The organism is Kitasatospora purpeofusca (genome assembly GCF_042691725.1).
GTDB classification, from domain to species: Bacteria; Actinomycetota; Actinomycetes; order Streptomycetales; family Streptomycetaceae; genus Kitasatospora; species Kitasatospora purpeofusca_B.
In genome coordinates, this window is record NZ_CP170483.1 from 1,594,266 (window position 1) to 1,651,936 (window position 57,671).

43 protein-coding genes (2 of these 43 cut by a window edge) are annotated in these 57,671 nt (G+C 74.8%); 27 read left to right on the top strand and 16 right to left on the bottom strand.

Annotated elements, in window-relative coordinates; all coding sequences use genetic code 11:
- The 4 genes from ACFCLZ_RS06300 to ACFCLZ_RS06315 all read left to right on the top strand — a co-directional run.
- A protein-coding gene (locus ACFCLZ_RS06300; RefSeq protein WP_380283722.1) for a cytochrome P450 crosses the window boundary here: on the top strand, positions 1–979 show its 3' portion. 341 nt of this gene lie to the left of the window's left edge; the window shows 979 of its 1,320 coding nt (coding positions 342–1,320); the start codon falls outside the window, past its left edge; the stop codon is at positions 977–979.
- 207 nt (positions 980–1,186) lie between these two features.
- Positions 1,187–1,426, top strand: a complete 240-nt coding sequence (locus tag ACFCLZ_RS06305; RefSeq protein WP_380283723.1) for a hypothetical protein — start codon at positions 1,187–1,189, stop codon at positions 1,424–1,426.
- Positions 1,423–1,962 carry an RNA polymerase sigma factor gene (locus tag ACFCLZ_RS06310; RefSeq protein ID WP_380283724.1) on the top strand — a complete coding sequence of 180 codons (540 nt, stop codon included), beginning with the start codon at positions 1,423–1,425 and terminating at the stop codon, positions 1,960–1,962. Before ACFCLZ_RS06305 ends, ACFCLZ_RS06310 begins: the two co-directional genes overlap by 4 nt.
- The gene (locus ACFCLZ_RS06315) at positions 1,959–3,050 is read left to right on the top strand and encodes a hypothetical protein (RefSeq protein ID WP_380283725.1); all 1,092 of its coding nucleotides are present in this window, start codon (positions 1,959–1,961) and stop codon (positions 3,048–3,050) included. Before ACFCLZ_RS06310 ends, ACFCLZ_RS06315 begins: the two co-directional genes overlap by 4 nt.
- A 51-nt stretch (positions 3,051–3,101) precedes the next feature.
- Here the strand turns inward: ACFCLZ_RS06315 and ACFCLZ_RS06320 are convergent, their stop codons facing one another.
- Positions 3,102–4,010, bottom strand: a complete 909-nt coding sequence (locus ACFCLZ_RS06320) for a helix-turn-helix transcriptional regulator (RefSeq protein WP_380283726.1) — start codon at positions 4,008–4,010, stop codon at positions 3,102–3,104.
- 49 nt (positions 4,011–4,059) lie between these two features.
- Here ACFCLZ_RS06320 and ACFCLZ_RS06325 point away from each other — a divergent pair, with 49 nt between their 5' ends.
- The 8 genes from ACFCLZ_RS06325 to ACFCLZ_RS06360 all read left to right on the top strand — a co-directional run bounded on the left by ACFCLZ_RS06325 (position 4,060) and on the right by ACFCLZ_RS06360 (position 8,259).
- Positions 4,060–4,797 carry an SDR family NAD(P)-dependent oxidoreductase gene (locus ACFCLZ_RS06325; protein ID WP_380283727.1) on the top strand — a complete coding sequence of 246 codons (738 nt, stop codon included), beginning with the start codon at positions 4,060–4,062 and terminating at the stop codon, positions 4,795–4,797.
- Positions 4,798–4,860: 63 nt separating this feature from the next.
- Positions 4,861–5,481 (top strand): DJ-1/PfpI family protein, encoded by a 621-nt coding sequence (locus tag ACFCLZ_RS06330; protein ID WP_380283728.1) that lies wholly within the window; start codon positions 4,861–4,863, stop codon positions 5,479–5,481.
- A gap of 6 nt (positions 5,482–5,487) precedes the next feature.
- Positions 5,488–5,751, top strand: coding sequence for a hypothetical protein (locus ACFCLZ_RS06335; RefSeq protein WP_380283729.1), 264 nt, complete (start codon positions 5,488–5,490; stop codon positions 5,749–5,751).
- 15 nt (positions 5,752–5,766) lie between these two features.
- Entirely contained in the window at positions 5,767–5,904 is a 138-nt protein-coding gene (locus ACFCLZ_RS06340) for a hypothetical protein (RefSeq protein ID WP_380283730.1), read from the top strand.
- 105 nt (positions 5,905–6,009) lie between these two features.
- The gene (locus ACFCLZ_RS06345; protein WP_380283732.1) at positions 6,010–6,453 is read left to right on the top strand and encodes a hypothetical protein; all 444 of its coding nucleotides are present in this window, start codon (positions 6,010–6,012) and stop codon (positions 6,451–6,453) included.
- A 157-nt stretch (positions 6,454–6,610) separates the two neighbouring features.
- Positions 6,611–7,195 (top strand): hypothetical protein, encoded by a 585-nt coding sequence (locus tag ACFCLZ_RS06350; protein WP_380283733.1) that lies wholly within the window; start codon positions 6,611–6,613, stop codon positions 7,193–7,195.
- Between the two features lie 192 nt (positions 7,196–7,387).
- Positions 7,388–7,825, top strand: coding sequence for a hypothetical protein (locus tag ACFCLZ_RS06355; protein ID WP_380283734.1), 438 nt, complete (start codon positions 7,388–7,390; stop codon positions 7,823–7,825).
- Positions 7,822–8,259, top strand: a complete 438-nt coding sequence (locus ACFCLZ_RS06360) for a hypothetical protein (RefSeq protein WP_380283735.1) — start codon at positions 7,822–7,824, stop codon at positions 8,257–8,259. The genes ACFCLZ_RS06355 and ACFCLZ_RS06360 overlap by 4 nt, the downstream gene beginning before the upstream one ends.
- Before the next feature lie 119 nt (positions 8,260–8,378).
- On the opposite strand, the gene ACFCLZ_RS06365 is transcribed toward ACFCLZ_RS06360, so the two are convergent.
- Positions 8,379–10,595, bottom strand: coding sequence for a transglycosylase domain-containing protein (locus tag ACFCLZ_RS06365; RefSeq protein WP_380283736.1), 2,217 nt, complete (start codon positions 10,593–10,595; stop codon positions 8,379–8,381).
- A gap of 378 nt (positions 10,596–10,973) precedes the next feature.
- Between ACFCLZ_RS06365 and ACFCLZ_RS06370 the strand changes: the two genes are divergently transcribed.
- Positions 10,974–11,918 (top strand): ROK family protein, encoded by a 945-nt coding sequence (locus ACFCLZ_RS06370; protein ID WP_380283737.1) that lies wholly within the window; start codon positions 10,974–10,976, stop codon positions 11,916–11,918.
- Positions 11,919–12,160: 242 nt separating this feature from the next.
- Here the strand turns inward: ACFCLZ_RS06370 and ACFCLZ_RS06375 are convergent, their stop codons facing one another.
- The 3 genes from ACFCLZ_RS06375 to ACFCLZ_RS06385 form a co-directional block, all read right to left on the bottom strand.
- Positions 12,161–12,757 carry an acyl-CoA thioesterase gene (locus tag ACFCLZ_RS06375; RefSeq protein WP_380283738.1) on the bottom strand — a complete coding sequence of 199 codons (597 nt, stop codon included), beginning with the start codon at positions 12,755–12,757 and terminating at the stop codon, positions 12,161–12,163.
- Positions 12,754–13,059 carry a hypothetical protein gene (locus tag ACFCLZ_RS06380; protein WP_380283739.1) on the bottom strand — a complete coding sequence of 102 codons (306 nt, stop codon included), beginning with the start codon at positions 13,057–13,059 and terminating at the stop codon, positions 12,754–12,756. The genes ACFCLZ_RS06375 and ACFCLZ_RS06380 overlap by 4 nt, the downstream gene beginning before the upstream one ends.
- A 293-nt stretch (positions 13,060–13,352) precedes the next feature.
- The gene (locus ACFCLZ_RS06385; protein WP_380283740.1) at positions 13,353–14,345 is read right to left on the bottom strand and encodes a DUF6528 family protein; all 993 of its coding nucleotides are present in this window, start codon (positions 14,343–14,345) and stop codon (positions 13,353–13,355) included.
- A 155-nt stretch (positions 14,346–14,500) separates the two neighbouring features.
- Between ACFCLZ_RS06385 and ACFCLZ_RS06390 the strand changes: the two genes are divergently transcribed.
- Positions 14,501–16,891, top strand: coding sequence for an ATP-binding cassette domain-containing protein (locus ACFCLZ_RS06390; protein WP_380283741.1), 2,391 nt, complete (start codon positions 14,501–14,503; stop codon positions 16,889–16,891).
- Between the two features lie 54 nt (positions 16,892–16,945).
- Here ACFCLZ_RS06390 and ACFCLZ_RS06395 read toward each other — a convergent pair whose 3' ends face one another.
- Positions 16,946–18,319, bottom strand: coding sequence for an NAD(P)/FAD-dependent oxidoreductase (locus ACFCLZ_RS06395; protein WP_380283742.1), 1,374 nt, complete (start codon positions 18,317–18,319; stop codon positions 16,946–16,948).
- A 146-nt stretch (positions 18,320–18,465) separates the two neighbouring features.
- Positions 18,466–19,056 carry a hypothetical protein gene (locus ACFCLZ_RS06400; RefSeq protein WP_380283744.1) on the bottom strand — a complete coding sequence of 197 codons (591 nt, stop codon included), beginning with the start codon at positions 19,054–19,056 and terminating at the stop codon, positions 18,466–18,468.
- 191 nt (positions 19,057–19,247) lie between these two features.
- Between ACFCLZ_RS06400 and ACFCLZ_RS06405 the strand changes: the two genes are divergently transcribed.
- The 9 genes from ACFCLZ_RS06405 (at position 19,248) to ACFCLZ_RS06445 (ending at position 30,379) form a co-directional block, all read left to right on the top strand.
- On the top strand, positions 19,248–19,481 hold the full coding sequence (locus tag ACFCLZ_RS06405; protein ID WP_380283745.1) for a hypothetical protein: 234 nt from the start codon (positions 19,248–19,250) through the stop codon (positions 19,479–19,481).
- Between the two features lie 530 nt (positions 19,482–20,011).
- Positions 20,012–20,989, top strand: a complete 978-nt coding sequence (locus ACFCLZ_RS06410) for a TauD/TfdA dioxygenase family protein (protein WP_380283746.1) — start codon at positions 20,012–20,014, stop codon at positions 20,987–20,989.
- Positions 20,990–21,017: 28 nt separating this feature from the next.
- On the top strand, positions 21,018–22,286 hold the full coding sequence (locus ACFCLZ_RS06415) for an ROK family protein (protein WP_380283748.1): 1,269 nt from the start codon (positions 21,018–21,020) through the stop codon (positions 22,284–22,286).
- Positions 22,283–23,866, top strand: a complete 1,584-nt coding sequence (locus ACFCLZ_RS06420) for an ABC transporter substrate-binding protein (protein ID WP_380283749.1) — start codon at positions 22,283–22,285, stop codon at positions 23,864–23,866. The genes ACFCLZ_RS06415 and ACFCLZ_RS06420 overlap by 4 nt, the downstream gene beginning before the upstream one ends.
- Before the next feature lie 17 nt (positions 23,867–23,883).
- Positions 23,884–24,828, top strand: a complete 945-nt coding sequence (locus ACFCLZ_RS06425) for an ABC transporter permease (RefSeq protein ID WP_380283750.1) — start codon at positions 23,884–23,886, stop codon at positions 24,826–24,828.
- Between the two features lie 3 nt (positions 24,829–24,831).
- Entirely contained in the window at positions 24,832–25,692 is an 861-nt protein-coding gene (locus ACFCLZ_RS06430; RefSeq protein WP_380283751.1) for an ABC transporter permease, read from the top strand.
- Complete coding sequence (locus tag ACFCLZ_RS06435; RefSeq protein ID WP_380283752.1) at positions 25,689–27,344, top strand: ABC transporter ATP-binding protein; 1,656 nt, start codon at positions 25,689–25,691, stop codon at positions 27,342–27,344. Before ACFCLZ_RS06430 ends, ACFCLZ_RS06435 begins: the two co-directional genes overlap by 4 nt.
- Positions 27,341–29,686: an arylsulfatase gene (locus ACFCLZ_RS06440; protein ID WP_380283753.1), complete on the top strand. Its 2,346-nt coding sequence runs from the start codon at positions 27,341–27,343 to the stop codon at positions 29,684–29,686. The genes ACFCLZ_RS06435 and ACFCLZ_RS06440 overlap by 4 nt, the downstream gene beginning before the upstream one ends.
- 57 nt (positions 29,687–29,743) lie before the next feature.
- Positions 29,744–30,379 carry a 4'-phosphopantetheinyl transferase gene (locus ACFCLZ_RS06445; protein WP_380283754.1) on the top strand — a complete coding sequence of 212 codons (636 nt, stop codon included), beginning with the start codon at positions 29,744–29,746 and terminating at the stop codon, positions 30,377–30,379.
- A gap of 6 nt (positions 30,380–30,385) precedes the next feature.
- Here ACFCLZ_RS06445 and ACFCLZ_RS06450 read toward each other — a convergent pair whose 3' ends face one another.
- Positions 30,386–30,805 carry a hypothetical protein gene (locus ACFCLZ_RS06450; RefSeq protein WP_380283755.1) on the bottom strand — a complete coding sequence of 140 codons (420 nt, stop codon included), beginning with the start codon at positions 30,803–30,805 and terminating at the stop codon, positions 30,386–30,388.
- Between the two features lie 92 nt (positions 30,806–30,897).
- Positions 30,898–31,464 carry a response regulator gene (locus ACFCLZ_RS06455; RefSeq protein ID WP_380283756.1) on the bottom strand — a complete coding sequence of 189 codons (567 nt, stop codon included), beginning with the start codon at positions 31,462–31,464 and terminating at the stop codon, positions 30,898–30,900.
- A gap of 291 nt (positions 31,465–31,755) precedes the next feature.
- On the opposite strand from ACFCLZ_RS06455, the gene ACFCLZ_RS06460 reads away from it, so the two are divergent.
- Entirely contained in the window at positions 31,756–32,298 is a 543-nt protein-coding gene (locus tag ACFCLZ_RS06460) for a hypothetical protein (protein WP_380283757.1), read from the top strand.
- Positions 32,299–32,395: 97 nt separating this feature from the next.
- A complete protein-coding gene (locus ACFCLZ_RS06465) occupies positions 32,396–33,571 on the top strand; it encodes a sensor histidine kinase (protein WP_380283758.1) in 1,176 nt (391 codons plus the stop codon).
- A gap of 75 nt (positions 33,572–33,646) precedes the next feature.
- On the opposite strand, the gene ACFCLZ_RS06470 is transcribed toward ACFCLZ_RS06465, so the two are convergent.
- Positions 33,647–34,603, bottom strand: a complete 957-nt coding sequence (locus ACFCLZ_RS06470; RefSeq protein WP_380283759.1) for a polysaccharide deacetylase family protein — start codon at positions 34,601–34,603, stop codon at positions 33,647–33,649.
- A 192-nt stretch (positions 34,604–34,795) separates the two neighbouring features.
- Between ACFCLZ_RS06470 and ACFCLZ_RS06475 the strand changes: the two genes are divergently transcribed.
- Both ACFCLZ_RS06475 and ACFCLZ_RS06480 read left to right on the top strand, forming a co-directional pair.
- Positions 34,796–36,373: a CehA/McbA family metallohydrolase gene (locus tag ACFCLZ_RS06475; protein WP_380283760.1), complete on the top strand. Its 1,578-nt coding sequence runs from the start codon at positions 34,796–34,798 to the stop codon at positions 36,371–36,373.
- Between the two features lie 288 nt (positions 36,374–36,661).
- Positions 36,662–37,090, top strand: coding sequence for a hypothetical protein (locus ACFCLZ_RS06480; RefSeq protein ID WP_380283761.1), 429 nt, complete (start codon positions 36,662–36,664; stop codon positions 37,088–37,090).
- A 264-nt stretch (positions 37,091–37,354) separates the two neighbouring features.
- Here the strand turns inward: ACFCLZ_RS06480 and ACFCLZ_RS06485 are convergent, their stop codons facing one another.
- The 6 genes from ACFCLZ_RS06485 to ACFCLZ_RS06510 all read right to left on the bottom strand — a co-directional run.
- Positions 37,355–37,951, bottom strand: coding sequence for a sigma-70 family RNA polymerase sigma factor (locus tag ACFCLZ_RS06485; RefSeq protein WP_380283762.1), 597 nt, complete (start codon positions 37,949–37,951; stop codon positions 37,355–37,357).
- 253 nt (positions 37,952–38,204) lie between these two features.
- Positions 38,205–39,617 (bottom strand): S8 family serine peptidase, encoded by a 1,413-nt coding sequence (locus ACFCLZ_RS06490; RefSeq protein WP_380283763.1) that lies wholly within the window; start codon positions 39,615–39,617, stop codon positions 38,205–38,207.
- Positions 39,618–40,144: 527 nt separating this feature from the next.
- On the bottom strand, positions 40,145–40,399 hold the full coding sequence (locus ACFCLZ_RS06495; RefSeq protein WP_380283764.1) for a hypothetical protein: 255 nt from the start codon (positions 40,397–40,399) through the stop codon (positions 40,145–40,147).
- Complete coding sequence (locus ACFCLZ_RS06500) at positions 40,396–43,767, bottom strand: right-handed parallel beta-helix repeat-containing protein (protein WP_380283766.1); 3,372 nt, start codon at positions 43,765–43,767, stop codon at positions 40,396–40,398. Before ACFCLZ_RS06500 ends, ACFCLZ_RS06495 begins: the two co-directional genes overlap by 4 nt.
- A gap of 69 nt (positions 43,768–43,836) precedes the next feature.
- Positions 43,837–45,309 carry a hypothetical protein gene (locus tag ACFCLZ_RS06505; protein ID WP_380283767.1) on the bottom strand — a complete coding sequence of 491 codons (1,473 nt, stop codon included), beginning with the start codon at positions 45,307–45,309 and terminating at the stop codon, positions 43,837–43,839.
- 106 nt (positions 45,310–45,415) lie between these two features.
- Positions 45,416–57,671, bottom strand: partial view of an EndoU domain-containing protein gene (locus ACFCLZ_RS06510; protein ID WP_380283768.1) — the 3' portion only. 3,719 nt of this gene lie beyond the right edge of the window; the window shows 12,256 of its 15,975 coding nt (coding positions 3,720–15,975); the start codon falls outside the window, past its right edge; it ends in the stop codon at positions 45,416–45,418.

A 57,671-nucleotide genomic window follows, 5' to 3' on the forward strand; every position in this document is an offset into this window, starting at 1 on the left:
CCCCGGGATGCGCCGCTACGAGCAGCGGATCGCCGACGCCGCGCGCCGCACCGCCGACCGCTGGGCCGGCCACGCGCGCACCGGCGCGCGCATCGACCTCGGCGAGGAGATGCGCCACTTCGCCCTCGACACCATCTGGCGCGCGCTCACCGGCCACCCGCTGGACGCGGCCACCGAACGCGAACTCGACCGCATCCCCGCCGTCGTCGCCGCCCTCCCCCAGCTGCCCGACGGCGACCAGGCCCGCGACGCCGTCGCCGGGGACCTCGCCCGGATCGACGCCGTCGCGCACGCCGCCATCGAAGCGGCCCGCCGCCACGAGGACGGCCCCGACGGCCCCGGGGTGCTGCGCGTCCTGCTCGACGCCGCCGAGGAGCACCCCGAGTACACCGACCGGCTGATCCGCGACGAGCTCGTCACCCTGCTCGTCGCCGGCCACGAGACCACCGCCACCACCCTCACCTGGCTGTACCTGCTCCTCGACGCCAACCCCGGCGCCCGCGACCGCGCCCTCGCGGCCGGCCCCGAGGGCTCGCCCGAACGGCGCGAGGCGGTGCAGGCGCTGGTGAGCGAGACGCTGCGGCTCTACCCCTCGGCGTGGATCCTCCCCCGCCACGCGCTCACCGACGACACGCTCGCCGGCCACCGCGTCGAGGCCGGCACCGACCTGCTGGTCTGCCCCTACCTCACCCACCGCGACCCGGCCCTGTGGCCCGACCCGGAGCGCTTCGACCCCACCCGGTTCGCCCCCGGCGGCAGCCGCCCCGCCCACCTCGGCGCCTACTTCCCCTTCGGCCTGGGCGCCCGCGCCTGCCTGGGCACCCAGTTCGCCCTCCGCGAGTCCACCGCACTGCTCGAACTCCTGCTCCCCGCACACACGGTGGAATTCCTGAGCACCCCGTCGGGCTCCGTCTACAGCATCACCGTCCGCCCGAACGGCCCGACACCCGCCGTCCTGACGCCGACCCCCACCGGCTGACCGCCGGGCGCACGGCGCACCGGGCCCGCTGAGTACCAGCCGCCCCCGGTTCCGTCCGAATCGCGGTACCCCCTTTCCCCCGCCCCGGAAGACTCCCTCACCGGACCGAATCCCCCCGATCGCCCCCGATCGGTTCACGCCCGCGCGCCGCGGCGCCTCCTCCCTGTGAAAGGCCCGCACCGGCGGGCCGTCGGGAAGGAGGAGCGGATGGATCCGCTCGGCGCTTCGGCGGTGATCACGGCGTCCGCGGTGGCCGCCCGAGTCACCACCGTGGTCTGCCAGTACCTGCGCCTGCGGTGGCGGGTACACCAGGAACACGCCCACCGAAGGACGTTGGAGGCACTGGCCCGCACCCTGCCCAGGGGCAGCCGCCTCCACGAGGTACACAGCGACGGCAGCACGTGGACGCTGACCGTCGCCCGAAGTGCACGGGAGCCGCAGGAGTGAACGTCGACGACGCGGCTCGGCTGGTCGTTCTCCCGGCATCCGAACACCGGGCCGACCAGGAGGAGTTCGACGAGTTCTACCTTCGCTTCACCCCCAGACTGGTCGGCTTCCTGATGTGGCAGGGCGCGCCGGCGAGGCTGGCCGCAGACCTCGCCCAAGAGGCGATGATCAAGGCGTACCAGCGCTGGTCGCAGATCCGCTCGCCCGAGGCCTGGCTGCGACGGGTCGCCTCCCGGGACCTGGTCCGGTACGTCAGCCGGGTGCCCGAGGACCCGATGGACGAACTCCCGGAGTCCCCGGGACCGTTGATCCGATCCACCGACGAACTCGCCGAAATGGAGAGCAGACAGGAGCTGCTGGACCTCCTCGGCAGCCTGCCGCCACGGCAACGCCAGGTACTGGCCTGGAGCGTGGACGGCTACAGCCCGACGGAGATCGCCGAGGAGCTGGGCATCAACCCGGCGACGATCCGCGCGAATCTGATGAAGGCCCGCCGCGCGGTCGCCGGTCGGCTCAGGAACCGGGAGGACTCATGACCACGCCCGGCACCGACGCGACGTCCCTTTGGCTCACCGCTCAACGGGACCGCCTCGTCGAGGACCTGGCCATCACCCTGGATCTCGACATCGGCCTGCGGGACGTGAGGATCCACACGCACCATGACTCCCTGGTCCAGGATCTCGCGCGTTCACTGGACCTCGTCGCCGGCCTGGCGGCGATCCACCAACCGACCGCGCACGCGCCGGATCCCGTGGTCGAGGAGCCGGCGACGACGGAGGAGGACCATAGTCTGCCCTTCGAACAGCTCAGCCACAGGGATCAGCTAACTCTGCGTCGGCACCCGGTGATCCTCGAAGGCGTTGCGGAAGTCGCACTCCTGGAGGGCATCGGGCTCGCCACCGAGATCGCCATCCTCGTCGCCGACCGCGCAGCAATCGGGATCATCTGGCGACGCAGCACCGCGATCCACCGTCTCCTGACGCGGATCAAGCACCGAGGCCTCGCCAACCGGGCCGTTCGGCTCCAGGCCCGGAGCTTGGCGCACCACGTCAGCGCACTCGACGACGGCGCCGGTCACCCGACGGAGCCGCGAGAGCACGACCAGACCGACAAACCGGTTCGACTGCTCCTCTTCCAGTCCACCATGCGCATCGCGGCCTACCTTGCCCACGATCTGAAAGGCCACGAGTTCAGATCCCACCGCCAACTGTCGCGGTTCCGAAGGCCCCTGATGGTGATCGCACACCAGACCGACGACTTCGCCGATATCGGGGCCGCCCGCGACCATCTCGTCCGCCTCAACAGAATTGCCTCCCGGCTCGCCACAACCCTCACGGCCAAGCTGGAAGCCGACGCGGGCGTCCTTCTTGTCCGGGGGCCCGTACCGGGACTCTGCACGGCCTTCCTGACCGGTGCGCTGGACGACTTCACCGCGGCAAACCTCCAGGACGTCGACCTGGCGGGCGTCGATCTCGCGGGCGTCCGTTGGTCGTTGCGGGGCACCCGGTGGCCGCCGACGGTGGATGTCGAGCGGCTCATGGCCGACTCCGAGGAGACCCCGGCCGGCTCCGGCATCTACGTGGTCCGGCCCGGGACGGCGACGGCTGAGATGTCCTGGGCCTGATCCGGGTGAAGTCCCCGTCGACCCACCGCCGCCGCGCCGTGGCCGACCGGGTCAGTGGTGGCCGGCGCGGCGGAATTCCGAGGGTGGGCAGCCGTAGTGGGCGTGGAAGCGGCGGGTGAGGTGGGCGTGGTCGGTGAAGCCGGCGGTGGCGGCGATGTCGGCGAGGGGCAGGGCCGTGCGGGCGGTGAGGTGGCCGGCCACGGAGAGGCGGACGGCGAGCAGTTGCGCCTGGAAGGAGGTGCCGGCGGCGGCGAGGCCGCGCTGGAGGGTGCGCGGTGCCAGGTCGAGCAGCGCGGCGGTCGTGGGCAGGCGCCAGGGCCGGGCCGGGTCCCGGGCGAAGTGCGCGCGGACGGCGTCCAGCGGGTGCGGGTCGGGGGCGGCCGGGCCGTCGGACCAGCGCAGCCGCCAGCCGGCGACCCTGGACGCGCCCGAGCGCAGCACCTCCTCGGGACGGCCCGCCGCGCCGTCGGCCGACACCGCGACCCGGGCGGTGCGGCCGGTGACGGCCGCCGTGCCGACCACGTCCAGGGCGCACACGAGCAGGGATTCGGACGGGCCCGGCGCTCTCCCCAGGGAGGGGAGGTGGCGCACCGTCAGGGTGCTGTCGTCCCTCAGCTCCCGGCGGGTCCGGTGTCCGGCGTGGAACCAGGGCTCCACCAGGCCGACGCGGGCCAGGAGTTGCGGCAGGTCGCCGCACCGGGCCAGGTCGGCGAGGAGCGGGTCGGCCGCGAGCAGCCGGTCGGCGGCGGTGCGCAGCGCGGGCCAGCCGCGTGCCGCGAGGGCCGCCACCAGCCGTGCGTGCAGCCGTTCCGGCACCGGCAGCCCGTCACCGAGCAGGCGTTCGGCGCGCCGCCCCGGGTCGCCGGCATGGTGCGGGCCGAGCGTGTGCAGCACCGCGCGGGTCATCATCGGGCGGACCGAGCGCGCTGTGTCGGCTCCGGTGACTCCGCTTCGGGGCATGGCGCGATCGTACAAGCGGACCGGGCGGCGCCGCTCCACGATGGCGGGCGTGAACCTCAGCTCGAAGCGCGTCCTCGTCACCGGCGGCACCGGCGGTGTCGGCCTGGCCCTCGCCGAAGCCCTGACCGCCCTCGGCGCCAGCGTCGTCACCTGCGGCCGCACCGCCTCCGGCGGGCACGCCGTCCGCGCCGACCTGGCGGTGCCCGGGGAGGCGGCGCGGGTCGTCGCCGAGGCCGTCGAACGCCTCGGCGGCCTGGACGTCGTGGTCGCCAACGCCGCTGTCCAGTACCGCACTCCGCTCACCCTGGGCCCCGATCCGGAGCTCCTCGCCCTGGCCCGGCAGGAGATCGAGGTCAATCTCGCCTCGGTGGTCGAACTCGCCGCCGCCGCTTGGCCGCACCTCGCCGCCGCGGCGCCCGCGGGCCCGCCGGGCGCCGCGTTCGTCGCCGTCACGTCCGGTCTCGCGTACGCGCCCAAGCAGAGCGCGCCGGTCTACTGCGCCACCAAGGCGGCCGTGCACATCCTGCTAGAGTCGCTGCGCCACCAGGCGCGGACGACCAGCCCGGGCGTGCGGGTCCAGGAGGTCGTGCTGCCGCTCGTCGACACGGCGATGACCGCCGGCCGCGAGGGCCCGGCCCGCAAGCTCGCCCCGGCCCGGGCGGCGGACGCCGTCGTGCGGGGCATCGTGCGCGGACGGCCCGTCGTCGCCGTCGGCGCCACCCGCGCGCTGCTGGCCCTGCTGCGGCTGGCCCCGCCCGTCGGCCGCCGCGTCCTGCGCGACGGCTGACGGGCGGGGCCGGCGACGGGCGGGGCCGGGCTGGGCGGGCGGGCGCTGGCTATGCTGCGGCGCATGGACATCGTGATCCCGCTCTTCGAGGGGTTCGAACCGCTCGACGCGATCGGACCCTACGAGATTCTCGCGCTCGTGCCCGGCGCCACCGTTCGCTTCGTCACCGCCGAACCCGGCCTGGTGCGGGACACGTTCGGCGCACTGCCGGTCCACGTCCCGACCGCGTACTCCGAGGTGGAGCGCTGCGACGTGCTGCTGGTCCCGGGCGGGGGCGGCATCCGGCCCATGCTCGCGGATCCCGGCTTCGTCGACTGGGTGCGCCGGATCCACGCCGGCACCCGGTTCACCACCTCGGTCTGCACCGGTTCCGTGGTGCTCGGCGCGGCCGGCCTGCTGAAGGGCCTGACCGCGACCACGCACTGGGCGGCGACCGCCGAACTGGAGTCCCACGGCGCCGTCTACACCGCCGACCGGGTGGTCCGGCACGACCGGCTGATCACCGCGGCCGGGGTCTCCTCCGGCATCGACATGGCCGTCCGGTTGGCCGCGCTGCTGACGGACGAGGTCACCGCCCAGGCGATCCAGCTCTGCACCGAGTACGACCCGCAACCCCCCTTCGACACCGGCTCGGTGGCCAAGGCCCCGGCCGAGGTGCTCGCCCGCGCCCACCAGCTCGGCTAGCGGCCCGTGATCCGCTCGCCGCGCGCTTCGTTGCTGTGCCACGACGGCGACGGCCCACTCCTCGGGGTGCTGCCGTGCGGCCCCCTGTACTCCGCCGAGCGGATCGTCGAGGTCCGCGAGCATCGGATGAGCGCCTGGGACGCCGAGGGCCCGGATCAACAGGATCCGCCGTGGTGGGGCGCGCACCGGGTCCCGTTCGCCGGCGGCCAGGGGGGCGACGGCTTCGTCGACCGGCCGGTGCTCCGCCGGGTCGGAACGCTGGACCGGTAGCCGGCGCTCGGCCGGGTGGCACGGCACCTCGAGGACACGACCTTCGACGAGCGCTTCGGGTTCGGCCTCGACCAACTGCGGCACTCCCTCGGCGCGCGGCCACCGTGCGCGCCGGGGGCGCACGCCGACACGCCGACCGCCGGGGAGGGATAACGCGGGAGCCGGGTAGGACAGTTGGAGACCGGGAGCGGCGCCGCACCACGGACGCCGCTCCCCCCACCGCTGCCCCCGTCCCACCGTTCGCACAAGGACGTGCACATGAGCGACGACCCCGCCCACCTCGCCGTCACCGACCAGATCAGGGCCGCCGGCGACCACGCCGAGCGCCTGCTGATCGCGTCCGGCCGCCCGGCCCCGGTACGGACCACCCCGGAACAGGCCCCGCCGTGGTTCCGGGAGACCCGGGCGGTGATGCTCCGCGCCGAGGAGGACGGCAGCCTGCGGTACTGCGGCCACCTGGCCGCCCCGCAGCCGACCGTGGTCCTGGCCGAGGAGGCGGACCGCCTGGTCTGCTGGGACTGCTACACCGAGGCGCAGGCGCTGCGCAGTTGCCACCTCTGCGGCGGGCCGGCGGGGACGCGGTCCCTGTACGGGGGCGTCGAGGCGGTGATCCGCGGCCCGGCGGCCGTCTACTCCCGCGTCCTCTGCCAGGCCTGCGCCGAACCCGCCGGCCCCCGGGGCACCTTCGGCAACGGCCGCTGACCGGCGGGGTGCCGGGAAGCTGCCGGTCCTTCTGCCGCCGCCCGCCGTACCGGCGGCCATAGCCTGGGCGCCCGGCGCGCAGGGTCAGCTGACGCGCCGCCAGTACGGCGGCCCCACCCGGTCGCCGCCCCCGCCCGGAAGGATCCCCAACCCCGCCATGACCACGCTCCGCACCCGGGCCGCCGCCCTGGCGGCCGTCGCCGCCGTCGGGTTCGCCACCCTCACCGCCGGGACCGCCCACGCCACCGCGGCGGCGCCCGCCCCTTCGACCGCCGGGGCGCCGCCCGCCGCGGCTGCCGCGACCGCGGCGCTGTCGACGCCCACCCGCATCCCCGGCAACACCTCGATAGGCCGCAACCAGGCCTGGTACTCGCCGGACGGCCGGGTGGTGCTCGCCATGCAGGGCGACGGCAACGTCGTGCTCTACCGCGACAACAAGCCGCTCTGGGTGGCCCCCGGCGCCATGCCGGACGGCAATGCGCTGGTCATGCAGGGCGACGGCAACCTCGTCGTGTACTCCGCCGCCGGCACGCCGCTGTGGAACAGCCGGACGGGCGGCCGCTGGGGCGCCGAACTGGACATCTACAACGAGGGCCTGATCGCGGTCGCGCTGGACGGCAAGGCCCTGTGGACCTCCCTCCCGCCCGGCCAGGCGCCCCTCCCGCCGTGCCCGCCGTGGGGCCCGCCGGTCCCCGGCCAGATCGTCTGGCCCTGGTGCCCGACCTGGCCCTTCCCCGCGTAACGGTCCCGCGCGGTCCGCTTCGGCGCACCCGGTACGGCGAGGCGGCGCCCCCTCCGCGGTGAGGGGGCGCCGCCGTCTCCCAGGGTTCTGGGATGGGCAGGACCCGGGGCGGGTCAGCAGAATTGGCGTAGACCACTGGACCCCCCACCGCCGGGACCGTCCACGACGGCGCCCGGCCGACCGGAGGTACGCATGAGACGCCGACTCACCTGGATCCTCGCCCTCCCGGCCCTCGTCCTCACCCTGCTGACGGGTGTGGCGGTGACCCCGGCGAACGCCGCCTACGAGCACGAGTTCCTGCAGGGCTGGGGCCAACTGGTCCCGCTGCCCGCCCCCGTGACCCCGTCCCAGAACTGCACCAGCCGCCAGCTGCACCTGAACCCCGGCACCTATGCCTGGAGCTTCAGCACTCCGGGCGGCTACGCCCCCAGCCAGGACATCCAGGTGCAGGACGGCGACTACACCTGGACCCTCTGCGTGTTCCCGCGCGCCACCGTGTGGGGCGCGTCCACCACGATCAGCAAGGTGGGCGGCGGGGCGTACTACCAGCGGGAGACCTCGTTCGACATCACCTTCACCTACACCTACACCTGGGAATCCATGCTCTACAACTGGGGGCCGCTCCAGTGAAGCCGCGCGCACTCACCCGGATCCTCGCCCTGCCGGCCCTCGCCCTGGCCCTGGTGACCGGCCCGGCCGTCACCCCGGCCTCCGCCGTCACCGAGCACGAGTTCCTCGACGACTACGGGCAGGTGGCCCCGCTGCCCGCCCCCGTGACCCCGCCCGAGAAGTGCGTCTACAGACAGCTGCACCTGGACGCCGGCACCTACGCCTGGACCCTCAACAGCCCGGGCGGCAGCGCACCCGGCGAGGACATCCGCGTCCAGGACGGCACCTACACCTGGTCGCTCTGCCTGTACCCGCTCTCGCTCGTCTACACGCTCGAAACCAAGATCCGACCCGTCGGCTCGAACAACGGCTTCAGCAAGGCGGTCACCTTCTCCACCACCTTCCCGCACAGCGCCACCTGGGGCTCCGCGCTCTACCGCTGGGGTCCGCTCTAGGCTTCCCCGCCAGGCCGAACGCCCTCCGACCCGGGCCGGGTCGGAGGGCGTTCGGTCGGAGGGCGTTCGGGCCGAGGGCGTTCAGGCCGAGGGCGTTCAGGCCGAGGGCCGGACGGACGTCAGCGCCGCCCGCCGGGCGGGGTGGCGGAACCCGCGGACGAGCCGCCGGACGGCGCGCCCGAGCCGCTGCCGGTGGCGCCCGGGTCGGTCCTGGGCGCCGGGTCGGGGATGTCCGCCATCGGCAGGGACTGCTTGGGCGTACCCCGCAGTGCCTGGTTCATGGCGTCCCGCCAGATCGGGCCGGGGCCGTCGGCGCCGAACACCTCGGGGCGGTACTTCCCGTTGATGGTGATGTTGCGCATCTCCACGCCCCCGGCGGGGCCGCCGAGCCAGACCGAGGTGGCGAGCTGCGGGGTGTAACCGCTGAACCAGGCGGCCTTCTTGTGGTCCGAGGTGCCGGTCTTGCCCGCGATCTGCCGGTCGCCCTCCAGGCTGAGCGCCGAACCGGTGCCGCCGCTCTCGGTCACCCCGTTCAGGATGGTGTTCAGCACCCGGGCGGTGTTCTCGGAGAACGCCGTCTCGCAGCGGGCGGGCGGGACGGGGACGTCCTTGCCCTCGACGGTGGTGATCTTGCTGATGGCGACCGGGGCGCAGTACGTGCCGCCGGCGGCGAAGGCCGCGTAGACGCCGGCCATGGTCAGCGGGCTCACCTCCTCGACGCCCAGGGCCATCGCGGGGACCTCGTCCAGCGGCTTGCCACTGGCCCGGGAGGTGATGCCGAGCTTGTTGGCCATCTGCTTGACCGCGCAGAGGCCGATCTCCTGCTCCATCTGAACGAAGTAGGTGTTGACCGACAGGGCCATCGCCTGCTTCAGCTGGTACGGCCCCTTCTCGCTCGCGGACTCGTTGGGCACCGTCGTCTTGGGCCTGTCGGTGTTCTTCCAGGTGCCGTCGCAGGTCTTCATCGTCGGGTACTCGATCCGGTTCGGGGACGTGTACTCCTGGGTCGGCGGCAGCCCCGCCTCCATCGCCGCGGCCGCGACGACCGGCTTGAAGGTGGAGCCGGGCTGGAAGCCGTTGCCGCCGCCCATCGCCGCGTCCACGTTGAGGTTGACGACGGTCTGGTTCTTGGCCGGCTCGATCCCGTACGGGCGGGTCTGGGCCATCGCCAGGATCTTGCCGGTCCCCGGCTCGACCATGCTGGCGGCGGCCGAGACGCTGTCGGTGACCCGCACGTTGGAGCTCACCGCGTTCTGGGCGGCGGCCTGCTTCTCCGGGTCGAGGGTGGTGTAGATGTTCAGACCGCCCTGGTCCCAGAACTTCTTGCGCTCGGCGGCGGTGCCCCCGAAGACCGGGTCCCGCTTGACCACCTGCCGGACGTAGTCGCAGAAGAAGCCCATGCCCGCCTGGGCGGTGATGCAACCCCGCTGCGGGTCCTTGTACTTCAGGCCCAGCGGCGCGGCCTTGGCCTCCTTGGCCTGCTCCTCCGTGATGTGCTTGTTCTCCAGCATCTTGTCGATCACGGTGTTGCGGCGGTTCTGCGCGGCCTGCGGGTGCGCCTTCGGGTCGTACTGCGAAGGGTTCTGGACCAGGCCGGCCAGGGTGGCGGCCTCGGCGACGGTGAGGTCCTTGTTGGACTTGCTGAAGTAGCGCTGGGAGGCGGCCTCCACACCGTAGGCGCCGTTCCCGTAGTACGTGATGTTGAGGTAGTTGGTGAGGATCTGCTCCTTCGGCAGGTCCTCCTCCAGCTTGATCGCGACCTTCAGCTCCTGGATCTTGCGGCCCAGGGTCTTGCGCATGGCGGCCAGGACGGCCTCCTGGTCCTCGCCGGCCTTCTCGATGTTGACGTTCTTCACGTACTGCTGGGTCAGTGTCGAGGCGCCCTCGGAGGCGGTGCCGCTCTCCGCGTTCTTGCTGATCGCGCGCAGCACGCCCTTGAGGTCGACGGCGCCGTGCTCGTAGAAGCGGGCGTCCTCGATGTCGACCTGGGCCTGCCGCATGTACGGCGACATCTGCTCGGCGGCGAGGACGGTGCGGTCGCGCTCGTAGACCTTGGCGATCAGCCCGCCCTTGGCGTCGAAGACCTGGGTGGCCTGGGTGAGCGGCGGGGTCTTGAAGTCGTCCGGGATGTCGTCGAAGCCCTCCGCCGTGTTCTTGGCGGTCAACCCGAGTGCGCCCGCGGCGGGCAGGGCGAGGCCGGCGAGCAGCGCACCGGACACCACGCTCACCCCCAGGAAGGTCACGCCGTAGCGGGCGAACCGCAGCGCTGAATTCCTGGAAGGTGCGGGAGGCTCGTCCTCGGGTGCACTCCATATCGGGGGGAGATTCGATGCCATGCCGGAATGCTAGCCCTCGATCCTTGTGGATCGAACAGTTTTTCCCACCGGACTGTCACAGCTCTGCAACAGGCCCGGAGGGCGACCGGAACCCGACAAATAGTGCACGAACTTCACTGTCGCGAAAGGATATTGAGGACGGTGCGCCGACATCACTGTGACGCGGTGGGCGCGGCGGAAGGTTGCACACTCCCGGGTACGATCCGCGCCGCCGGTTCGGGCCGGAACGGCCCGAAAGGGCAGGCGGTCTGCCCCGCGATCCCCGCCACCCCGCGGTCCGCGCCGTCGGCCCGATCCTGTTTGCTGGTTCCGTTCCGCCCCGTCCCGCCCACCCGACGCCCTCACCCTCGCCCTCGCCCTCACCCGGAGCCACCCGCCATGACCGCACCCTCGCCCGACGCCGCCGGCCAACTGTTCGCCGCCGTCGACATCGGCGGAACCAAGATCGCCGGGGCGCTCGTCGACTCCGCCGGGACGCTCGCCCACCGCGTCCAGCTGCCCACCCCGGCGCGGGCGGCGGGGGCCGAGGTGCTGGCCGTCGTGCACCGGGTGCTGGACCACCTCGCCGCGGCGCCGCGGTGGGGCGAGGTCACCGCCGTCGGGATCGGCAGCGCCGGCCCGGTGGACCTCGCCCGGGGCACCGTCAGCCCGGTCAACATCCCCGGCTGGCGGGAGTTCCCGCTCACCGCCGAGGTCGCCGCCCACCCCGCCGTGGGCGCCCGCCGGGTGGCGCTGGCCGGGGACGGCGTGGCGATGGCCGCCGCCGAGCACTGGCGCGGCGCGGCCCGCGGCGCCGACAACGCGCTCTGCCTGGTGGTCTCCACCGGGGTCGGCGCCGGCCTGGTGCTGGACGGGGCCGTGCGCCCCGGCCCCAGCGGCAACGCCGGGCACCTCGGCCACATCACCGTCGACCTCGACGGCGAGCCGTGCCCGTGCGGCTCGCGCGGCTGCCTGGAGGGCATCGCCAGCGGCACCGCGATCGCCCGCCGGGCCCTCGCCGGGGGCTGGCGGCCCGCCGCGGACGACCGCTCGGCGCGCGCGGTGGCCGAGGACGCGCTGACCGGGCATCCGGTGGCACTGGCCGCCTTCGACCGGGCCGCCCAGGCACTGGCCGCCGGGATCGCCGCCACCGCCGCACTGGTCGACCTGCGGCGGGTGGTGATCGGCGGCGGGGTGGCGACGGCCGGCCCGGTCCTGTTCGAGCCGCTCGCCCGCCATCTGGACCGCTACGCCGCCCTGTCCTACGTCCGCGGGCTGGACGTGCGGCGCGCCGAACTCGGCACCGACGCCGGGCTGATCGGCGCGGCCGCGCTCTGCCGCTGACCGGCCCGGGCAGCACCGAGCGGCCGGCCGATGGCCGGCGGCACCTGGTCCACATCCGAATTCCCCACCACCGCCGCGGAGTTCGTCCTCCAGCGGCGCCACCCCGGTCCCGCCCCCGGTTCCGCCCCCCGGTTCCGGCCCGGCCACACCCCCGGCCGCCATCCCATCCCCTGCCCGCACAACCAAGCAGGATCCTGCCCCAGCAGGATCCTGCCGCTCATCGATCGGGGTCGCGGCGGAGGTCAGCGGGCGCGACGCCCGTCCGGGACCACCGAAACGCCCCTGGTGAGGGCAGAGGGGTTCGGCAGGCACCGCCGGGACTGGTGGTGCCCGGAGGACGCCGTGGCCAGCAACCCGCGCGGCGAGGCGATCGCCACCCGGGGCGGCACCACGGGAGCCGCTTCGTCGGCGAGGAACCCGGAGAGGAACCGTCGCTCCGACGGGCTGAGCGTGCGGGACCGGCCGGAGACCGCGTCCCTGGCGACCACGACCGTCCGGGCCCGCATGAACGTGTGCGTGTCACGGCACACCTTGACCACGACGTGCGCGGAACTGCGCCCCAGTCGTTCGACCGTGAGCCGCACCAGCAACGGTTCCGGCCGGTGGTGCAGCTGCTCCAGATAATCGATCTCGTGCCGGGCGATCAGGAATCCCGACGGGAATAGCGATTCCCGGACGGCGACCGCGTGGTGGCAGAACAGGTCGTAAATTCCCTCCTGCACGTACGAGACCAGCCGGGCGTTGTTGATGTGCCCGTTCTCGTCGACGTCGGCCCACCGGGTGGGACAGACCACCACGTGGGCGTTGACGTCCACCGCGTGGGTGGCTGCCGCGCTCACCGCTGCTCTGCCGTGGAACCGGTGAGCAGCAGCGCCCGGCGCAACCGCGCGTAGTAGACGGCGTGTTCGGACGCCATCCGGGCCGCGGTCCAGCCCTCCTCGGCGGCCTCGGCGGCGGCCTCGACGACCAGACTGTCGAGCACGCCGTCGACCGCCCGGCACAGATCCGCCACCGACGCCAGGCGGTCGGCGACCTCCGTCCCGCGGAACGCGGCGCGGGCCGGGAAGGCCGCCAGTGATTCCACTGCGAGCCGCAGCTCGTCCACGCTCTCGGACCGCGATTCCGAAACGAAATTTCGCACAGTTCTCTCCCTGAATGGGTAGGGATGGGTAGGGCATTTCTGGTTGGTGCGAACCCGCCGAGCGGGCCCGGATCCCCCCGGCGCCATGGACGCTATCCCAGCCCGGGGCGCTACCGGGAGGTATACGGAACCGGAGCGGAAACTGACCACTATTGGAGTAGTTTGGCGTTGCATAAAATCAGCCGCATCCACCGAATGCCAGCCCGGTCCGGCCCGTCCCCCGCCCCTCCCCCCGGCCGTTCCCCAGGTCCTTGCCCCCGTCCTTCCCCCGGTCCGGCCGCCCTCCCCCGGGCTCATGCCCCGCTCCCCCAACTGGTCCACCAGCGCGCCTTGTAGAGGTGTGTGCCGGGCAGGCTCCGGCTGCCGTCCGGGCGGTGCAGGGTGAGCACCGAGGTGCACCAGGAGCAGGGACCGGCGTGGTCCGGGGCGGCGGTGAGCAGCCGCCCGGTGCCGGGCTCGTCGCCCACGCTCTTGATGTCCCGCTCGGCCCCCTCGCCGCCCAGCCGGATCCGGGTGAAGCGGTCCGCCGCCGGGTCGAAGCGCCACAGGTGCGCCGCCGTGCTCACCCAGAACCGTCCGGGCGCCGCGAGCACCGGCGCCAGGTCGTGACCGCCCGGCTCGGGCAGCGGCACCGTCCGCTCGGCGGTGAGCGTCGGCGCGGCCGCGGTGCCGCCCACCCGCAGCGCGGTCAGCGTGTCGTCGCCGAGCGCCCAGAGCAGCCGGGCGCGGCGGTCCCAGTGCACCCCGTGCGCGCCCGGCAGCCGGAACTCGGCGTGCGCGGTGGCGCGCGGTCCGAGGGAGGCGGCGTACAACCGCACCCAGCCGCCGGTGGAGGCGGCGACGGCCACGTTGCCGTCGGGGAGCAGTTCGGCGCTGTGCGGGTTGGCCCGCGGTCCGGTGTCGGCGGCCCACGCGGTGGCGCCGGTGGCGGTGTCGACGAGGGCCGCCAGGCCCCCGGAGGCGGTGACCAGCAGGTACCGACGGCCGTCCCGCACCCGGCTCTTCGCCTCGTCCGGCAACGCCCAGGTGCGGCGCGGGTCGAGGTCGCCGAGGTCGCCGGCGGTGTCCGCGGACCACGACCAGACCACCGGCTGCCGGTCCGGCCCGCGGTAGGCGATCAGCTCGTCCGCGCTCTGCACCACCAGCACCCGTCGCGAGGCCTGGTCCACCACGGCCACCGCCCATCCGAGCCGCACCCCGGCGGCCGTCGCCGGTACCGCGCCGGCGCCCACGACCAGGGCCGCCAGGCCCGCCGTCGTCCGCCACAGCCGTGCCCGCCTCGACACCGCCGGCACCTCCCGTCGTCCGTCCCCCGCCACCACCGTGCGGCGCTCCCCGGCCGGCCGCCAGCGCGCGGCCTCCGACCGGCCTAAACACCGCTTGTCGTACCCGGCTGGTTAGATCGGAACCGGAGGGCACGGCGAGAGGAACCGGAGAGACGATGAGCACGGGCACGAGGAGCGGCGCGCAGGCGCCCGGGCCGCACGCGGCCGACACCCACGACCTGATCCGCGTGCACGGCGCGCGCGAGAACAACCTCAAGGACGTCAGCATCGAGATCCCCAAGCGCCGGCTGACGGTGTTCACGGGCGTCTCCGGCTCGGGCAAGAGCTCCCTGGTGTTCGACACCGTCGCGGCGGAGTCGCAGCGGCTGATCAACGAGACCTACAGCGCGTTCGTGCAGGGCTTCATGCCGTCGGTGGCCCGGCCCGACGTGGACGTGCTGGACGGCCTGACCACCGCGATCATCGTCGACCAGCAGCGGTTGGGCGCGGACCCGCGCTCCACCGTGGGCACCGCGACCGACACCAACGCGATGCTGCGGATCCTGTTCAGCCGGCTCGGGCGGCCGCACATCGGCTCGGCCAAGGCGTTCTCCTTCAACGTCGCCTCGATCAGCGGGGCCGGCGCGGTCACCGTGGAGCGCGGCGGCAGGACGGTGAAGGAGCGGCGCAGCTTCACCGTCACCGGCGGCATGTGCCCGCGCTGCGAGGGCCGGGGTTCGGTCTCCGACATCGACCTCACCCAGCTCTACGACGACACCAGGTCGCTCGCCGAGGGCGCGATCACCGTGCCCGGCTACACCGGGGACGGCTGGATGACGCGGGTCTTCAGCGGCTCCGGCTTCCTCGACCCGGACAAGCCGATCCGCGACTACAGCGAGCGGGAGCTGCGGGACTTCCTGCACCGCGAGCCGACCAAGGTGAAGATCGGCGGCATCAACGTCAGCTACGAGGGGCTGATCCCGAAGGTCCAGAAGTCCATCCTGTCCAAGGACCGGGAGGCGATGCAGCCGCACATCCGGGCGTTCGTCGACCGCGCGGTGACCTTCGCCTCCTGTCCCGACTGCGGCGGCACCCGGCTGACCGAGGCCGCCCGTTCGTCGAAGATCGGCGGGATCAGCATCGCCGACGCCTGCCGGATGCAGATCAGCGACCTCGCCGAGTGGGTGCGCGGCCTGGAGGAGCCCTCGGTGGCCCCGCTGCTCGCCGCGCTGCGGCAGACCCTCGACTCCTTCGTCGAGATCGGCCTCGGCTACCTCTCGCTGGAGCGGCCGGCCGGCACCCTGTCGGGCGGCGAGGCGCAGCGGGTGAAGATGATCCGCCACCTCGGCTCCTCGCTCACCGACGTCACCTACGTCTTCGACGAGCCCAGCACCGGCCTGCACCCGCACGACATCCAGCGGATGAACGGCCTGCTGCGGCAGCTGCGGGACAAGGGCAACACGGTGCTGGTGGTGGAGCACAAGCCCGAGGTGATCGCGATCGCCGACCACGTGGTGGACCTCGGTCCGGGCGCGGGTTCGGCGGGCGGCACGATCTGCTACGAGGGCTCGCTGGCGGGCCTGCGCTCGGCCGGCACGGTCACCGGCCGGCACCTGGACGACCGGGCCGAGGTGAAGAAGGCGGTGCGCACGCCCACCGGCAAGCTGGCCGTGCGCGGCGCCTCCGCGCACAACCTGCGGGACGTCGACGTGGACGTCCCGCTCGGCGTGCTGGTCGTCGTCACCGGTGTGGCCGGCTCCGGCAAGAGCTCGCTGGTGCACGGCTCGATCCCGGCCGGGGAGGGCGTGGTGTCCGTCGACCAGAGCCAGATCCGCGGCTCGCGGCGCAGCAACCCGGCCACCTACACCGGCCTGCTGGAGCCGATACGCAAGGCGTTCGCCAAGGCCAACGGGGTCAAGCCGGCCCTGTTCAGCGCCAATTCCGAGGGCGCCTGCCCGACCTGCAACGGCGCGGGCGTCGTCTACACGGACCTGGCGATGATGGCCGGCGTGGCCACCACCTGCGAGGACTGCGAGGGCCGGCGGTTCGACGCCTCGGTGCTGGAGTACCGCTTCGGCGGCAAGGACATCAGCGAGGTGCTGGCGATGCCGGTGACCGAGGCGGAGGCGTTCTTCGCCACCGGCGAGGCCCGCACCCCCGCCGCCCACCGCATCCTGTCCCGCCTGGTCGACGTCGGCCTCGGCTACGTCAGCCTCGGCCAGCCGCTCACCACCCTGTCCGGCGGCGAGCGGCAGCGCCTGAAGCTGGCCACCCACATGGGCGACAAGGGCGGTGTCTACGTCCTCGACGAGCCGACCACCGGCCTCCACCTGGCCGACGTCGAACAGCTCCTCGCCCTGCTGGACCGCCTCGTCGACTCCGGCAAGTCCGTCATCGTCGTCGAGCACCACCAGGCCGTGATGGCCCACGCCGACTGGATCATCGACCTCGGCCCGGGCGCCGGTCACGACGGCGGCCGCATCGTCTTCGAAGGCACCCCCGCCGACCTGGTGGCCGCCCGCAGCACCCTCACCGCCCAGCACCTGGCGGAGTACGTCGGCGCCTGAGCCGTCCCACCGGTGCGCCCGGGCCCGGCCGGTGACCGGCCGGGCCCTTCCCCGCTACCGGCCGGCGATGGTGTCGGCGAGGCGGGCGAGCGGGGAGGTGGTGGGGCGGCGGCGGGCGGCCTCCTGGCGGTCGGCGGTGTGGTAGGCGGCGTAGAGGGCGTGGACGCCGAGCCAGCGGAGGGGTTCGGGCTCCCAGCGGCGGACGGTGTGGCCGACCCAGGGCAGGCGGGTGAGTTCGGTGTCGTGGCCGAGGACGAGGTCGCGCAGGGTGCGGCCGGCGAGGTTGGTGGTGGTCACCCCGCTGCCGACGTAGCCGCCGGCCCAGCCGAGGCCGGTGCGGCGGTCCAGGTCGACGGTGGCGCACCAGTCGCGGGGCACGCCGAGCACCCCGGCCCAGGCGTGCTCGATCCGGGCGGTGCGGGCGGCCGGGAAGAACGCGTGCAGGATCTCGCGGAGTTGGCGGACGGTCGCGGGCTGGGTGGCGCCGTCGATGTCCGTCCCGGAGCCGAAGCGGTACGGGACGCCGCGCCCGCCGAGGGCGATCCGGTCGTCGGCGGTGCGCTGGGCGTACATGTAGGCGTGGGCGAAGTCGCCGAGCACCTCGCGGCCCTCCCAGCCGGCCTCGGCCCAGAAGGACGGCGGGAGCGGCTCGGTGGCGATCATCGCCGAGTTCATCGGCAGCCAGGTGCGCCGCTCGCCCGCGAGCCCCGAGGTGAAGCCCTCGGTGGCGCGCAGCACGTACCGGGCGGTGACGGTGCCGTACGGGGTGACCGCCCGGGGTGTGCGGCCGCCGCGGATCTCGGTCACCGGGGTGCTCTCGTAGAGGTCGACGCCCAGCCGCTCGACCGTCGCCGCGAGGCCGGCGGCGAGCTTGGCGGGCTGGACGCGGGCGCCGTGCGGGCTCCAGACGCCGCCGAGGGCGCCGGCGACGCGCAGCCGCCCGGCGGTCTCGCCGGCGCTCAACTCCTGGACGCGGTCGGGCCCGTAGCCGCGTTCGGTCTCGGCGAACTCGCGCAGGCGGGCGAGTTGGGCGGGGGTGCGGGCGACCTCCAGCACGCCGCCGCGCACCACGTCGGCGTCGATGCCCTCGGCGTCCAGGGTGTCGGCGACCTCGCCGACCGCCGCGTCCATCACCCGCTGCATCGCGGCGGCGGGCTGCCGGCCGTGGCGGCGGGCGAAGGCGCCGCGTCCGGCGAAGCCGTTGTAGAGCCAGCCGCCGTTGCGCCCGGAGGCGCCGTAGCCGCAGAAGCGCTGTTCCAGGACGGCGATCCGCAGTCCGGGCTCGGCCTTCTTGAGGTAGTACGCCGTCCAGAGGCCGGTGTAGCCGCCGCCGACCACGCAGACGTCGACCTCGCGGTTGCCGGGCAGCGCCGGCCGCGGCTCGGGCAGCCCGAGCCGGCCCCACCAGAAGGACACTCCGCCGTTCACACCCGCGCCGTTCACACCCGTGCCACCGGATCCCACGGACCCCGACCTCCACCTCGCGCCGACCGTTTCCCGGGACGGTACGCCCGCGCGCCGTCCGCGAACCACCGACAGCCTGCAAGAATCCGGGGCCGGGCCCGGTCACTCTGTCAGGACAGGAGGCGTTCGAGGACGTCCGCGGCCTCCGCGCCCTCGTCCGCCTCGGCGGCGGCGCGGGCGTCGAAGGCCGCGTTCCGGGCGCGGGCGAGGGTGGCGGCGTCCCGGTCGGGGTCGAGGAAGGCGGAGCGCTTCGGGGCCAGGTGCAGCAGTACGGTCCCGCCGCTCCAGTCGGCGGTGAGCTCGACGAGGCCGGTGTCCTCGCCGGCCATGGCGTCGGCCAGGCCGCGCAGGGCGGTGAGCGCCCAGATCAGGCCGGGGAGTTCGAAGTCGACGCGGGTGTCGAGGTCGACGGCGAGGGAGCCGGTGGGCCCGTCGTGGCGGAGGGTGAGGCCGCCGTCCTCGGCGAGGCCGTGGAGGAGGGCGGCGTGGTCGCCGTCGGTCCAGCGGTCGCACTCCGCGAGGGCGGCGGGCAGCTCGGCGCGGTACCGGCGGCGCAGGGCCTCGTCGTGCCAGGGGGCGCAGAGGCCGCTCCAGGCGGACTCGGGCCTGGTGGAGGGCGGGGCGACCGGCGAGCGGAGGAACTCCCGCAGCCGCGCCGGATCCATGGTGACCGCCGCCGTCACCGTGACGTACCTCGCCATGTCCACCCCTTTGTCGGTCCTGCCGCGCCGGGTGCGCGGGGCCGATTCTGCCCGCCCGCACCGACAGCCGGGGCGGGGGCGGGCAGGGCGCTCACGGGGCGGGTCTCGGCCGAAGGAGGGACGACACGTGACCGCACGACTTCTCCGCGCGTTCGGCAGGACGCCCGTTCCCACGCCCCCCGGAGGCCCCCGTGCGCACCCTCGCCCAGCTCGCCGCCCTCACCGCGGCCCTCACCGCCGTGTTCACCGCCGCCCCGACCGAACCGGCCGGCGCCGCCGCCCCGACCGCGCCGGCCGCCGCCGCGCCGGCCCCCCGGGAGGCCAACCAGGGCTACAGCATCCCGGTCGGCGCCGTCACCGACCTCGGCGCGCTCCCCGTGCTCGGCGGCCTCGGCCTGGACTTCGCCCGGCTGATGGGGGTCTGACCAGCCCGCCCCGGCCCCCGAAGGGCCCGCCCGGACACGCTCCGGGCGGGCCCTTCCGCCGCCGGCGGGGTTTCTTCCGCTGCGAAAGTTAGTAATCCCGACACGCCCCCGACGGGCGGGAACACGCCGCCGCAGCCCTCCCGTCATCGCCCGACCATCGCCCGCAACGCGGCGCCACACAGCCGCAACACCCCTTCTCGCCAGGCAGAACGGGTGATTGACAGGGAGGCACGGGCTTCAGCACGATGAGCGCCGAGCCCACCCGCAGCGCCCCGGACCCGGAAGGAGGGCCGATGAGCACCGTTCACCGCACCGCCCCGGCCCGCCACCGCTGTCGCTGTTGTCGCGGGGCACTCGCCCGCTGACGCCCGGCCGTCCGGCCTCCCGCTCCCCCGGCACGCGTGTGCCGTCCCGCACCGTTCCACCGCCCTGCCCGCGTCCGTCGCCGGGGCGTTGCCGCGCATCCCGCTGCGCTCCGTCCCCGTCGCGCTGCCATCCCCATGCCGCTCCACGAGAGTCGAGGAACCGCCATGCCCACCGCCACCACCCCCGCCACCACCACCGCCCTCCGCCTCACCCCCGCCGCTGGCCGGATCGGCGCGATCGTGCACGACGTGCGCCTCGGCGGCGACCTGCCCGCCGCGACCGTCACCGCCCTCGAAGCCGCGCTGTACGAGCACAAGGTGCTGTTCTTCCGCGGCCAGCAGCACCTCGACGACGCCGAACACGAGGCGTTCGCCCGCCTGTTGGGCCACCCGGTCGGTCACCCGACCGTCCCGAGCGCCGACGGCCGGTACGTCTTCGAGCTGGACGCCACCAAGGGCGTGCGCGCCAACAACTGGCACACCGACGTCACCTTCGTCCCCTCCTACCCCAAGGCCTCGATCCTGCGCGCGCTGGAGCTGCCGCCGGCCGGCGGCTCCACCGTGTGGGCCAACACCGCCGCCGCCTACCAGGACCTTCCGCAGCCGCTGAAGGTGCTGGCCGAGTCGCTGCGCGCCGTGCACACCAACGACTACGACTACGCGGCGAGCCTCGCGCTGCGCCCCGAGCTCGCCGACAACGCCGAGGTCGCCGACCTCTTCCGCCGGGTGTTCGTCTCCACCGCGTTCAAGACCGAGCACCCGGTGGTCCGCGTCCACCCGGTGACCGGCGAGAGGAGCCTCCTGCTCGGCGCCTTCGCCCAGCGGATCCAGGGCGTCCCGGGCGCCGACAGCAAGGCGCTGATCACGCTGTTCCAGCGGTACGTGGAGCGGCTGGAGAACACCGTGCGCTGGGACTGGCAGGTCGGCGACGTCGCGCTCTGGGACAACCGCGCCACCCAGCACTACGCCGTCAACGACTACGGCGACGAGCCGCGCCTGGTGCGCCGGATCACCCTGGACGGCGACCTGCCGGCGGGCGTGGACGGCACGGTGAGCCGGCTGCTGGAGCCCGCGGAGCCGCCGCGGGTGGCCGGGCTGGTGCCGGCCGAGCAGCTGGAGGCGGAGGCCGCACAGAACTCCTGAGCGACCTGAACTCCCTGGAGGGCGAAGCATGTTCACGCAGGACCCGACCACCACCACCGCCCGCCCGCGCACCGGGGACGCGCGGCGGGACGTCAACGCCGCCGCCGTCCTGCGGGCGGTGCTGGACCACGGCCCGGTGGCCCGCAGCCGGGTCGCCGCGCTCACCGGCCTCAGCCCGGCCGCCGTCTCCCGACAGGTGGTCGACCTCGCCCGGCTCGGACTGCTGCACGAGCGGACCGAGTTGGCGTCCCCGAGCGCCGGCGCGGTCGGCCGCCCGCAGCTCCCGGTGGACGTGGACACCGGCCGGATCGCGGTGGCCGGCCTGCACATCGGCCTGCCGTACACCACCTTCGCCTTCCTCGACCCGCGTGGAAACGTGCTGCACCGCCGGGAGTTGAGCAACCGGGGCCGCACCGGCCCGGCGGTGCTGCGACCGCTGCTGGAGCGGCTGCCCGGGCTGCTCGCCGGCGCCCCGGACGGCCGCACCGTGGTCGGCCTCGGCGCCGTCGCCGGCGGCACGGTCGACCGCGAGCGGGGAGTGGTCGTCCGTCATGACCCGCTCGGCTGGCGGGACCTGCCGCTCGGAGCGCTGTTGACCGAGGCCACCGGGCTGCCCGTCCAGGTGGACAACCACGCCCGGGCGCTGGCCCAGGCGGAGATCCTGTTCGGGCACCCGGCGGCCCGGCGCTCGATGGTCCACCTGTTCGTCGGCCACGTGGTGGACGCGGCGCTGGCCGTGGCCGGCACCGTGCACGTCGGCCCGGCCTCGCCGACCGGGGACATCGCCCACCTGCCGGTGCCGGACAGCGACGCGCCGTGCCACTGCGGCCGGACCGGCTGTCTGGCGGCCGCCGCCTCGGACACCACGCTCTTCGAGGCGGCGGCCGCCGAGGGGATCACCGAACGGCCCGACCGTACCGCGCTGGTGGCCGCCGTCAGGGCCGGCGACCCGCGTGCCGACCGGCTGGTGCGACGGCGCGCGGAGACCGTCGGCCGGGCGCTCGGCCTGCTGGCCGACGTGGTCAACCCCGATCTGCTGGTCCTGACCGAGCACTTCACCTCCCTCGACCCGGCCTATCTGGACGTGGTGCGCGCCGCGTTCGCGCGCAGCTCGCACCTGCGGCGCGACGCCGACCTGGTGATCACCCAGCGGCGCGGCGCCGACGTGCTCGCCGTGGCCGCCGGGGCGGCCGCGCTCGGCGCCCTGTACGCCCGCCCGGTGCACTCCCTGACGACCTCCCCGCGGCCGCACCGACCGATCCCGACAGCTCCTTCCCGCAGAGGACCCCACTCGTGACCAGCTTCCCCACCGCCTCCCCGCTCTCCCGCCGGGCGCTGCTCCGCGGCGGCCTGGCCGGCGCCGGCCTGCTGACCCTGGCCGCCTGCCGCTCGGCCGCCGACACCGCCGCCGGCCGGGCCGCCGGCGACGCGACGGGACCGCGCCGCGGCGGCGTCCTCACGGTCGGCGCCGGCGTCGACTTCACCCCCGCCCTGCTGTTCGCCCAGAGCGCCAACACGCTCGTCCAGCGCCTGGTCTTCAACACCCTGACCCGCTACGACGACCAGCTCAAGCCGCAGCCCGAGCTGGCCACCTCCTGGCAGGTCGCCCCGGACGGCGCCGCCGTCACCCTCAAGCTGCGCGAGGACGTCAACTTCCACAGCGGGCGCCGGTTCACCGCCGACGACGTGGTGTTCGCCGTCAAGAACCTGCAGAACCCGGCCCGCTCCGCCCAGTTGCGCTCCACCGCCGCCGCCGTCACCGACTTCCGCAAGAACGGCGACTTCGAGCTCACGCTCGTCCTCGCCCATCCGGTGAGCAACCTCTTCGACCTCTTCGAGTTCATGATCATCCCGGACTCCGCCACCGTCGAGGAGGCCTTCGCCGGGACGAAGCTGGTCGGCACCGGCCCCTACACCTTCACCGAGCGCAAGCCCGGCAGCTCGATCACCTTCGCCCGCAACGCCTCCTACTGGAACCCGGAGCGCCCCTACCTGGACGGCGTCGAGATCCGGGTCGTCCCCCAGTCGGAATCACTGCTCTCCTCGCTCAGGACCGGCCAGACCCACCTGTCCTACAGCGTCCGCGGCAAGGACGTCGCCACCCTCAAGAGCGACCCGCAGTTCCGCATCACCTCCTACGACACCGGCTCCGGCGCCCACTACATCGGCGTCAACCTGGCCGCCGAGCACGTCGGCGACCAGCGGGTCCGCCAGGCCGTCGCGTGGGCCGTCGACCGCGAGCGGCTGGTCCAGCAGGCGCTCGGCGGCTACGGCACCGTCTCCGCCACGCCCTGGCCCGAGTCCTCCCCCGCGTACACCGCGGACGCCGCCGCCCACTACCGCCACGACCCGGACCGCGCACGGCAGTTGCTCAAGGACGCCGGCCTCTCCGGGATCAGCCTGCCGTTCGCGCACAGCAACGACCCCGGCAGCACCGCCATCGCGCAGATCCTCCAGTACGACCTCCAGCAGGTCGGCATCGAGACCGTGCTGCAGCCCACCGACTCACCCACCATGCAGAAGCAGCTGATCGCCCAGAGCATGCCCGCGCTGTGGACGCTGAGCCACGGCTTCGCCCAACTCCACCCCGCCACCCTGGCGGTGAGCGCCTACCCGTTCAACGAGGCCAAGAACAGCTCGCACTTCACCTCGCCCGCCTACACCGACGTCGTCCAGCGCGCCTGGAAGCGGCCGGACAGCGACAGCGACGAGGCCAAGGCGCTCTACCGCCAGATCACCGACGTCCTGCTGGCGGAGCAGTTCGTGATCGACCTCGCCATCGCCGGCCTCACCGAGGTCGCCGGCGGCAGGGTCCGCGGCGCCACGCTCAACAAGTTCGGCTACCTCAACCTCGACGACGCCTACCTCACGGCCTGACCGGACGGCCCGAACCCATGCGAAGCTTCCTCCTCAAGCGGCTGCCCTCCGGGCTGCTCGTCCTCCTCCTCGCCTCCTTCCTGGTCTTCCTCATCCTGCGCCTGATCCCCGGCGACCCCGCCACCACGCTGGCCGGCCCCGACGCCGGACCGCAGGCCGTCGCCGCGATCCGCGCCCGGCTCGGCCTGGACCAACCGCTGGTGTCCCAGTACCTGCGCTGGCTCGGCGATCTGCTCACGGGCGATCTCGGCCCCAGCTACGCGATCGGCGGCCAGGTCGCCGACCTGATCGGCGACGGCCTCGGCGCGACCGTCCAACTCACCGCCGCCGCCCTGCTGCTGGTCGTCCTGCTGGCCCTGCCGCTGGGCGTGCTCGGTGCCACCGCCCGGCGCCGCCCGGTCGCCGCCGCCGTGCGCGCCTTCACCACCGCCGTGCTGGCCGTGCCGCCGTTCGTCACCGGCGTGCTGCTGGTGCTGCTGTTCGCCGTCACCCTCGGACTGCTGCCCGCCGGCGGCCACGAGTCCCTGCTCGACGCCCCCGACCTCGCGCTGCAGTACCTGCTGCTGCCCGCCGTCTGCCTCGCCCTGCCCAGCGCCGCCGTGCTCGCCCGCTACCTCACCGACGGCATCGAACGGGCGCTCGCCGAGGACTACGTGCGCACCGCCACCGCCGTCGGCGTCCCGCGGCGCCGGATCGTCTGGCGGCACGCCCTGCCCAACGCGCTGCCCTCCGCCGTCACCGTGCTCGGCCTGCAGATCGGCCACCTCGTCGCCGGGGCGGTGCTGGTGGAGCGGATCTTCGCCTGGCCCGGGCTCGGCCAGCTCGTCGAACAGGGCGTACTGCGCCGCGACTACCCCGTGGTGCAGGCCCTGCTGCTGCTGATCGTCGCCGGCTACGTCGCCGTCCAACTGCTCACCGACCTCGCGTACGCCTGGCTCGACCCCCGGATCCGGTGGGAGTAACCGATGACCGTCCTCACCGCCCCCGTCCCGGCGCGCCCCGCGCGCACCACCGCCCGCAACCGCTACCTCGCCGGGCTGCTCACCGCGCGCGGCCTGACCGGGCTCGCCCTGGTCGGCACCGTCGCCCTGGCCGGCCTGCTCGCCCCGCTGCTCACCGGCCGCGACCCCGACGCGCAGGGCCCGCTCGCGCTCGCCGGGCCCAGCACCGAGCACCCGTTCGGCACCGACGACCTCGGGCGGGACCTCTTCAGCCGGGTCCTGCACGGCATCACCACCGACCTCGCGCTGACCTTCGGCGCCGTGCCCGTCGGCGCGCTGCTCGGCTGCTCGCTCGCCCTGCTCGCGGCCTCCCACCGCTGGGCCGACACCGCCGTCCAGCGGGCCTTCGACCTGGTGCTCGCCTTCCCCGGGCTGATCCTGGCGCTGGCCGTCACGGCCGTGCTCGGCCCCGGCCGCTGGCCGGTTTTCATCGTCATCGCGCTCGCCGAAGTCCCGCTGTTCGGGCGCCAGTTGCGCTCCGGCATCCTGGTCCAGCGGGAGCGCGAGTACGCGCTGGCCGCCCGGGTCGGCGGCGCCTCCCGGCGCCGGGTGCTGCTGCGGCACGTGCTGCCGAACGCCGTCGACCCGCTGATCGTGCAGACCGCGGTGGCGCTGTCGGTCGGCGTGTTCATCGAGGGTGCGATGAGCTTCCTCGGGCTCGGCGTGCGCCCGCCGGAGCCGACCCTCGGCTCGATCCTCAGCCAGTCCGTCGGCTACCTCGCCACCCATCCGACCTTCGCGGCCGCCCCGCTGGCCGCGACCACCGCGCTGGTGCTCGGCTTCACGCTGATCGCCGAGGCCCTGAACCGGGGGATCCGCCGATGACCAGCAGCACACCCCACCGCACCGTCCTGCGGGTCACCGACCTCACGGTGGCGTTCGACGGCACCACCGCCGTGGACGGCGTCGGCTTCGACCTCGCCGCCGGGGACACCCTCGGCCTGGTCGGCGAGTCCGGCTCCGGCAAGTCCACCACCGCGCTCGCCCTGCTGCACATGCTCCCCGCCGGGGGCCGGATCACCGGCGGCGCGGTGGAGCTGGCCGGCCAGGACCTCGCCGCCCTGCCCGAGAGCGCCCTGCGCGCCGTGCGCGGCCGGCGGATCGCCATGGTCTTCCAGGACCCGATGTCCTCGCTCAACCCCGTGCTCACCGTCGGCAAGCAGCTCGACGAGGCGCTGCGGGCCCACGGCACCCGGCCCGACAAGCGCGAACGCGCCTCCCGGGCCCTGGAGTTGCTCGATCTGGTCGGCATCCCCGACGCCGCCGGGCGGCTGCGCGACCACCCGCACCAGTTCTCCGGCGGCCAGCGCCAGCGCATCATGATCGCCCTCGCGCTGGCCAATGACGCCGAGGTGCTCGTCGCCGACGAACCGACCACCGCCCTCGACCCGACCGTCCAGCAGCAGATCCTGCGCCTGCTCACCCGGATCAACCGGGAGACCGGCACCGCGCTGGTGGTGATCAGCCACGACCTCGGGGTGATCGCGCAGACCTGCCGCCGGCTGCTGGTCATGCGAAACGGCCGGGTGGTCGAGTCCGGCCACACCGCCGAGGTGCTCGGCGCGCCCCAACACCCCTACACCAAGCAGCTGCTGGCCGCCGTCCCCCGGCTGGAGGCCCCCTCGGAGGCCGCCGCCAACAGCGCGCCCGGGCCCGAGCCGCTGCTCACCGTCACCGGCCTGCGCAAGACCTACGGCTCGCGTCGGCGCCAGGTCACCGCGCTGGACGGCGTCGACCTGGCGCTGCACCCCGGCGAGACGCTCGGCCTGGTCGGCGAGTCCGGATCCGGCAAGTCCACGCTGGCCCGCGCGCTCGTCCAGGTGCACGCCCCGAGCGGCGGCGAGATCCGCTTCCGGGGCCGGGAGTTCGGGCGCGGCGGCGAGCAGGCCGCCCGGCGCGAGGTGCAGCTGGTCTTCCAGGACCCGTACGCCTCCCTCAACCCCCGGATGACCGCCGGGCAGATCATCGCCGAGCCGCTGATCGCCCACGGCCTGGGCGAGGGGGCCGCGCGCCGGCGGCGGGTCGCCGAACTGCTGGAACAGGTCGGCCTCGCCCCCGAAAGCGCCGACCGCCACCCGCGCGCCTTCTCCGGCGGGCAGCGCCAACGCATCGGTATCGCCCGGGCCTTGGCGCCCGAGCCGAGCGTGCTGATCTGCGACGAGCCGGTCTCCGCGCTGGACGTCTCGGTCCAGGCGCAGGTGCTCGACCTGCTCGCCCGCCTCCAGCGCGACCTCGGCCTCGCCCTGCTGTTCATCGCCCACGACCTCGCGGTGGTCCGGCAGGTGAGCCACCGGATCGCCGTCATGCACCGCGGCCGGATCGTCGAGACCGGACCGGCCGACCGGGTCGTCACGGCGCCCGAACATCCCTACACCGCCGAACTCCTGGCCGCCGTCCCGCGCTTGGAAGCCCCGCTCCCCGACGCCCCTCGCCCGGACCCCCGGCCCGCCACCCTCACCGCCCGGAGCACCGCATGACCGCCTCCCCCGAATCCCCCGACGCCGCGCCGTACCGCGACCCCTACGCCGGCTTCCCCGGCACCGTCGGCCGCACCTTCCGCGAGTCCACCCCCGCCTGGCCCGACCGGGTCCGCCCGCGCGAGGGCGCGCCCAACATCGTCGTCGTCCTGGTCGACGACCTCGGGTACAGCGACATCGGCCCGTTCGGCGCCGAGATCCCCACCCCGGCCCTCGACGGCCTCGCCGAGCGCGGCGTCAAACTCGCCAACTACCACACCATGCCGCTCTGCTCGCCCGCCCGGGCGGCCCTGCTCACCGGCCTCAACCCGCACCGGGTCGGCTACTCGTTCGTCGCCAACGCCGACCCCGGCTTCCCCGGCTACGGCATGGCGATCGCCGACGACGTCCCCACCCTCGCCGAACTGCTGCACGACGCCGGCTACGCCACCTACGCCGTCGGCAAGTGGCACCTCACCCGCGACTGCGCCTCCAACGCCGCCGACGACCGCGCCAACTGGCCGCTGCAGAAGGGCTTCGACCAGTACTACGGCGTCCTGGAAGGCCTCACCAGCCTCTTCCACCCGCACCAACTCGTCCGCGACAACAGCCCGCTGGACATCGACGAACTCCCCGACGGCTACTACTACACCGACGACATCACCGACCGCGCCATCGACATGGTGACCTCGCTGCGCGCCCACGACAGCGACAAGCCGTTCTTCCTCTACCTCGCCCACAACGCCGTGCACGGCCCGCTGCAGGCCAAACCCGAGGACCTCGCCCGCCACCGGGGCCGCTACGACGACGGCTGGGACGAACTGCGCGCCGCCCGGTTCGCCCGCCAGCTCGCCGCCGGCCACTTCCCGCCCGGCACCGAACTGCCGGAGCGCAACGCCGAATCCGGCTACGAGGTCGGCCCGTGGAGCGAGCTCACGCCCTCCCGGCGGCAGCTCTACGCCCGCTACATGGAGGTCTACGCCGCCATGGTCGACAACGTCGACCAGAACCTCGGCCGGCTGCTGGACACCCTCGACGCGCTCGGCGAACTCGACAACACCATCGTGGTGTTCACCTCCGACAACGGCGGCACCGGCGAGGGCGGCGCCGAGGGCACCCGCAGCTACTTCAGCCGCTTCGTCCACCACCCCGACCTCCCCGAGGACTGGAACCCCGACGTCGAACGGGAGGTCGAACTGATCGGCGGCCCGCGCTCGCTGGTCCACTACCCGCGCGGCTGGGGCATGGCCTCCAACACCCCGTTCCGCCTCTACAAGGGCCAGACCCACGCGGGCGGCGTCCGCGTCCCCTTCGTGCTCTCCTGGCCCGCCGGCCTCCCGCGCGCCGAGGGCGACCCCGGCGTGCGCACCCAGTACCAGTACGTCACCGACCTGCTGCCCACCCTGCTCGACCTGGCCGGCGTCGAACGGCCCGCGCGGCGCGGCGGGACCGCCGTGCAGTCCCTGGACGGCTTCGCCTTCGCCTCCGTACTGCGCGACCCGGCCGCCGGCTCCACCCACCCCGAGCAGTACTGCGAGATGACCGGCAACCGCAGCTACTACCGCGACGGCTGGAAGCTCGTCACCCTGCACCGCCCCGGCGCCCCGTACGACGACGGCGAATGGGCGCTGCACGACCTGCGCACCGACCCCACCGAGATCCACGACCTCGCCGCCGAACACCCCGGCCTGGTCAAGGAGTTGTCCGCCGCCTGGGAGGCCGCCGCCCGGCGCAACGGCGTCTTCCCGCTCTCCGACGGCAGCGGCGCGCTCGCCCGCCGCCACCCCGACGACGCCCGGCTGCGCCGCCCGCTGCGACTGCTGGCCGGCACCCCCGAGCTGGAGCGGTACCGCTCGTCGCGGCTGATCTCCTTCCGCTCCTTCGCCATCGAGGTCGAACTCGCCCGGCACGGAGCCGAGGACGCGGGCGTGCTGGTCTCGCACGGCGACCAGGGCGGCGGCTACAGCCTGTACGTCGAGGACGGCCGGCTGCGCTTCGCCTACAACCAGTACGGCGAGCTCTTCGAGGCCGACGCCGGCCCGCTCGCCCCCGGCGCCCGCCTGGTCACCGTCGAGGCGACGGCCGTGGCGGGCCTGCGCTGGGAGTTCCGCCTCCTGGTGGACGGCGCCGAGGCCGGCCGGCTCGGCCCGGTCCACCAGCTCATCGGGATGGCGCCGTTCCAGGGCATCAGCGTCGGCGTCGACCGGAAGTCCCCGGTCTCCTGGCCGCTGTACGAGCGCCACCGCTCCTTCCGCTACAGCGGCGGCCTGCGCGCCGTCACCTACCGGCCCGGCGACCCCGCCCCCGACGACCCCGCGACCGTCGCCGACGCCCTTCGGGAGGCCGCCGCCGCCTTCGAATAGCGGATCATCACGCTATCCTCCGAAGGGCCCATGTCGTCCGTCCTGTCCGGGGGAACAGTGATCAGCGAAATCCTGCCCGTGCCCGTCGTCGTCGAGACCGCCTACTCCGACCCGCCCGAGGCCCGCCTCGAACCCGAGGAGGAGGCGGTCGTCACCCGCGCCGTCGAATCCCGCCGCCGCGAGTTCACCACCGTGCGCCACTGCGCCCGCCTCGCCCTCACCCGCCTCGGCGTCCCCTACCGCCCCCTCCTGCCCGGCCTGCGCGGCGCCCCCGGCTGGCCCGACGGCGTCATCGGCTCCCTCACCCACTGCGCCGGCTTCCGCGCCGCCGCCGTGGCCCGCGCCGACGACGTCCTCTCCGTCGGCATCGACGCCGAACCCGCGCTCCCCCTCCCCGAGGGCGTCCTCGACGCCATCGCCCTCCCCGCCGAACAGCAGCGCAACACCGCCCTCACCACCGCCCACCCCGGCGTCCCCTGGGACCGCATCCTCTTCAGCGCCAAGGAGTCGGTCTACAAGACCTGGTTCCCCCTCACCCAGCGCTTCCTCGACTTCTCCGAAGCCGACCTCACCCTCCGCCCCGACGGCACCTTCACCGCCACCCTCCTCGTCCCCTCCCCCCTCCCCACCCTCACCGGCCGCTGGCGCGTCCACGAGAGCCACCTCGCCACCGCCATCACCGTCCTGCGGTAGCCCGGCTCAGCCCACGCCCGGCCCACGGCGCCGGGCGTGGGCCGCGTGGAGCTCGTTCACCTGGGCGGTCCAGAAGCGCTCCTTCTCCAGCGCGGAGGCTCCGAGCGACAGCAGCCCGAGCTCCTGAGCCAGCGCGTAGAACCCCGAGCCCGCGTCATTGCCGCGTTCGTAGCGGACCAGCGCCGAGAGCATCGGTTCCTCCCCGGGGCGGCCGCTCTGCACGACGAGCCACAGGAGGTGGCCGACGGCCGCCCGGTGGTCGGCGCGGGAGAAGTCGAAGCCGGCCAGCCCCGTCCGCTCCACCAGCGTGGCGTTCAGCTCGCTGTACGTCGTCAGGCGGCCGTCCTCCGCGACCTCGATCAGATAGCCGCGCCCCGCCGCGGCCAGCTCCTCCCACTCCAGCTCGGTTCGACCGTACCCGGGCATCGGACCACCCCAATCCTGCTGAAATCACGGAGCGTTGACCCTATCGCAAGCGTTCCGGCGGCTCCGACCGGTGACACCCGCCACCGGGGCGGTCAGATCCAGCCGTGGCGGTGGGCCCGGTGGAGGGTGGCGGTGGGGTGGGGGGTGCCGAGTTTGGTGGCGGCGGAGGTGAGGTGGCGGCGGACGGTGGCCGGGGGGAGGGTGGTGGGGGCGCCGGTGGCGGTGAGGTCGAGGACGTCGAGTTCGTCGGCGGTCAGGACGGTGGTGTCCGGGGCCAGGGTGTCCGGGTGGATGTAGCGGGCGCCGGTGCGGACGGTGCGCAGGACGTGGGCGAGGACGGCGGCGGACACGCTGCGTGGCAGGAAGGCCCGGGCGCCGGCGCGCAGGGCGCGGCGCAGGTCGCCCGGGCGGTCGTGGGTCGTGATGATCACGGTCGGGCAGGGCGGGAGCGGCGCCCCGTCGAGGCCGGGAGAGCGCAGCGCGAGGACGGCGACGTCGGGTCGCCGGCGTACGGCCAGGGTCGTCGCGGCCGGGGCGGAGTCGGCCTCGGCGACGACGGTGAGGTCCTCCTCCAGGGCCAGCAGGGCGGCCAGGGCCGCCCGGCGACCGGGCTCGTCGTCGGCCAGCAGGAGGCGCAGGGCGGGGAGGCGTTCGGTCATGCGGTTCAGCCTTTCAGTGGCCCCGGGGTGCCGGAAGTGCGTGTACTCACCGAGGGTGATGAAAGTTCTCAGTGGTGGCCCGTGACAAATGTCATGACGGACCATCACCCGAATCGACCGAGCTGGGCGAGTTCGCAGGTCGGGGCAGAGGTGGGGCCGGGGACTCATGCTCCTGGGACAGGAGTGGAGGGAGGGTGGGGGTAGTCGCCCGTAGCGATGAAGCACGGGCAGGGATGATCACGAGGTGTGACTGTGAGTAGCAATTCTGTAAGCGAAGTTCCCGCGCTGGCGGTGAGCGTGCACACGCGGGAGGAGGCCGGAGTGGTCGGCGAGCTGCAGGGATACGGGCTGCTGACCAGTACGGCGACCGTGCTGGTACCGGATCCGGTCGAGGCGCTGGCCAATCCGTGGCGGAGGTTCGTGGCCCGGATCTCGCGCTCGCCCGGGGGCGAGGGCGAAGCGGTGGTCGTGCCGGTCGGGGGCGTCAGTGTGGCGGCGCTCGACGGGGACGGGATCACCACGGCGGCGGCGGTGCTGACGCTGGTCTGGGACGAGCCGTTCGCGGTGGCGGCCGTCAAGGTCACGAGCGCGCAGTTGGCCGACGTCCTGCTGCGCAACCACGGCGACCAGTGGGCGGCCTACGCCGAACTGGGATTGCGGGTGGTGCGGCCGGAGCAGGCCGGGCCTCCGGACACCTGGTGGCACAAGGCCCCCGAGGCCGACGCCCTGCTGGCCGGGAGCACCAGCGAGTACGCGATGGGCACCTGCTGCAGCAGTCGGCTCTGCTGCAGGGCGCCGGAGAAGGCCGCGGGCGTCGACGCGGCGGCGGCGTGAGCCGGGGCGGAGGGTCGTGATGGCGGCGGTGGCGCAGGCACAGGTACAGGGGCAGGGGCGGACGCGGCGGCAGGGGGCGACGCGGTGGCTGCAGTCGGTGTGGCTGCAGGACACCGCGCTGGCGGTGGCGGCGGTCCTTCCGGAGTTGTTCTACTTCGGCACGCTGATCGCACCCTGGGCGAACTGGCAGCAGCGGATCTGGATGCTGCTGCTCGCCCTCGCCGAGGCCCTGGCACTGGTCGTCCGGCGCCGCCGTCCGCTGGCGGTGTTCGCCGCCGTGTGGGTGATCGCCGTCACCTCCGACCTGCTGTCGTTCGCCAACACCATCGACTACACGCCGTGTTTCGGCCTGCTGATCGCCCTCTACACCGTCGCCGCGCAGTACCGGCAACGGGTCGCCCTGACGGTGCTGGTGCTCAGCCTCGTCCCGATGGGCTTGGCGATCGCCGAGACGATCGGCAGCTACCACGGTCCGATGACCGTTCCCGTGCTGGTCGCGAACATCGCGTTCTACGTCCCGGTGACGCTGGTGGTGTGGGGGTTCGCGCGGTGGAGCCTGGCGACCAGGACGGCGGCGGAGCGGCAGCGGCAGGAGGTCGCCGACGCGCGCATGCGGGTCACCCAGGAGCGGGTGCGGATCGCGCGGGAGCTGCACGACATCGTCGCGAACGCCGTCGCGGTGATCGTGATGCGGGCGGAGACGGCGCGGGCCATGTCGCCGGAGGACCCGGCGTGCGGCGAGGCGTTCGCGCACATCGAGGCCCTCGGCCGGTCGACGATGGCCGAGCTGCGGCACATGCTGCGGCTGCTGCGCAGTTCGGAGGCGGCGGTCCAGGACGGGTACACCCACGGGCTGGGCGATCTGGACCGGCTGCTCGCGGACGTCCGCAAGGCCGGCGTCCGGATCTCGCTGGAGACCCGGGGCACGCCGATGCGGATCGACGACAGCGTCGGCCAGACGGCCTACCGCCTGATCCAGGAGGCCGCCACCAACATCACCAAGCACGCCGGCCCCGGGACCCGCGCGGTCGTGCGGATCACCTGGGACCAGGCGCTGCTCATCGAGGTGGTGGACGACGGCGCGGGGCGCCCGCCGGGCGGGGAGCACGAGATGTACCAGGAACTGTCGACCGGGCACGGGCTGCTGGGGCTGCGCGAGCGGGTGGCGCTGTACGGCGGGCTGCTGAGCGCGGCCCCGTACGGGCCCGGGTTCCGGGTGGCGGCGGCGCTGCCGGTGTCCACGGCGGTCGGTGCGGCGGCGGAGCCGCGGTGAGGAGCAGGCCCGGTAACGAGGAGGCCGCCCGGTGGGCGGCCTCCGATCCTCGCGCCCCCGGACCGGACGGCCCGCCTACCGGAAGGCGTCGGAGAGCCGGGTGAAGGTGCGGCCGGCGGCCAGCAGGGCGGGGAGGGCGGCGGCGACGCCGCGGGCGGTACCGGAGCCGGGCCGGTTCATGTGGGCGATGACGATGCCGCCCGGTGCGGCGTCGGCCAGTTCCCGCTGGACCTGCGCCGCGGGGAGGGTGGCGCCGCCGTCGGCGTTGGTGCTGAATCCGGCGACCCGCTGGCCGAGGTCGGCGGCGATGCGGGTGGCGACGTCGTCGTAGTGGGCGGTGCCCGAGCGGAAGAAACCGGGCGGGTGGCCGAGAAGGGCGGTGAGCTCGGCCAGGTTGCCCGCGATCTCGTCGTAGACCTCGCCGGGGTCGCGGGTGCCGGCGATGCCGTAGGCGGAGCGGCCGGTGACGGAGAGCGGGCGGTGGACGGTGCCGTGGTTGGCGATCTCGAAGAGGGGGTCGGCGGCGAGGTTCTCGAAGACCCCGGGGTTGGCGTCGATCCAGCGGGCGTTGAGGAAGAGGGTGGCGGGGACGCCGTGGGCGCGGAGGGTGGCGACGAGGGCGGCGTCGTAGCCGGAGCCGCCGGAGCCGCCGCAGGCGTCGAAGGTGAGGGCGATGGCGGGGGCGGCGGCGTCGGGGAGGGTGGTGAGCACGCCGGGGACGTCGAGGCCCCAGGTGGTGGGGGCGGCGTCGGCGTAGCGGGCGGTGACGGCCGCGCGGGTGGGCAGGGCGGCGGACGGCGCGGCGGAGGGCGACGGGGCGGCGGTGGGGGTCGGGGTAGGGGTCGGGGTGGCGGTGGGCGAGGGCGAGGGCGAGGGCGCTGCCGACGGCGGGGCGGACACGGACGGCGGGGGCGAGGACGGCGCCGTGGTGGGCGGCGCGGCGGTCGGCGGCTGGGCGGCCGGGGTGGGCGAGCATCCGGCCAGGGCGGTGCCGGCCGCCGCCGCCAGGAGGGTCCGCCGACTGAGTGCCATGAAAGCTCCGAACCTGTCCGACCGTCAGTGATCACCGATCCATGCCCCTCCATTCAGAGCCGCCGCGGCCGCCCGTGCAAGCGGGCGCGGCCTTCACGGGGCTGCCGCACGGCCGTGGGGCCGGGCTCACCGGAGGTTCATCGGGGAGGGTACGGGACTCCGCTGACATCCCGACGAGAACGGAGGCTTTTGATGACGGAGGACATGCACGAGGACGCCGGGGCGCGCCTGGGCCGGCGCGGCTTACTGGCGGCGGGGGCGCTCGGGGCGGTGGCGGCGGCCACGGCGACCGCGGGCGTCGCCCGGGCGGCCGACGGCGAGGCGGGCGGCGGGGCGGGCACCGAGCGGACGATCACGCTGACCGGCAAGCTGCCGACCGGTGCCCCCGACTTCGTCCACCTCCCCTTCGACGTCCCCGCCGGCGTCCGCGAGATCGCCGTCTCCTATCAGTACGACAAGCCGGCCGTCGCGCCCGGCACCCCGGGCAACTCCTGCGACATCGGGCTCTTCGACGAGCGCGGCACCGACCTCGGCGGGCGCGGCTTCCGCGGCTGGTCCGGCGGCTTCCGGACGTCGTTCGCGGTGAGCCGGGAGCAGGCCACCCCCGGCTACCTGCCGGGCCCGATCCGCCCGGGCCGGTGGCACGTCGTGCTGGGGCCCTACCAGGTGGCGCCGCAGGGGCTGGAGTACCGGGTCGACGTGACGCTGCGGTTCGGCGCGCCGGGCGGCGAGTTCACCCCGGCCTACCCGCCGGAGCGCGCCCGGGGACGCGGGCGGGCCTGGTACCGGGGCGACTGCCACCTGCACACGGTGCACTCCGACGGGCGCCGCCGGCCCGCCGAGGTGGCCGCCGGCGCGCGCGAGGCGAAGCTGGACTTCATCGTGTCGACCGACCACAACACCACCTCCTCCCACGGGGTGTGGGGCCCGCTGGCCGGCCCGGACCTGCTGATCGTGCTCGGCGAGGAGGTGACCACCCGCAACGGCCACTGGCTGGCGCTGGGGCTGCAGCCGGGCCGGTTCGTCGACTGGCGCTACCGCTCGCGAGACGAGGCCTTCCCCCGGTTCGCCCGCCAGGTGCGCCGGCAGGGCGGGCTGGTGGTGCCGGCGCACCCGTACTGCCCGTACGTCGCCTGCCAGTGGAAGTTCGGGTACGAGGAGGCGGACGCCGTCGAGGTGTGGAACGGCCCGTGGACGTACGACGACGAGTCGGCGGTGGACACCTGGGACGCCCGGCTGGCGGTGGCGCTGCGTGACGGGCGGTCCTGGCTGCCCGCGATCGGCAACAGCGACGCGCACAGCGTCCCGCAGGTGATCGGCTCGCCGCACACGGTGGTGTTCGCCGAGGACCTCGACCGGGACGCCGTCCTGGCGGGGCTGCGCGCCGGCCGCAGTTGGCTGGCCGAATCGGCGGCCGTCCAGCTGGAGTTCACCGCGACCGGCGACGGCCGGCAGGCGGGGATCGGCGAGGAGCTGGCCGTCCCGGCGGACGCGCCGGTGGACGTCCGGCTCGCCGTCTCCGGGGTGCCGAACGGCACGGTGCGGTTCCTGACCGACGAGGGGCAGCTGCACCAGGAGTCGCTGCCGGCCGAGGGCGCCGGCACGGTGGTGTGGCGGACCACGGCCTCGCTCGCCGCGTTCGTCCGGGCCGAGGTACGGCACCCGAGGGCGGACGGGAGCCCGGGCCGGGGCAACGCGATGGGCCCGGAGCTGCCGTGGGGTCCGATGGCGGCGCTGACCAATCCGATCGTGCTGCGGACGCGGAGGTAGCGGGGAGGCGGCCGGGAAGCGGGGGGACGGCGAGGGGACGGCGAGGGACGGCGGGAGGTCCGGGGAGGGGAGGACTCCGGGGCGCACGGTGGACTAGGTTGATCTCCGACAGCAGTCACTCATATGACGAGACGGTCGGCTGTCCGTATGTCCGGGTTCGCCCGCACACCTTCCGGCCGTCCCGCCCCCCGCTCCCCCGTCCGTCCCCGGCCCGCGAAGGGATCAGCAGCTGTGAACCGTACGACCGTAGGTGGGCCGGAGCTCGGAGGCGGACGGGGGGCGGGCAGCGTGGTCGTCCTCTCCGACCCGGCCGCCGGCGCCGGGAGCGGCGCGGTCGCCCCGCTGGTCGCGGACGCGCTCTTCCCGAGCGTCCACCTGCGCGCGGAGGACTTCCGGCGGTCGGTCCGGCAGGGGTACGTGGAGGCCGACCGGCCGGAGGCGCGGCGGCAGAACGTGACCGCGCTGGCGGCCACCGCGCAGGCGGCCTTCGCGTTCGCCTCGGGCGGGTACCAGGTGGTGGTGGAGGGCTCGGTCGCGCCGACGGCGCTGGACGCCTTCCGCCGGGAGAGCCGGGCGACGGGGGCGGCGCTGCACTACGTGGTGCTCAACGGGGGCGCGGTGGCGGAGACGGACGGCTCGGCCGCCGAGGACGCCGAGGTCACGGCGGACACGGTGCTGGCCGGACTGCGGCGGGGGGCGTACCTGCTGGGGTGGTGACCCCGGCCGGACGGCCCCGGGCACAAGGGTGCACGGGGTCCACGGGGGTCCACGGGAAGGGGGGCGGTCCGCCGGTCCGGGGATGACCGGCGGACCGCCCCTGCGGCCGGGCGCCCCGGTGTCCGCGCTCCCACAAGAGCGGCCACCGGGGACGGCCGTCGGCCCGGCGCCCGTACGGGGGACGAGCGCCGGTGGCGGTGCCGCCACCCTGGTCTACGGACGGCGGGTCAGGAACGGTTCATTCCAGTCCGTTTCCGGTTCCTGTCAGCCCGCCCCGGCCATGCCGTGCGCCTCCAGGATCGGCCGCAGGGCGCGGACGGCGTAGAAGTTGCGGGACTTGACCGTGCCGAGCGGCACCCTCAGCACCTGGGCCACCTCGGCCATCGACCGGCCCTTCATGTGCAACTCGACCAGCACGTCCCGGTGGTGGGGCTGGAGCTCGGCCATCGCCACCGCCATGTCCCGGGCCACCAGCACCTCGTCGTACGGGTCGTGGGGGCCGGCGTGGTCCTCCGGGACGTCCCCCGGGACCTCCTGGGCGCGGGCGGCCGCCTTCCGGTAGTGGTCGATGGCGATCCGGCGGGCCACCGTGAACAGCCACGGGCCGCTGTGCTCGGGTCCGCGGTGCATGGCCGCCGGGTTCTGCCAGGCGCGCAGCAGGGTCTCCTGGACGATGTCCTCGGCCTTGCCGCGGTCGCCGCTGGTCACCCGGAGCATCGCGCGCAGCAGGTGGCCGCCGTGCAGCCGGTACAGCTCGGCGAGGGTGTCCTGGTCCAGGGTGGGCCGCGCGGGCGCCGGGGCGACGGGCCCCGGGGCGTCCCCGGCGGTCGTTCCGGCGTGGGCGGTAGCGTCGATGGCCACGGCTGTTGAGCCCCTTACGACATTCGTCATTCGTCGGTACCCGGTCGGTGGTCGACGGTCGGTACCTGGGTCGATCGCTGTCTCGGCGCGCGGGGGCATGCCACGGCGGACGGGCCGCTCTCCCGGGCGCTGCCACGCTCGCAGCCGGCTCCAACGGCGGGCCAACGCGGGCGCGGTCGGCGGCGTTGGCGCGACGTTGGGGACGCGTTCGCGGGCGGCCGGCCGGCCGGGACCGTCGTACCGGGTGGGGCCCTCACTGCGGGCGGCGGCCGCCCCGGTTCCGTCCGGCGCGCACCGCGGCCGCGGCCAGGCCGACCAGCGCCGCGCCGCCCAGGCTCGCCCCGGCGACCGCCGACGCCAGCCGCTGGGCCGAACGGTCCGCCGGCGGCGGGACGACGACCGGCTCGGTGGTGGGCCGCGCACCGTCGGCGGTCGCCGGGGCGGCGGGCGGCGCGGTGGGCGGGCCCCCGGCGGCGACAGCCGTCACCGGGTCCACCGTGCCCCAGCCGACCAGCGGATCGGGCAGCGCCGTACCGGGCCGGTAGGCCGTGGTCCGCAGCCGCTCGGCGAGCTGCTCGACGGTCAGCGAGGGCGACCGGCCGAGCACCAGGGCCGCCGCCCCGGCCACCAGCGCGGCGGCGTAGCTCGGGCCCGAGGCGGTGAAGGTGCCGCCGCCCGGCCCGGCGGCCAGCAGTGCCTCGCCGGGTGCCACCAGGTCCACCCGCGAGGCCCGCCCGCCGGAGCCGCCCGAGCCGCCCGCGGCCGGGACGGACGGCGCGGCGGACGACACGGCGGACGACGCCGGGCCGTCCGCCGGGGCGCCGTCGGCGCCGAGCGCGGCCACCGCGAGCACGCCCGGGTAGCCCGCCGGGTACACCGGGGCCGCGACCGCCTGGCCGTCCGGGCCCACCGGGGCGACCAGCAGCATGCCCTTGGCGGTGGCGTAGCCGACCGCGTCGGCCAGGGCGGGCGACGCCTCCGCGATCGGCGTCCCGACCACGGCGATCCGCGCGCCGCCGTCCGCCGCCGCGCGGATGCCCCGGGCGAGCAGGTCGGCGCTGGTGCTCCCGGCGTCGTCGGTGACCGCCACGGCCAGCACCTTCGCCCCGGGCGCGACGCCGGACGGGGCGCCGTCGGCCGTCCGGCGGCCGGCGATCAGGCTCGCGAGGACGGTGCCGTGTCCGACGCAGTCCCGGCCGGCGTCGCCCTCGCCGTGCAGCCGCGGTCCGAGGGCGAGCCGCCCGGCCAGCGCGCCGGTCCCGGCCCCGGCCGAGGCGTCCACCCCGGACCCGATCACCGCCACCGTGACCCCCGCCCCCCGGCTCAGCGGCCACGCCGTCTCCGGCCGCAGGTACGCCTGCGCCCACCCGGACCGGTCGGCCACCCTCCCGGACGGCTTGCGGCACCCGTTCTGCCGCACGTCGGACACGGTCTGGCCCATCGCGGGCAGCTCCGCCCCGCCCGGCGGCGCGGCCCCGGGGGCCGTCCCCGGCGTGGCCTCCGGCAGCGTCGGCCCGGCGGCGGACCGCCGCTCCGCCGCCACGACCGACGCCCGCAGAACGGTCGCCCCCGGCACGGCCAGGCCCTGGACGGCAGCCAGGGACTCCGCCTCCGGGGCGCGCCCGGCGGCGATCGGCCCGATCCTCGACGACGGCTCGGCGGCCATCGGCCCAACCGACCCCGGCACAGCCGATCGCCCCGCCGACCCGCCAGGTGCAAATCCCCCGACAACCTCGGGAAGCACTGCCGGGGCGGCCCGGACAACCGACCCGCCCAAGGCCGACCCGGCGACCGCCGAGGCAGCAGGCAGAGCCACCCCGGCAGCGGCCTGCCCGGCGACCGCCGGGGACCCGGGCAGCGCCACCCCAACGGCGATCGGCCCCGCAACCGCCGACCCCGCAGGAAGCGCCAGCCCGGCAGCGATCGGCCCGGCAACGGCCTGCCCGGCGACCACCGGGGACCCGGGCAACGCCAACCCATCAGCGACCCACCCCGCAACCGCCGACCCAGCAGGCAGAGCCACCCCGGCAGCGATCGGCCCCGCGACAACCCGCCCGGCGACCGCCGAGGCCCCGGGCGCACTCGCCCCCGCCGCCGCCGCCGTCGGCGGGGCCGCCGGGGCGAGGACGGCCAGGACGGCGAGGCCGCCGACGGCCGCGGCGGCGGGGCGGGCGCCGCGGGCTCCTCCGGCGCTCACGCCGGGCTGCCGGAGCGGTCCGCGGCGATGTCCTCGGGCAGCAGCAGGCTCAGCTCCGACAGATCCGCGACCTCCAACCGGCTGAGGCGACCGGCCCGACGGGTGATCATGGCCTCCAAGGTCTGCCCAGCGAAACGGCCGTCACCGAAGGCGCGGTCACGCGGGACGGCGGCGAACAGGTGCTCCAGGACGGCGAGGCCGCCGACGGCCGCGGCGGCGGGGCGGGCGCCGCGGGCTCCTCCGGCGCTCACGCCGGGCTGCCGGAGCGGTCCGCGGCGATGTCCTCGGGCAGCAGCAGGCTCAGCTCCGACAAGTCCGCTACCTCCAACCGGCTGAGGCGACCGGCCTGACGGGTGATCATGGCCTCCAAGGTCTGCCTGGCGAAACGGCCGTTGCCGAAGGTGCGGTCGCGCGGGACGGCGGCGAACAGGTGCTCCAGGACGGCCAGGGTCTCCGGCGCGCACGCGTACCCGGCGGACTCCGCGTGGTTCCGCAGGATGGTCACCAGCTCGGCGTCCGTGTAGTGGCCGAAGTCGATCTGGCGGGAGAACCGGGAGGCGAGGCCGGGGTTGGAGGACAGGAAGTGCCGCATCTCGTCCTCGTAGCCGGCCACGATCACCACCACCTCGTCGCGGTGGTCCTCCATCAGCTTCATCAGGGTGTCCACGGCCTCCTGGCCGAAGTCGCCGCCGCCCCCGTGCCGGGGGGTGAGGGTGTACGCCTCGTCGACGAAGAGCACGCCGCCGCGGGCCCGGTCGAAGGCCTCCTTGGTGAGCTGGGCGGTGTGGCCGACGTAGCGGCCGACCAGGTCGGCCCGGGCGGTCTCCACCAGCTGGCCGCCGGGCAGCACGCCCAGTTCGGCCAGCAGCCGCCCGTAGAGCCGGGCGACCGTCGTCTTGCCGGTGCCGGGCGGGCCCGCGAAGACCAGGTGGTGGCTGATGGTGGCGGTCGGCAGCCCGGCCTCCTCGCGGCGGCGGACCTGGCGGATCAGGTTGACCAGGTCCTCGACCTGGGCCTTGGCGGCGGGCAGGCCGACCAGGGCCCGCAGTTCGGCGAGCGGTTCGGTGCCGTCGGCCTCCGTGGCCGGCGGTCCGAGCTCGACGCCGACGTCCTCGGGGACGAGCAGCGCGAGGTCCTCGTCGCTGATCTCGGCCTGCTCGGCGAGCCGGGTGGCCTGCCGGTCGACCATCTCCTCGAAGACCTTGCGGGCCGACCGGCCGTTGCCGAAGTCCTCGCCGCGCGGCATCCGTTCGAAGAGCAGGGTGAGCGCCGCGCCGGTGCCCTCGGCCAGCTCGTAGCCGTGGCCGGCGGCGGCGCGCTCGACGATCGTGACCAGCTCGTCGACCTCGTAGTTGGCGAACTCGACGGTGCGGCTGAACCGGGAGGCGAGGCCCGGGTTGGAGGCCAGGAAGTCGCCGATCTCGGCGGAGTAGCCGGCCACGATCACCACGACGTCCTCGCGGTGGTCCTCCATCAGCTTGACCAGGGTGTCGATCGCCTCGCGGCCGAAGTCCGGACCGGAGCCGGAGCCGGACCCGGCCGAGAGGGTGTACGCCTCGTCGATGAACAGCACGCCGCCGAGCGCCTGCTGGAACACCTCGGTGGTCTTGATGGCCGTGCCGCCGATGATCGAGGCGACCAGGTCGGCCCGGGCCACCTCGGTCAGGTGCCCGCTGCGCAGCACGCCCAGCTCCGCGAGGATGGCGCCGTAGAGGCGGGCGACGGTGGTCTTGCCGGTGCCGGGCGGGCCCGCGAAGACCAGGTGGCGGCTCATCGGCAGGGCCGGCATGCCGGCCAGTTCGCGGCGGCGGGCCAGCTTGTTGAGGTTGACCAGGGTGGCCACCTGCTCCTTGACCCCGGCCAGGCCGACCAGCGACTCCAGCACCTCCAGCGGGCCGGGCGGCGCGGCCGGGGCGGCCGGGCGGGCGGGTTCCGCACCGGGTTCGGCGGCGCGGCTCCCCTCCTCGGCGGGGGCGGGCGCGCCGTCGGCGCGCCCGGTGCCGGTGGCCGCGGTCGCGGTGCCGTGGGCGTCGGGCAGGCCGTTCTCCTCGCTGGTCAGCTGCTCGACCGCGAGCCGTTCGCCGGGCACGGTCTGCCGCAGGCCGGAGCCGCGGTTGCGGGCCAGAGTGCAGCCGGTGAGCCGGACGGCGTCGGTGGAGTCGAGCCGCACGCCGTCGCCGATGTTCTCCACCGCGTCGACCTGGGCCAGCACGGCCCGTCCGCCGGCGCCGATCCGCACGCCGTGCCGGCGGTTGCCGTGGCTGCGGACCCGGGTGCAGGTCAGCTCGCCGCCGTCGTCGACCGCGAGGCCGTCCTCCCCGGAGCCGCTGACCTCGCAGTCGCGCAGCGCGGCCCGCCCGACCTTGCCGACCAGCACCCCGGTGCCCCGCGCGCCGCGCACCACGGCCGCGCCGACGAAGGTGTCCGCGCCGTCGGCGATCCGCAGCCCGGCCCGCCCGGCGTCGGTCACCTCGACGCCCTCCAGCCGGCCCCGGCCGTCCCGCAGCGCCTCGACGCCGTCGGCGCCCGCGCCGGTGACGGTCAGGTGCCGCACCCTCGGGTTGGCGCCGCCGCCGATCGACAGGCCCGTCCCGGTGACGTCCCGGATCTCCAGGCGGTCGATGTCGGCGGCGCTCTCCTCGGCGAGTTCGACACCGGCTCCGCCGCAGTTGCGCACCACGGTGCCCTTGAGCACCGGACCGGCGTTGTCGCCGACCCAGATGCCGGTGCCCTCGGCGTCGGCCACCTCGCAGTTCTCGAAGTGACCGCGCGAGCGGCCGGTGATGTGGATGCCGTGCCCGGCGGTACGGGCGGTGGAGCAGCGGCGCAGCTCGGGGTCGGTGCCGCCGGCCAGCGCGATGCCGTGGCCGGTGGTGGCGCTGACCGTGCAGTCCTCCAGCACCACCCGCGCCTCGGAGCTGATGTACACGCCGATGCCGGTGTCGCGGACGGAGGTGCGCAGCAGCCGGGTGGTGGAGCGCTCCTCCAGGGCGACGGCGGGCTTGTCGGTGACCGAGATCTCGCAGTCCTCGAAGGTGCCGCGCGCCTCGCCGTTGGCGCACACGCCGTTGCCCCGGGCGTCGCGCAGCACGCAGTTGCGCAGCAGCGGATTGGCCCGCTCGCCGACCACCACGGCCGAGGTGCCGAGGTGTTCGATGACGCAGTCCTCGATCACGCTGGTGCCGGTGGAGGTCTCGACGATGCCGGCGCCGGCCGGGTTGGTGACCCGGCAGTCGCGCATGGCGAGCGAGCCCTGCTGGCGGGTCAGGACGGCCGTCCAGGAGCTGCCGACCACCTCGCAGTCGGAGAGCGCGGCCTGCCCGCGCGGCACGTCGACGGCGGGCAGCTCCTCGTCCTGGCCCTGCACGACCAAGCCGGTGAGCTGGACGGCCTCGGCCACCACCTGGACGACGCAGCCGCGCCGGGCGGTGATCCGGACGCTGCCGCGCGGCTCCTCGGCGGTGATGGTGACCATCTTGGTGATGACCAGGTTCTCCTCGTAGCGGCCGGGGCGGACCGAGATCACCGCCCCGCTGCGGGCCGCCGCGAGCGCCTCGCCGATCGTGCGGTACGGGCCGCCGCGCTGCTCCGGGCACACCGTCAGCACATGGCGAGACATGGCCGTCCTCTCCTGGGGGTCTTCGTCGTTCGTCGGGTGGAGCGGGGGGTCGGGCGGGATCGGGAGCCGTCAGGAAGCGGTGCAGTCGGCGCGGACGGCGGAGGCCGCGATGTGCGCCTTTTCGGTGGCGCTCCCGCCCCAGTCGACACCGCGCGAGTGCAGCATCACGGCGATCTTGCCGCCGCTCACCGCGAACGTCCCGCCGGCGGTCACCCAACTGCCCCGGCTGCTGGTCTGGTTGACCGAGAACTCGCCGATCTTGCCGCTGTTCGGCGTGGAGGAGTTCTGGACGGTGTAGTACGCGGGCGCGCCGCCGACGGCCTTGTTGTCGGAGTTGTTCGGCACGTACACGGAGATCTTGCAGGTGCCCGTCGCGACCGGCGCGGTGGAGAACGTCCAGACCACCGAGTTCTCCTTGTCGTCCGTGTTCGCGGCCCCGGACATCGGCATCGACACGTACTTGCCGTTGCAGCCCGAACCGCTGTAGCCGCCCGTCGAGCTGCTGGTCCAGCCGGTGGAGCCCTGCTCGTACCAGCCGTTCTGGGCGTAGGCGACGGAGGAGGTGCCGCAGTTGGAGCCGCCGACGGCGCTGTAGGTGGCCTTCGCCGCCGCGGGCGGCGGGGCCGGCTGCTGGGTGGCGGGCGGCGGCGGGGCCGGCTGCTGGGGCGCCGGCTGCTGCGGGGCGGGCTGCTGGCCCGGGGCCGGCTGCTGGGGCGCGGGTTGCTGGGGCGCCGGCTGCTGCGGCGCGGGCTGCTGACCCGAGGCCGGCTGCTGCACGGTCGTCCCGCCACCGCTCTTCTGCTGCGTCCCGCCCGCGGGCGGCTTGGCGGCCGGAGCGGTCCCGCCGCCCGGCTGGGCCCCCGCGTTCGCCGGGCTTCCGGCCGTGCCCCCGCCCAGGGCGAGGCCGGGGACGGTGCCGGGGGCGTCGGCCGGCGGCGCGGCGGCGGCGCCCGGGACCTCCCCGGTCGCGGCCGGGTCGGTGGGCGGCGGGGTCGGGGCACCGGTCACCGGCGGGTCGCTCGGCGCGGGCGGCACCGGGACGTCGTCGATCTCCGGGCCGTCGACGAGGGGGTGGTCCGCCTGGTTCACCCCGCGGCCGTCGCCCTTCTTGTCCTTGCCGCCGTCGGCGCCGTCGGTGATCAGGAACGGCAGGCCCATCAGCACCACGCCCGCCGTGGCGGCGGCGACCAGCGCGGGCCGCTTGAACCGCCGGCGGCCGGACGGCTCGGGCTCGACGGCCTCGGGGTAGTCCATCTCCCCGGCCGGCGGCTCCAGGCCGCCGGGCTCGTCACCGGGCCCGTACCCGGGGTCGGGCGCGGCGGCACCGGAGCCCGGCTCCGCCGGGGTGACGGGTCCGTACTGCGGCACGGCGACCTGCTCGGTCGGGGCCTCCGCCGTCCCAGGACCGGTTCCGGGGGCGGCCCGGGGGCCGGAAGACCCGGGCGGCTCGCCCGGTCCCTCCTCCATCTCCCAGTCCATCGACGGCAGCTGGATGCCCGCCGCCCCGCCCCGAGCCCCGTTCCCGCTCGTACTCGTGCTCACCGCAGCTCCTCCGGCCTCGCATGCAGTCCCTGTCGGCGGGGCCACCCGGCCGACGGGACCTCGGGTGCTCCCACTCCGTTCCTACGGCCGGACCCGGCCGAACGGTTCACCCCTGTTCCCCGCCGCCGTTCAACTGGGTGAGGGCGCTGAAGATGCTGTCCTCCAGGCTCTCCCCGGGGAGCGGCTCCTCGTGCCGGGGCGGCCCGGCTTCCTGCCGCCGCGGCAGCGGCGGGTTCGAGCCCTGCTGGTAGAACTGCGGCGGCTGGACCTGCACCCACGAGTCCTCCGACGACTCGCTGCGGGAATCCAGCGGGTCCGACTCGTCCTCCCCCTCGTAGAGCCGGGCCGTCTGCCACGAGGCACCCGACGCCTCGCGCTCGTGCGGCAGATCCGGCAGGTCCGAGTCGACCGACACGTTGTCCGACTCGTTCCCCAACCGGGCGCCCGCGTGCAGGTAGAACTCGTCGGCACCCTCGTAGAGCGGGGCCGTCACCCACGAGTCGCCCGACGCCTCCCGCTCGTGCTCGCGCTCGCGCGACAGGTCCTCCGACGAATCCGACGAATCGCTCCGCGACGAGGAATCCGACGTGACGGAATCGTCCTCCGGGGTGTGCGGCGGCTCCGGCTCCGGTGTGTCCTCCACCGTCCGCACCGGCGTCGGCTGCACCTGCTCCTGCACCTGCTCCTGCACCCGCTCCTGGACGGGCGGACCGCCCTGCTCCGTGGTCGGCTGCTGCTCCGGCACCTCCTCCACCGGCGCCCGCCGCACCGGCGGCACCTGCACCGGCACGTTCTCCACCGGCACGTTCTCCACCGGCGGCACCTGGACCGGCGGTTCGTGCACCGGCGGTTCGTGCACCGGCGGCTCGTGCACCGGCACGTCCTCCGCCGCGTCCCGCGACGGCGGTCCGACCCGGAACCTGCGGACGCCGCCCGCGGCTCGGCCGGGCTCCGCCGGCTCCGCCCGCACCACCTGGGCCGTGGTGGTCACGATGACCACCTCCACCTCGCGCTCCGTCGTCCGGAGCACCTCGCGCAGCCTCCGCTCCAGCCGCGCGGCCTCCTTCGCGGCCCGCTCGGGCGACACGTCCAGGACGATCTCGACCAGCTGCGGCCCGTCGCCCTCCGCCCGGAGGACTCGTCGCCCGACGTCGTCGAGCAGCCTGTTCATGCCGCTCGTGCTGTGGCCGTCGGCCTCCAGACGGATCACCGGATCCGCTCCGGCGGACGGCACCCGCAGGCTCAGGTCCACGGGCTGGTGAACGCCCGGGGCGTCCCACCGGGCGTTCACGTCGGCCGCCGTCATCGCGAGGTCCTCACCGACGTGCTCGGCCAGCTCCTGGAGGCGGCGCCGGTCCCCCGCCGGCACCGGACGGCCGTCGAGCACCCTGCGGAGCTGCTCGAAGGCTCCTGCGTTCGACTCGTCCGCGCCGAGGAGGAGCATCCGGTCCAGGCCCCGCAGCCACCGCGCGGCCCGCTCGCCCTCGGTGGTGAGCGACCCGGCGAGCAGTTCCCGGGCGGCGTGGCCGACGCCCAGGATCCGGGGACGGTCCTCCGGAACGTCCGGGCTCAGCCCCAGCGCGTCCGCCACCGACGTCACCGCCGTCCGCGGCGCGCCGTGCAGCCGGAGTTCGCCGCCGGGCGTGTCCTCATCGAACCGCAGGTAGCCGCCGGTCGGCACCTCCGTGTGGTCCCTGGTGCTGTCGACCGGGATGTCGATCTCGATCGCCATGAGCTCCTTGCGGGGAAGCCTCAGCTCGCCCTTGTGGTAGATCACCTCCACCTCGGCGAAGCCCCGGTACCGCGCGGTGTCGGTCTTGATCTTGGCGTTGCCCACGAGCTGGCCGCCCTCGCCGGTCGCGAGGTCGGTCCGGTGCTGGTAGGCGCCGTCGAGGTAGCCGCCGGCGCGGCCGCCGACGGACTCGTGGAGGTCGCCCTTGGCACCGCCGGTGAGGCGGCCCGCCACCTGGAGCGTGCGCTGCGCGTTGACGCCGTCGGTGACCGAGGTCGTGTTGGTCGGGTTGGACTCCGACTCCGAGTCGGTCCGGACGAACTCCAGTTCCTTGACCTTCACCCTGACCTCCACCCGGACGTCGCCGGCCAGGTCGGTCGGCCCGATCAGGAGCGTGGAGTTCCCCGGGCCGTGCGTGAGCGTCGGCGCCCCGCTCGCGGGGGCCTGCCCGGCGTTCCCGGCCGGGGCGGCCGGGGTGAGCGGCGTGAGCGGGGTGCTGAGGCGGCTCGCCAGCGCCACGGGGTCGATCATCCGGCCCACCGTGCCCCGGATCCGGTCCCAGGTGCCCGACCCCAGGAACTCCTCCGCACCCGCCGTGAGTTGCCGCCGCGCGTCCGGCCCCATGCCGACCGACCGCACCACGTCGGTGTCGACCAGCCCGTGCGTCCACACCCGGTCCGGCGGGATCCGGACGGCGTTGCCCTCCGGCCCGTGGTCGGCCAGCGCGCGCAGGGCCGCCCCGCGCGGCGCGGTCGCGGAGTCGAAGGCGTTGCCCGGGTTGGGCGTGGCCCCGGCCGGTGCCTGCGCCCTCGTCTCGGCGACGTCGATGACCGCCTCCATGCCGACCGGGCGCCGGAAGTAGGCGTGCCTGGTCGCCATCACGAAGGGGGGCGTGCTGCCGACCGGCTCCTTCCACTCGACCCTGAAGTGCAGGTCCGCCTCGCCGGTGAAGATGCTCGCGTTCTTGGGCTTCACCTTGGTGGTGTTGCCGGAGCCCGTGCGGTTGGACCAGGTCTCCTGGGTGTCGTGGCCGGTCGCCCCGGTCAGCGCCCCGCCCGCGTACCAGGCGCCGCCCGTGACGCCCACCGTGGCGCGCAGCTGGTGGCCGGAGCCCGTCCCGCCACCGGTCGCCCCGTCGGCCGCCGAGTGGGAGTGCTCGGTCTGCGTCCCGGTGTTGAACTCGGTGGTCGTGGTGCTGCCGGTGTGCGCCAGCCTCCGGACGGACGCGCCGATCCGGATGGTCGCACCGCCGTCGGAGACCACCAGTTCCCGGCCCGACATCATGGCCTTGAGCTGGTCGTGCAGGGTGTTCGGGGTGAGCACCTCGTAGAGCTTGTGCCTGATGCCGGACCTGCCCAGCCCGTCCAGCCACTTCGTGAGGTTCCTCCCGCCGAACTCCCCCGGGTCGCCCGCCCCGCGCAGGAGGGCCTTGCCGAAGTCGGGCGGCGTCGCACCGGTGCGCGCGCCGTCCGGCACGAAGACGTTGGTGACGACGTCGGAGGAGCCGAGCAGGTGCGTCTGCCAGATGCGGTCCGGGACCGCGCGCGGCGCTTCCACGGCGCCGTACTGCGGGGTGACGACCTCCGCCTTCATCGTGATCGGTTCGAGTTTCGTCGTGGTGGGGATCAGGCCGCCCGTCCAGCCGCGGATCTCCACGTCGAACACGGCGTCGGCGTCGGAGACGGCGGCCTTCGACACGTTCTTCGCCCGGTTGACGGTGCTTCCGGCGGTCTCCAGGGCGATCCCGGTCGCCGAGTCGTGACGGTAGGAGTAGTCGACCGTCAGCACGCTCTTGCCGTCCGTGCCCGGCCTGCCGGTCAGCCCGACGGTGCCCGTCACACGCTCCCGCTGGTCGTGCGAGACGCCGTGGCCGGTCCGGTTCTGCGTACCGACCTCGATCTCGGCGTCGTTCACCTCGCGCCGAAGCACGGGGGCGTCCCTCAGCCTGGCCCGGACGAGCACCTCGGCCGACCAGCCCGGTCCCTCGACCGGCACCTTGAGCACCCCGCCCCGGGTGAGCTGGGACAGGTTGGCCTGGAGCGTCTTCGCCCCGAGTTCCTCGGCGAGGACGCGCTCCAGCTCCCGGGAGACACCGCCGCGCGCGGCGAAGCGCTTCTTCAACGCGCCGCGGACCTCACTGAGCACCTCGCCGCCGCCGCTCCGCCCGTCGTCCCGTTCCTTGAACGCGACCACGGTGGAGGCGCCGAGTTCGTTGCGCGGCAGGACGGTCGGCGTCACCGCCTCCAGCGTGGCCTTCGGGGCCCGCACGCCGAACTCGGTACCGAAGTCCCCGCTGACCTCGCGCGCGCCGCCCCGGCCCTCCAGGGTCACCGTCAGCCGCACCGTTGCGCGGTGGATGTTCTGCGCGTCGCGGATCTTGCTGTTCGCGTAGAGCTTGTCCGCGGCGGAGTCACGGACACCGACACGTGCCCGCTCCTGGAGGCCGAGGTCCGCGTTGCCGTAGGGCGGGTTCTCGGCCACCGGGAACCCGATGCCGCCCTGCTTGACCTTGTGCTTCCCGCTCTGCCGGCGCTCGGAGGTGAACGTGCTGCTCTCGTTCTGCCGGCTGAGGTCGGCGTTGCCGCTCTGCCGGAGGAACTCCGAGTCCGTGAGGGTGGCCCGGACGGTCACCTTGAGGTTGCGTCCCAGCGCCGAGTCCTTGAGGACGCCCAGCTTGCTCTGGTCGAAGGAGTTCAGCTCGAACTGCTCCCCCCGGGTCATCGCGCTGAGTCGGGTCGCCAGCGCGGGCTGGGTGACGAGTTGCATGACCTCGTCCCGGACGGCGGGCCAGAGGCTTCCGTAGTACTCCTTCCCGGCCCGCTCCAGGTCGGCCCGCAGCTCCCCGACGGAACCGATGTCGCGGACGACGGTGGACTCCGGCAGGAGGGTGCTCGTGAGCCCGTGCTCCGGCGCCGTCCCGGCCTGCGGATCCGTCCGCGGCGGCGTCAGCAGGTCCGCCTGCGGCATCAGCGTGCGGAACCCGACCGGCACCTCGACGGCGTCGCCCACCTGCTGGTCGCCCTTGCGGACCACCACCTCCAGGTAGCCGTCGCCGTCGAGGACCGCCCCCGGCTCCTTGGTCTTGGTGGTGACCGCGGTCTCCAGCGTCCGGCCCGAGATGTGGATCGAGTCAGACCCCTTGCGGATGCCGTACGCACCGCCGACGTTGACGGTGTCGGGGCCGAGCCTGCCGCCCCCCTGGAGCTGCCAGAGCCCGCTCACGACCTTCCGCCGCAGCTTGGTCGTCACGGAGCCGGCGCCGGTGTTGAACTCGGTCTCCTTGGTGAGGGCCAGCACGTTCAGCTCGCGGTTGGCGGCCTTCACCTCGATCCGCACGTCGCTCCCGGGGACCCGGATGACGACGGCCTCGCCGTTCGTCATGCCCTTGAAGTCCTGCTGGAGCCGCTGGTAGCCGAACTCGGCCACCAGCCGGTCGGACAGCGTCCGGGTGTTGCCCGCGAACGCCGCCCGGACGTCGGCGTGCCGGGTCAGGAGGTCGACGACGCCCGCCATGACCTGCCGCTGCACCGGCCGGCCGGGCGGGGTGTTCAGGTCCTGGAGTTCCACGCTCCCGCCCGCGTCCTCCCCCGGCGTCGGGCGCAGCTGCGGCAGGCCCTTGGCGTGGACGTCCAGCATGACGTGGGACAGGTGCAGCCGGGCCTGCGTCCGGCGGGCCGGGTCGAAGCCGTCCGGCCAGCCCTGGTGGGCGGGGTCGGGGGCCTCGGCGGAGGCCCGGGTCTCGCGCTGCGGGATACCCACCTCGATCGGCGTGGTCACGACGTTCGCGGCCGTCGGGTCCAGCCGGTGCGACAGGTCCTCCGTCCCCCGCCGGCCGGCCGGCTGGTACCCGACCTCCAGGTGCAGCCGGCCGTCGAACATCTCGGTGAGCTCGGTGGTCTTGGACCGCGAGAAGAACCGCGCCCGGGTCGTCAGGCCCTCCCAGGACATCAGGTCGCCCTGGACCCCGCCGGCGCCCTGGACCCGGAACAGCTTGAAGAAGTCGAACCGCCCCTGGAGGCCGAGGCCGAGCCGCTTGCGTCCGCCCGTGGTCGTGCCGAGCGTCACGACGCGGTCGCTGCCGCCCTCGTACTCGAACTTCGCCTTCGGCTTGTCCTTCGCCCGGTGCACCAGGTCCGCCACCTCGCCGCGGATGGTGACGGTGCCCTGCCGGGCGTCGGTCCCGACCGGGATGTGCAGGACCTCTCCCCGGGAGAGCGCGGACACCTGGGCGCGCAGGCCGGAGTCGCTGAAGAGGCTCTCGGCGAGCGTGTGGGCGAGGGCCTGCCGGTTGACGGTCTCCGGGGGGAGGACGCCGACGATCCGATCGGCGAGGTTCGTGACCAGCGCGCTGTTCGGCTCGCCGATGCCGGTCACCATGTGCGAGCCGGAGAGCATGCCGGACTCGGTGACGGTCCGCGGCGCCAGCAGCGGCTCCCGCTCGTCGGCCTTGGGCGGGGCGGGCACCACGACGGCCTCGTCCTTGGGCGGGGCCGGGAGCTCCGGCTCGTCCTTGGGCGGGGTCACCGGCCCGGCGTTCTCGTCCTCGGACCGGGTCAACGGCAGCCGGGAGCCGGAGCTCTGCCCCTGCTTGCCGGACTCGGCGTTCTCCATCTCCTCGATCCGCCGCAGGATCTCCGGCAGATCCTGGTCGGACCCGCGCTTGTCGCGCACCGGGTTCTCGCGCACCGTGCTCTCGCGTACCGGGCTCTCGCGGACCGGGCTCTCGCGCACGTCCTCGCCGTCGTCGACCGGCCCCTCGGCCCGGCGCTTGCCGGCGGCGTTCCGCTGGATCCGCTGCCGTTCCTCCGCGGTCAGCTCCTCCTCCGAGAGGTCCTCCTCGGCCTCCCTCCGCAGCCGCTCCCGCTCCTCGGCCTCCTGCCGCTCCGCCTCCTCCTCGGCCCGCTCCCTGCGGAGCCGGTCGAGCCGCCGCTGCTCCTGCCGGTGCTCCGCGGCGGCGACGGTCGAGTAGCCGTCCTGCTCGGTGTGGTCGAGCGTGACCCGGCGACCGTTCGCCGGGCCGAACTCGGAGACCGTCGCGCGGTCGTTGCCGACGTCCACGAGCGTGACCCGGAGGTCCAGCGCGGCGGCCGTGAGCACGGCGAACGCGTCGCGCACGGCGCGCGGGTCGCGCACCGCGTCCCGGCCGTGCTCCCCCCAGGCGGCGATCTCCCGGTGGAGGTCCGCCACGAAGGCCGGCCAGTGCGCCACCTCGTCGCCCAGGCGGCGGGCCCACGCGGCGTACAGCTCGTACGCCTCCCTCCCCAGCTCGGGGTTCTGCCGCAGCCGCTCCTCGACCAGCTCGCGCAGGGCCCGCTCCGCGGTGGCCGGGTCGGCGGACACCCGTCCGCCCTCGGCCTCGCCGAACAGCTCACGCAGCAGCCGCGGGTCGTCCTCGACGAGCGCGCGCAGCATCGGCGCGCCGGCCGGTTCGTTGTCGGCCGGGGTGGAGGGCTGCCGGGAATCCTCCTGGCCGCCCTCGCGCCGCACGTCGGCCGCGAGGGCGGGGGCGGGCTGCTCCCCGCCGTCCAGCGTGAACGGCGGGACGTGCAGCTGCGCGAGGTCCCGCTGGTCACCGACGCCGGTGACCAGGACGATCTGCCCGTCCTCCACGTGGACCGCGAGCTCGACACCGCCGAAACTCCCCCGGACGACGTCGGTCACGGTCGAGCCGAACCGGCTGTCGTGCTCGTTGAGGACCTGGACGGCGGCCCACCGCGCGTCGCGGGCCGTCCACTCCCGGGGCAGGCTGTGCCCGACGGGCAGGAGGCGCGGATCGGCGGCCGCCGCGGCCAGGCTGAACCGGGCCTCCAGGTCCCGCAGTTGCCGCGCGGTCTGCTGGTCCCAGCCGGCCAGCACGGCGGGCGGGTGCTCGCCCGGCCGCAGCGGGCCGGGTTCGCGCAGGTCGGCCGGGACGCGGGGGGCGCCCTGCTGGGCGACCAGGTCCGCGAGCGGGGTCGTGAAGTCGCTCAGCGCGGCGCCGACCGCGTTGAACACCTGGTCCTGGCCCTGGACGGCCAGCGGGCCCAGGACGGCCGGCACGTCCGACACGGCGTCGGGGCGCACCACCACCTCGGAGAAGACGTCCGCCCGTCCGGGCGTGAAGTCGAGGACGACGGCGACCAGCCTCGGCGGCACCCCGTTCGCGTCCGCGGTCTCCCGCACCCGTTCCTGGACGTACGCGTTCACCCGCTGCTGGACCGCCTCCTCGGCGAAGGCACGCAGTTCGGGCGTCACCCGGCCCTCGACGACGGTGCGCACCGGAACGGTGATCCGCAGGCCCTCCTGCCCGGAGTCGAACAGCACCCGCGAGACGGCAAGCGGGCGGTCGCCCATCCAGGTCCGGGTGGGCGCGGAGGTGCTCAGCACCCGCTTCTGGTCCCACCCGGTCATCGGCTGGGTGTCGGTCGGGCGGTGGGCCAGGTGGGCGCCGTCGCGCGAGAGCCCCTCGATGCGGACCCCGTCGGCCTCGCCCACCCAGTAGTACGTCCGGCCGTCCTCCAGGTACACCCGCCGGTCGGCCGGGACGCCGTCGTGCGCCTCGTCGACGCGGCTCAGCAGTTCCTCGGACCTCCACTCGCGCGGGTACATGGTGCGCCCGCTGCCGCCGTCGGCGTTGCCGCGAAAGCGCCAGCGGGTCGGGAACTCGGCGAGCGGGGAGTTCGGCGCGACGGTCGGGTCGAGGAAGGCCACCCGGGCCCGGTAGGTGCCGTTGTGGATCGCGGGGGTGGTCTCGACGACCCGCACGCCGTGCGCCCGGAGCGTGTTCGCCGGGTCCGCCACGTGGTCCGGGTTCAGCTCGTGGTGCAGTCCGGTGAGGTGCTGCCGGTCGCCGTAGCGGACGACGTCCTCGGCGCGCTGGCCGAACGCCCCGGTGCCCCGGTCCGGGTCGTCGGGGGTGGGGCGGTGCGGGGCGTTCAGCGGCGGGTCCACGTCCGGCTGGTCGTCGGCCGGACGGAACGACAGGAACCGGTCGCCGCGGACCTCGCCCTCGATCCGCACCCCGGCGTACTCGCCGGTCCAGCGGTACCGGCTGCCGCCCAGCGGGACCACGGTGTCGGTGCCCAGCGCGTTCAGGTACGCCTGCTCGGCCGCGTACACCGCGTCCTCGCCGGTCCAGTTGCGCGGGAACATCCGGCGGTGGGCGGGCCCGGTGGTCAGCAGATCGCCGGCGGCGGAGAGGGTGGCCACCTGGCGGGCCCTCGGTACGGCGGAGGACGGGGAGAAATCGGCGACCACGACGCCGTTGCGCTCCACCCGGACCACCCGCTCGGGCGCCGTCCGGTCGGAACCGGTCGGGGGCAGCAGGTGGCCGCCCGGGTTGCGGGTGTCGCCGAACAGCGAGGACTGCCGGGAGTCGAGGTCGAAGGCGGCCCGGCGCGGCAGTTCGCGGGCGTTCGGCACCGGTTGCACGGGGCCGAGGGCCTGCTCGATCACCGCGCCCAGCTCACGCAGGTTCCGCGGCGTGAGCGCGAACCGCATCGGGGTGCCGTCCGGGGTGACCCCGGCGTTCATGTCGACCCGGGCCCGGTCGTGGGCGGCCAGGGTGCCGGCCATCAGTCCGGCGTCGGTGTACACGGGGCGGGGGCGGACCTCGTGGGAGACGACCACGACGTCGCCGTCCTCGTCGACCGCCTCCTCGAAGAGGCGCCGCTCCCGGTACTCGTCGGGCAGACCGAACAGGTGGCCGATCTCGTGGCCCAGGACGGACCCGTCCGAGTGCAGGCCCCAGAGGTCGTTGTGCTCGCGGACGTCCCCGTCCAGGACCAGGACCCGGTGGTGTGCCGCGCCGGGGTCGTCGACGAACTCGGCCCGCACCACCAGGACGTCGCCGTCGGGCAGCCGGTGGCCGGTGTTGAGGTACTCGTCCACGCTCCGCCGGGCGCGTTCGCGCAGGTCCCCCAGCGCCTCGGTGTGGTCCTGGCCGGCCGGCAGCTGGGAGGTGTCGAGGTGGATCCGCACCACGGCCTCGACCGCCGGGGTGCCGTCCAGCAGGTAGCCGCGGGAGGCCTGGAAGCGCCGGTGGTGCGTGGAGGTGCTGCTGTGCAGCGCCGGGTCGGCGGGCGCGCTGATCTCGACCGGGTCGAGGACCACGGCGAACCTGAGGTCCGGCGCCGGCGCCTCGTAGGCCGGTCGCACCGGCTGTGGCCGCTCCGGTGCCTCGTCCAGGTCCATCAGCAGGTCCGACCGCGCGTCCGCGTCCTCGGAGCGGCGGCCGGAGCCGGCGCCGGAGCCGCCCTCCCAGTCCATGTCCTCGTCGTCGGAGGAGAGCAGGTCCAGCGTGGAGTCCGTGAAGGACGTCTCCTCGTCCGACTCCGGGTACAGCTCCATGGCCTCGTCCTCGTCAAGGCGGCGGTGGCCGTCCGGCGAACCGGTGTCGTGCTCGGAGCCCTCATCGGACGCGGGGAAGTGCGGCAGCGGCTCGGTCCCACCGGTCTGTCGGGCCGGCTGCCGCGAGCCGCGCTCGGGTATCGGGACGGCGTGCTGGAGCGGCGGGACATGGCCGTCCGCGACCATGAAGTCGACGATCCGGCGGTTCCCGTCGCGCACCACCGTGATCTCCACGCCGGCGAACCTCACCTGGCCCCGGGACCCGCCGTCGTCGAGCGCGGTCTCGTTCACCAACGGCCGCCCCGCGTAGGCCGCGTAGAGCGCCTCCCCGGCCGTCCACTCCTGCGGCAGGCCGCGGCCGGCCCCGGTCCTCAGCACGCCGACCTCGTTCGGGGGCACGGCGATCGTGCTCAGGTCGGCGAGGACGGCCGGGCGCCTGCCGGTGCCGGGCAGCCCGGGCTCGGTGAGCGGGGCGGAGTTCCCCCGCCGCCGGGCGTCGGGCTGGTCGTCCGCCGGACGGTGGATCAGGTGCCGGCCGTCCCGGGTGATGCCCTCGATCCGGACGCCGTCGCCCGTGCCGGTCCAGTGGACGGCGCCGTTGACGACGCGGTCCTCGGCCCGGTTCCGGTTCTCGTAGGCCGTCCCGACGGCGTCGAGGACCCGGCCGGCCCGCCAGTGCGACGGGTAGAACATGTTCGTCGGGTGGTCCGCGCGCCTGAACCAGCGGGAGGGGAACTGCGCGAGGTGGGCCCGCGGGGCGACGAACGGGTCGAGGAACCAGGCGGTGGCGCGGTAGGTCCCGTTGGGGTTGGAGTGGAACGAGCGGTTCCCCATCCTGACGCCCATCCGGTGGCCGGCCCGCTCCACCGGGGAGAAGTCCCCCTCCCGGGGCCGGCCCAGGTCCGGCTGGTGGTGGAAGCCGGTGAGGGTCTGCCGGTCGCCGTAGCGCACCAGGTCCACGACCCGCTGGCCGAAGGTGTCCGGGAACGGGTGCCACGGCAGGTGCGGGGCCGCGCCCAGCCCGCCCTGGTCGTCGGCCGGACGGAAGGAGACGATCTCCGCGACCTCGACCGGGCCGCCGGGCCGGTTCTCGGCCGGGTTCTCCGGCCGGAACTCGGTCCGGACCTCGACCCGGCCCTCGATCCGCACCCCGCCGTACTCGCCGGTGAACGACCAGCTGCCGGGGCGCAGTTCGGTGAACGCGGGGGTCTCCTGGCGGCGGGCGTGCTGGTACGCCTGCTCCGCCGCGTAGACCGCGTCGTCCTCCGACCAGTGCTCGGGGAACATCGTGCGGTGGCGGTCGCCCTCCCGCAGGGCCCCGGCCGGGCCGAGCGCGAGATCGCCGGCCGACCGGTGGTGACCCGTCGTCACCGGGTCGGCCGGGCCGCCGAGCACCCGGAAGGTGCCGTTGCGGTTCTCCGACCCCGCCACGCGCTCCGGTCGGGGCCGGTCCGAGCCCGGCGGCGGCAACAGGTGGCCGCCGTCCCGCCGGTCGCCGTACAGCGCGGCGCGCCGGGCGTCCTCGTTCACCCGCGGGCGCGGCGGGTGGGTGCCCTCCGGACCGGGTCCGCGCTCGGCCCCGAAGGCGGTGTCGATCACGGCGCCCAGCTGCCGCAGGTTCCGCGCCTTCAGGACGGGCCGCGGGTCCTCCCGGCTGCCGTTGCCGTGCGGGTTGTCGGCGTCCACCCCGACCCGGTCGAAGCGGTCGCGGGTGGTGGCCCCCATCATCCCGCCGTCGCCGTGGACCGGGCGGACCCGGCCGGGGCGGGAGGGTTCGCGGTACTCGTCCGGCAGCCCGAGCAGGTGGCCGACCTCGTGGACGACGGCCTTGGCCGGGGTGTCCAGGCCCCAGTTGAGGGCGTTCGGCCGCGGCTGCGTCGGGTGGACCTGCACGGTGTGGTGCGCCTCGCCGGGACCGCGCACGAACGCGAGCTTCACCCGCAGCCGGTCGCCGCCGGGCAGCCGCTGGCCGAGGTCGTAGATCTCCGCCATCCTGGCGCGGGCGTTCCTGGTCAGGTCCTTGAGGCCGTCCTTGGCGGCCCGCTTCGTCAGGTCGAGGTCGCCGGTGTCCAGATACACCTTGACGGTCACCACCGACTCGGTGTCACCGTCGGCGAGCCTGACCCGGCTCACCGAGAACCGCTGGAGCCGCCGCTCCTCCAGGGCGCGGTCGAAGGCGTCGGCCGGAGGGGCGACCTCACGGGTCCCGAGCACCCGGCGCCGCTCGGGCGCGGGCGTGGCCGACTGGTCCGGGACCCGCTGGTCCGGCCGGGCCCAGAAGTCGGTGATGCGGCCGTCCTCG

What these genes read in the sequence shown, in the direction of transcription:
- ACFCLZ_RS06435 (WP_380283752.1), top strand. Translation starts at nt 25,689, where the DNA reads ATGACCAGCAGCACACCCCACCGCACCGTCCTGCGGGTCACCGACCTC.
- ACFCLZ_RS06355 (WP_380283734.1), top strand. Translation starts at nt 7,388, where the DNA reads ATGAGACGCCGACTCACCTGGATCCTCGCCCTCCCGGCCCTCGTCCTC.
- ACFCLZ_RS06305 (WP_380283723.1), top strand. Translation starts at nt 1,187, where the DNA reads ATGGATCCGCTCGGCGCTTCGGCGGTGATCACGGCGTCCGCGGTGGCC.
- ACFCLZ_RS06410 (WP_380283746.1), top strand. Translation starts at nt 20,012, where the DNA reads ATGCCCACCGCCACCACCCCCGCCACCACCACCGCCCTCCGCCTCACC.
- ACFCLZ_RS06430 (WP_380283751.1), top strand. Translation starts at nt 24,832, where the DNA reads ATGACCGTCCTCACCGCCCCCGTCCCGGCGCGCCCCGCGCGCACCACC.
- ACFCLZ_RS06475 (WP_380283760.1), top strand. Translation starts at nt 34,796, where the DNA reads ATGACGGAGGACATGCACGAGGACGCCGGGGCGCGCCTGGGCCGGCGC.
- ACFCLZ_RS06345 (WP_380283732.1), top strand. Translation starts at nt 6,010, where the DNA reads ATGAGCGACGACCCCGCCCACCTCGCCGTCACCGACCAGATCAGGGCC.
- ACFCLZ_RS06490 (WP_380283763.1), bottom strand. Translation starts at nt 39,617, where the DNA reads ATGGCCGCCGAGCCGTCGTCGAGGATCGGGCCGATCGCCGCCGGGCGC.
- ACFCLZ_RS06390 (WP_380283741.1), top strand. Translation starts at nt 14,501, where the DNA reads ATGAGCACGGGCACGAGGAGCGGCGCGCAGGCGCCCGGGCCGCACGCG.
- ACFCLZ_RS06365 (WP_380283736.1), bottom strand. Translation starts at nt 10,595, where the DNA reads ATGGCATCGAATCTCCCCCCGATATGGAGTGCACCCGAGGACGAGCCT.
- ACFCLZ_RS06450 (WP_380283755.1), bottom strand. Translation starts at nt 30,805, where the DNA reads ATGCCCGGGTACGGTCGAACCGAGCTGGAGTGGGAGGAGCTGGCCGCG.
- ACFCLZ_RS06330 (WP_380283728.1), top strand. Translation starts at nt 4,861, where the DNA reads ATGGACATCGTGATCCCGCTCTTCGAGGGGTTCGAACCGCTCGACGCG.
- ACFCLZ_RS06370 (WP_380283737.1), top strand. Translation starts at nt 10,974, where the DNA reads ATGACCGCACCCTCGCCCGACGCCGCCGGCCAACTGTTCGCCGCCGTC.
- ACFCLZ_RS06440 (WP_380283753.1), top strand. Translation starts at nt 27,341, where the DNA reads ATGACCGCCTCCCCCGAATCCCCCGACGCCGCGCCGTACCGCGACCCC.
- ACFCLZ_RS06470 (WP_380283759.1), bottom strand. Translation starts at nt 34,603, where the DNA reads ATGGCACTCAGTCGGCGGACCCTCCTGGCGGCGGCGGCCGGCACCGCC.
- ACFCLZ_RS06455 (WP_380283756.1), bottom strand. Translation starts at nt 31,464, where the DNA reads ATGACCGAACGCCTCCCCGCCCTGCGCCTCCTGCTGGCCGACGACGAG.
- ACFCLZ_RS06315 (WP_380283725.1), top strand. Translation starts at nt 1,959, where the DNA reads ATGACCACGCCCGGCACCGACGCGACGTCCCTTTGGCTCACCGCTCAA.
- ACFCLZ_RS06425 (WP_380283750.1), top strand. Translation starts at nt 23,884, where the DNA reads ATGCGAAGCTTCCTCCTCAAGCGGCTGCCCTCCGGGCTGCTCGTCCTC.
- ACFCLZ_RS06500 (WP_380283766.1), bottom strand. Translation starts at nt 43,767, where the DNA reads ATGTCTCGCCATGTGCTGACGGTGTGCCCGGAGCAGCGCGGCGGCCCG.
- ACFCLZ_RS06400 (WP_380283744.1), bottom strand. Translation starts at nt 19,056, where the DNA reads ATGGCGAGGTACGTCACGGTGACGGCGGCGGTCACCATGGATCCGGCG.
- ACFCLZ_RS06415 (WP_380283748.1), top strand. Translation starts at nt 21,018, where the DNA reads ATGTTCACGCAGGACCCGACCACCACCACCGCCCGCCCGCGCACCGGG.
- ACFCLZ_RS06350 (WP_380283733.1), top strand. Translation starts at nt 6,611, where the DNA reads ATGACCACGCTCCGCACCCGGGCCGCCGCCCTGGCGGCCGTCGCCGCC.
- ACFCLZ_RS06320 (WP_380283726.1), bottom strand. Translation starts at nt 4,010, where the DNA reads ATGCCCCGAAGCGGAGTCACCGGAGCCGACACAGCGCGCTCGGTCCGC.